This is a genomic window from Acidovorax sp. AC410 (genome assembly GCF_979253235.1).
This window is the reverse complement of sequence record NZ_CEEDCG010000001.1, coordinates 346478-403074: the sequence shown is the minus strand read 5'-3', so window position 1 is coordinate 403074 and position 56597 is coordinate 346478. Positions and strand designations below refer to the sequence as shown.

47 protein-coding genes and 1 pseudogene (2 of these 48 running past the window's edge) are annotated in these 56597 nt (G+C 68.5%); 29 read left to right on the top strand and 19 right to left on the bottom strand.

Annotated elements, in window-relative coordinates:
• Positions 1–842, bottom strand: partial view of an OpgC domain-containing protein gene (gene opgC / locus AC0IZS_RS01800; protein WP_471634079.1) — the 5' portion only. Its footprint begins 427 nt before the window's first position; the window shows 842 of its 1269 coding nt (coding positions 1–842); the start codon lies at positions 840–842; the stop codon falls past the left edge of the window.
• A 9-nt stretch (positions 843–851) separates the two neighbouring features.
• On the bottom strand, positions 852–2975 hold the full coding sequence (locus tag AC0IZS_RS01795; RefSeq protein WP_471634078.1) for a catalase: 2124 nt from the start codon (positions 2973–2975) through the stop codon (positions 852–854).
• Positions 2976–3208: 233 nt separating this feature from the next.
• Between AC0IZS_RS01795 and AC0IZS_RS01790 the strand changes: the two genes are divergently transcribed.
• The 7 genes from AC0IZS_RS01790 to AC0IZS_RS01760 all read left to right on the top strand — a co-directional run bounded on the left by AC0IZS_RS01790 (position 3209) and on the right by AC0IZS_RS01760 (position 17501).
• Positions 3209–9169 carry an alpha-2-macroglobulin family protein gene (locus AC0IZS_RS01790; protein WP_471639451.1) on the top strand — a complete coding sequence of 1987 codons (5961 nt, stop codon included), beginning with the start codon at positions 3209–3211 and terminating at the stop codon, positions 9167–9169.
• Between the two features lie 37 nt (positions 9170–9206).
• Positions 9207–9575 (top strand): hypothetical protein, encoded by a 369-nt coding sequence (locus AC0IZS_RS01785; RefSeq protein WP_471634077.1) that lies wholly within the window; start codon positions 9207–9209, stop codon positions 9573–9575.
• On the top strand, positions 9568–11874 hold the full coding sequence (gene pbpC, locus AC0IZS_RS01780; RefSeq protein WP_471634076.1) for a penicillin-binding protein 1C: 2307 nt from the start codon (positions 9568–9570) through the stop codon (positions 11872–11874). The genes AC0IZS_RS01785 and pbpC overlap by 8 nt, the downstream gene beginning before the upstream one ends.
• A 111-nt stretch (positions 11875–11985) precedes the next feature.
• Positions 11986–14265: a bifunctional diguanylate cyclase/phosphodiesterase gene (locus AC0IZS_RS01775; RefSeq protein WP_471634075.1), complete on the top strand. Its 2280-nt coding sequence runs from the start codon at positions 11986–11988 to the stop codon at positions 14263–14265.
• Between the two features lie 88 nt (positions 14266–14353).
• Complete coding sequence (locus tag AC0IZS_RS01770; RefSeq protein WP_471634074.1) at positions 14354–15214, top strand: DMT family transporter; 861 nt, start codon at positions 14354–14356, stop codon at positions 15212–15214.
• Positions 15215–15311: 97 nt separating this feature from the next.
• Positions 15312–16475: an alpha-hydroxy acid oxidase gene (locus AC0IZS_RS01765; RefSeq protein WP_471634073.1), complete on the top strand. Its 1164-nt coding sequence runs from the start codon at positions 15312–15314 to the stop codon at positions 16473–16475.
• Positions 16476–16571: 96 nt separating this feature from the next.
• A complete protein-coding gene (locus AC0IZS_RS01760; protein WP_471634072.1) occupies positions 16572–17501 on the top strand; it encodes an EamA/RhaT family transporter in 930 nt (309 codons plus the stop codon).
• Between the two features lie 12 nt (positions 17502–17513).
• Here the strand turns inward: AC0IZS_RS01760 and AC0IZS_RS01755 are convergent, their stop codons facing one another.
• On the bottom strand, positions 17514–17855 hold the full coding sequence (locus AC0IZS_RS01755; RefSeq protein ID WP_471634071.1) for a c-type cytochrome: 342 nt from the start codon (positions 17853–17855) through the stop codon (positions 17514–17516).
• A gap of 360 nt (positions 17856–18215) precedes the next feature.
• Between AC0IZS_RS01755 and AC0IZS_RS01750 the strand changes: the two genes are divergently transcribed.
• The 5 genes from AC0IZS_RS01750 (at position 18216) to AC0IZS_RS01730 (ending at position 21888) form a co-directional block, all read left to right on the top strand.
• Positions 18216–18791 carry an RNA polymerase sigma factor gene (locus AC0IZS_RS01750; protein ID WP_057202064.1) on the top strand — a complete coding sequence of 192 codons (576 nt, stop codon included), beginning with the start codon at positions 18216–18218 and terminating at the stop codon, positions 18789–18791.
• Positions 18792–18800: 9 nt separating this feature from the next.
• Entirely contained in the window at positions 18801–19610 is an 810-nt protein-coding gene (locus AC0IZS_RS01745; RefSeq protein ID WP_471634070.1) for an anti-sigma factor, read from the top strand.
• Positions 19611–19729: 119 nt separating this feature from the next.
• Positions 19730–20662 (top strand): DUF3034 family protein, encoded by a 933-nt coding sequence (locus tag AC0IZS_RS01740; protein ID WP_471634069.1) that lies wholly within the window; start codon positions 19730–19732, stop codon positions 20660–20662.
• A 25-nt stretch (positions 20663–20687) separates the two neighbouring features.
• The gene (locus AC0IZS_RS01735; protein ID WP_471634068.1) at positions 20688–21125 is read left to right on the top strand and encodes a group I truncated hemoglobin; all 438 of its coding nucleotides are present in this window, start codon (positions 20688–20690) and stop codon (positions 21123–21125) included.
• 22 nt (positions 21126–21147) lie between these two features.
• A complete protein-coding gene (locus AC0IZS_RS01730; protein WP_471634067.1) occupies positions 21148–21888 on the top strand; it encodes a cupredoxin domain-containing protein in 741 nt (246 codons plus the stop codon).
• Positions 21889–21909: 21 nt separating this feature from the next.
• Here AC0IZS_RS01730 and AC0IZS_RS01725 read toward each other — a convergent pair whose 3' ends face one another.
• The 8 genes from AC0IZS_RS01725 to AC0IZS_RS01690 form a co-directional block, all read right to left on the bottom strand.
• The gene (locus AC0IZS_RS01725) at positions 21910–22836 is read right to left on the bottom strand and encodes a c-type cytochrome (protein ID WP_471634066.1); all 927 of its coding nucleotides are present in this window, start codon (positions 22834–22836) and stop codon (positions 21910–21912) included.
• Positions 22837–23020: 184 nt separating this feature from the next.
• A complete protein-coding gene (locus AC0IZS_RS01720; protein ID WP_471634065.1) occupies positions 23021–24088 on the bottom strand; it encodes an ABC transporter substrate-binding protein in 1068 nt (355 codons plus the stop codon).
• A gap of 50 nt (positions 24089–24138) precedes the next feature.
• Positions 24139–25311: an NAD(P)/FAD-dependent oxidoreductase gene (locus AC0IZS_RS01715; protein ID WP_471634064.1), complete on the bottom strand. Its 1173-nt coding sequence runs from the start codon at positions 25309–25311 to the stop codon at positions 24139–24141.
• The gene (locus AC0IZS_RS01710) at positions 25308–26705 is read right to left on the bottom strand and encodes an FAD-dependent oxidoreductase (protein ID WP_471634063.1); all 1398 of its coding nucleotides are present in this window, start codon (positions 26703–26705) and stop codon (positions 25308–25310) included. The genes AC0IZS_RS01715 and AC0IZS_RS01710 overlap by 4 nt, the downstream gene beginning before the upstream one ends.
• Entirely contained in the window at positions 26702–27013 is a 312-nt protein-coding gene (locus tag AC0IZS_RS01705; protein ID WP_471634062.1) for a (2Fe-2S)-binding protein, read from the bottom strand. Before AC0IZS_RS01705 ends, AC0IZS_RS01710 begins: the two co-directional genes overlap by 4 nt.
• Before the next feature lie 4 nt (positions 27014–27017).
• Positions 27018–27812: an ABC transporter permease gene (locus AC0IZS_RS01700; RefSeq protein ID WP_471634061.1), complete on the bottom strand. Its 795-nt coding sequence runs from the start codon at positions 27810–27812 to the stop codon at positions 27018–27020.
• A gap of 94 nt (positions 27813–27906) precedes the next feature.
• The gene (locus tag AC0IZS_RS01695; RefSeq protein ID WP_471634060.1) at positions 27907–28767 is read right to left on the bottom strand and encodes an ABC transporter permease; all 861 of its coding nucleotides are present in this window, start codon (positions 28765–28767) and stop codon (positions 27907–27909) included.
• Positions 28764–29858: an ABC transporter ATP-binding protein gene (locus AC0IZS_RS01690; protein WP_471634059.1), complete on the bottom strand. Its 1095-nt coding sequence runs from the start codon at positions 29856–29858 to the stop codon at positions 28764–28766. Before AC0IZS_RS01690 ends, AC0IZS_RS01695 begins: the two co-directional genes overlap by 4 nt.
• Positions 29859–30108: 250 nt before the next feature.
• Here AC0IZS_RS01690 and AC0IZS_RS01685 point away from each other — a divergent pair, with 250 nt between their 5' ends.
• Positions 30109–30972: an IclR family transcriptional regulator gene (locus AC0IZS_RS01685; RefSeq protein ID WP_471634058.1), complete on the top strand. Its 864-nt coding sequence runs from the start codon at positions 30109–30111 to the stop codon at positions 30970–30972.
• Between the two features lie 151 nt (positions 30973–31123).
• Positions 31124–32623 carry a GGDEF domain-containing protein gene (locus AC0IZS_RS01680; RefSeq protein WP_471634057.1) on the top strand — a complete coding sequence of 500 codons (1500 nt, stop codon included), beginning with the start codon at positions 31124–31126 and terminating at the stop codon, positions 32621–32623.
• Between the two features lies 1 nt (position 32624).
• Here the strand turns inward: AC0IZS_RS01680 and AC0IZS_RS01675 are convergent, their stop codons facing one another.
• Positions 32625–33563, bottom strand: a complete 939-nt coding sequence (locus AC0IZS_RS01675; protein WP_471634056.1) for a LysR family transcriptional regulator — start codon at positions 33561–33563, stop codon at positions 32625–32627.
• 196 nt (positions 33564–33759) lie between these two features.
• On the opposite strand from AC0IZS_RS01675, the gene amaB reads away from it, so the two are divergent.
• From amaB to AC0IZS_RS01640, 7 genes are all read left to right on the top strand, one after another.
• Positions 33760–35295: an L-piperidine-6-carboxylate dehydrogenase gene (gene amaB, locus AC0IZS_RS01670; RefSeq protein ID WP_471634055.1), complete on the top strand. Its 1536-nt coding sequence runs from the start codon at positions 33760–33762 to the stop codon at positions 35293–35295.
• Between the two features lie 29 nt (positions 35296–35324).
• Positions 35325–36500 (top strand): NAD(P)/FAD-dependent oxidoreductase, encoded by a 1176-nt coding sequence (locus AC0IZS_RS01665; RefSeq protein ID WP_471634054.1) that lies wholly within the window; start codon positions 35325–35327, stop codon positions 36498–36500.
• 74 nt (positions 36501–36574) lie between these two features.
• The gene (locus tag AC0IZS_RS01660) at positions 36575–37474 is read left to right on the top strand and encodes an amino acid ABC transporter substrate-binding protein (protein ID WP_471634053.1); all 900 of its coding nucleotides are present in this window, start codon (positions 36575–36577) and stop codon (positions 37472–37474) included.
• Positions 37471–38697: a pyridoxal phosphate-dependent aminotransferase gene (locus AC0IZS_RS01655; RefSeq protein ID WP_471634052.1), complete on the top strand. Its 1227-nt coding sequence runs from the start codon at positions 37471–37473 to the stop codon at positions 38695–38697. Before AC0IZS_RS01660 ends, AC0IZS_RS01655 begins: the two co-directional genes overlap by 4 nt.
• Positions 38698–38741: 44 nt before the next feature.
• Positions 38742–40439: a thiamine pyrophosphate-binding protein gene (locus AC0IZS_RS01650; RefSeq protein WP_471634051.1), complete on the top strand. Its 1698-nt coding sequence runs from the start codon at positions 38742–38744 to the stop codon at positions 40437–40439.
• Positions 40440–40505: 66 nt separating this feature from the next.
• Positions 40506–41774, top strand: a complete 1269-nt coding sequence (locus AC0IZS_RS01645; RefSeq protein WP_471634050.1) for a Y-family DNA polymerase — start codon at positions 40506–40508, stop codon at positions 41772–41774.
• 74 nt (positions 41775–41848) lie between these two features.
• The gene (locus AC0IZS_RS01640) at positions 41849–42124 is read left to right on the top strand and encodes a hypothetical protein (protein ID WP_471634049.1); all 276 of its coding nucleotides are present in this window, start codon (positions 41849–41851) and stop codon (positions 42122–42124) included.
• Positions 42125–42179: 55 nt separating this feature from the next.
• On the opposite strand, the gene queF is transcribed toward AC0IZS_RS01640, so the two are convergent.
• The 4 genes from queF to AC0IZS_RS01620 form a co-directional block, all read right to left on the bottom strand.
• Positions 42180–43031 carry an NADPH-dependent 7-cyano-7-deazaguanine reductase QueF gene (queF, locus tag AC0IZS_RS01635; RefSeq protein ID WP_471634048.1) on the bottom strand — a complete coding sequence of 284 codons (852 nt, stop codon included), beginning with the start codon at positions 43029–43031 and terminating at the stop codon, positions 42180–42182.
• Positions 43032–43066: 35 nt separating this feature from the next.
• On the bottom strand, positions 43067–43963 hold the full coding sequence (locus AC0IZS_RS01630; RefSeq protein WP_322596639.1) for a 2OG-Fe(II) oxygenase: 897 nt from the start codon (positions 43961–43963) through the stop codon (positions 43067–43069).
• A gap of 8 nt (positions 43964–43971) precedes the next feature.
• Positions 43972–44751 (bottom strand): peroxide stress protein YaaA, encoded by a 780-nt coding sequence (gene yaaA / locus AC0IZS_RS01625; protein ID WP_471634047.1) that lies wholly within the window; start codon positions 44749–44751, stop codon positions 43972–43974.
• A 152-nt stretch (positions 44752–44903) separates the two neighbouring features.
• The gene (locus AC0IZS_RS01620) at positions 44904–48101 is read right to left on the bottom strand and encodes an Rne/Rng family ribonuclease (protein WP_471634046.1); all 3198 of its coding nucleotides are present in this window, start codon (positions 48099–48101) and stop codon (positions 44904–44906) included.
• 585 nt (positions 48102–48686) lie between these two features.
• Between AC0IZS_RS01620 and AC0IZS_RS01615 the strand changes: the two genes are divergently transcribed.
• The 4 genes from AC0IZS_RS01615 (at position 48687) to AC0IZS_RS01600 (ending at position 51911) form a co-directional block, all read left to right on the top strand.
• Positions 48687–49697, top strand: coding sequence for an RluA family pseudouridine synthase (locus AC0IZS_RS01615; protein ID WP_471634045.1), 1011 nt, complete (start codon positions 48687–48689; stop codon positions 49695–49697).
• Positions 49698–49709: 12 nt separating this feature from the next.
• A complete protein-coding gene (locus tag AC0IZS_RS01610) occupies positions 49710–50381 on the top strand; it encodes an HAD family hydrolase (RefSeq protein ID WP_471634044.1) in 672 nt (223 codons plus the stop codon).
• Positions 50382–50416: 35 nt separating this feature from the next.
• Positions 50417–50794, top strand: coding sequence for a Rieske (2Fe-2S) protein (locus AC0IZS_RS01605; protein WP_471634043.1), 378 nt, complete (start codon positions 50417–50419; stop codon positions 50792–50794).
• Positions 50795–50870: 76 nt separating this feature from the next.
• The gene (locus AC0IZS_RS01600; protein WP_471634042.1) at positions 50871–51911 is read left to right on the top strand and encodes a S49 family peptidase; all 1041 of its coding nucleotides are present in this window, start codon (positions 50871–50873) and stop codon (positions 51909–51911) included.
• On the opposite strand, the gene AC0IZS_RS01595 is transcribed toward AC0IZS_RS01600, so the two are convergent.
• Genes AC0IZS_RS01595 through AC0IZS_RS01585 form a run of 3 tightly spaced genes read right to left on the bottom strand, consistent with a single transcriptional unit; the run spans position 51912 to position 54522 of the window.
• Positions 51912–53096, bottom strand: a complete 1185-nt coding sequence (locus tag AC0IZS_RS01595; RefSeq protein WP_471634041.1) for a toxin-antitoxin system YwqK family antitoxin — start codon at positions 53094–53096, stop codon at positions 51912–51914.
• 14 nt (positions 53097–53110) lie between these two features.
• A complete protein-coding gene (locus AC0IZS_RS01590; protein ID WP_471634040.1) occupies positions 53111–53926 on the bottom strand; it encodes an SAM-dependent methyltransferase in 816 nt (271 codons plus the stop codon).
• Positions 53923–54522: a Maf family nucleotide pyrophosphatase gene (locus tag AC0IZS_RS01585; protein WP_471634039.1), complete on the bottom strand. Its 600-nt coding sequence runs from the start codon at positions 54520–54522 to the stop codon at positions 53923–53925. Before AC0IZS_RS01585 ends, AC0IZS_RS01590 begins: the two co-directional genes overlap by 4 nt.
• Before the next feature lie 25 nt (positions 54523–54547).
• Here AC0IZS_RS01585 and AC0IZS_RS01580 point away from each other — a divergent pair, with 25 nt between their 5' ends.
• From AC0IZS_RS01580 to AC0IZS_RS01565, 4 genes and pseudogenes are all read left to right on the top strand, one after another.
• Positions 54548–55099, top strand: coding sequence for a YceD family protein (locus AC0IZS_RS01580; RefSeq protein ID WP_471634038.1), 552 nt, complete (start codon positions 54548–54550; stop codon positions 55097–55099).
• 98 nt (positions 55100–55197) lie between these two features.
• Entirely contained in the window at positions 55198–55380 is a 183-nt protein-coding gene (rpmF, locus tag AC0IZS_RS01575; RefSeq protein WP_005794249.1) for a 50S ribosomal protein L32, read from the top strand.
• A 108-nt stretch (positions 55381–55488) separates the two neighbouring features.
• Positions 55489–56542: pseudogene (gene plsX, locus AC0IZS_RS01570) on the top strand (phosphate acyltransferase PlsX).
• Positions 56542–56597: the beginning of a beta-ketoacyl-ACP synthase III gene (locus AC0IZS_RS01565; RefSeq protein ID WP_471634037.1), read on the top strand. It continues 922 nt past the right edge of the window; the window shows 56 of its 978 coding nt (coding positions 1–56); its start codon is at positions 56542–56544; its stop codon lies beyond the right edge, outside the window. The pseudogene plsX and the gene AC0IZS_RS01565 overlap by 1 nt, the downstream one beginning before the upstream one ends.

Sequence of the window (56597 nt, the reverse complement as noted above, 5' to 3'; positions counted from 1 at the left end):
CATTTGTCGAACCAGGGGTTGAACGCGGCATACGGCCCGTCGGCATGAAAGGGGATCTGGCCGACCAGGTGCCGCCAGCCCATCAGGAAGAGGGCCAGCGCAATGGCCAGCAGCACCGACCAGCGCGGGAAGGTGAAGGCTGGCGCATTCGGGTCGTTGCGCGTGGCGCCCATCCACAGCCCCAGCATCCACAGGAACTGCCAGCTCCACATCACGAAGGCACCGGTCTCGTTGAAAGGCACGGGCAGCGGCACGAGGGCATTGATGCCGTCGTACACCCCGTGCGACAGCCCGAACTGCGCCGCCAGCCAGACCAGCCCGCTGACCACCATCACCGGCCGCCAGCCCCAGACGAAGGCCAGCACCATCACCCAGGGGCTGGCCAGCATGAACAGCACGTACAGCGGCAGGATATCGAGGAGCGGTGGCTCGTAGAGCAGCAGCAGGCCGCCCACCAGTGCCGTGAACGGCTGCTTGACGTAGAAATTCAGCAGGTCCACCACGGCCGGCTGCTCGATGCGGATGCCGATGAAGGCGATCACCGTGAACAGGAACAAGAGCAGCGCCGCATGGCAGGCGTAGATCTTGAGGGCGCGGCGCCAGAAGGCGTGGTGCATCTCGGCCACGCTCTTGCGCCAGGCCACGCGGCCATAGACCATGCCCGCCATGTAGGCGGACAGCAGCACGAAGCCCTCGGCCGCCGACACGTAGCCAAAGGGCTGGCCCAGCGGCGAGGTGAACCGCGTGGGCAGGTGCGTCACCGTCATCAGCAGCAGCATCAGCCCCCGGGCTGCATCAATCTCCCAACTGCGTTGGAACGACGGGGCGGGCGCGGGGGGCATGGCGGCTCCTCAGGCGAGGGTGCGTACCTTGGGCTCTCTGTCCCACTGCCGCGTCTGCGCGGCAGCGATGAATGCCTTGCTGTCCTTGGGGTCCACCACGCCGGCGTCGGGCTCGATGCCGGCCGCCTGCACGATGGCCTGCGATCCCGGGCAGGCGCCGATGGCCTTGAGGTGGCCAAAAGCATCACGGAACCAGTCCACCGCAGCGGCCTCGCGCGAAAGCTTGTTGCCCATCTCGGTCGAGAGGATGGAGGCCACGGCATCGAACACCGTGGAAGGCGTGCCGGCCAACTGGCCATCGGCGGGCAGGCGGCTGCCATCGTCCATCTTGGCACCGCCCACCTTGGGTGCGACGATCTTCACCGTGGCACCGGCCTTCTCCACGGCCTTCTTGAAGGCGGCCACCGACTTGGCGTTGGAGCCGTCATCCACCAGCAGGCCCACGCAGCGGCCCTCCAGCGTAGGCTTCATGCGGTCGATGATGCGCAGCGCGGGTGACAGCGGCAGGTCCAGCGGCTTCACGGCAGCAGGCGGTGCCGGCGGCACGGCGTCCATGCCCAGGCCATCGGCCACGCGCTGGGCGAGGGCGGCGTCCACATGCTGCAGGTGGCCCACCACCGCTTCGCGCACATGCACCGTGGCCACCTTGGACAGCTCGAACACGATGGCCGAAGCCATGTGCGCCTGCTCCACCTCGCTCTGGCTGCGAAAGAACATGCGCGCCTGGCTGTAGTGGTCGGCAAAGCTCTCGGCACGCACCCGGCCCTTGGCACCGTCGTCGGCGGGGCGCTCGGCAAAGTGCCTGAAGCCCTGCGCCAGCGAGGCGCGCGGCGTATCGCCCTGCAGGCTGCTGGGCTCGTAGTTCACGCGGCCCTTGGGCACCTGCATCTGCATGTGGCCATCGCGCTGCATGTTGTGGAACGGGCACTTGGGAGCGTTGACCGGGATCTGCGCGAAGTTCGGGCCGCCCAGGCGCGACAGCTGCGTGTCCAGGTACGAGAAAAGCCGGCCCTGCAGCAGCGGGTCGTTGGAGAAGTCCACGCCTGGTGGCACGTTGGCGGGGCAGTAGGCGACCTGCTCGGTCTCGGCAAAGAAGTTGTCGGGCCAGCGGTTGAGCACCATGCGGCCGATGGTCTTGAGGGGCACCAGTTCCTCAGGGATCAGCTTGGTGGCGTCCAGGTGGTCAAACGGGAACTTCGCTGCGTCTTCCTCGGTGAACAGCTGCACGGCAAAGTCCCACTCGGGGTAGTTGCCGGCCTCGATGGCCTCGAACAGGTCGCGGCGGTGGTAATCGTTGTCCGCTGCCTGGAGCTTCACGGCCTCGTCCCACACCGTGGACTGGATGCCCAGCTTGGGCCGCCAATGGAACTTCACGAAGGTGCTTTTGCCCTCGGCGTTGACCAGCCGGAAAGAATGCACGCCAAAGCCCTCGATCATGCGCAGGCTGCGCGGGATGGTGCGGTCGCTCATGGCCCACATCACCATGTGCAGGGTTTCGGGCATCAGCGAGACGAAGTCCCAGAAGGTGTCGTGCGCGCTGCCGGCCTGCGGGTAGCCGCGGTCGGGCTCCATCTTCACGGCGTGGACGAGGTCGGGGAACTTCATCGCGTCCTGGATGAAGAACACCGGGATGTTGTTGCCCACGATGTCCCAGTTGCCCTCTTGCGTGTACAGCTTGACGGCGAAGCCGCGCACGTCGCGCGGAGTGTCCACGGAACCGGCGCCGCCGGCCACGGTGGAAAAGCGCGTGAACACGGGAGTTTGCACGCCCACTTCGGTCAGAACGCGGGCCGTGGTGAATTCGGCCAGCGATTCGGTCAGCTCGAAGTAGCCGTGCGCGGCCGTGCCGCGGGCATGCACGATGCGCTCGGGAATGCGCTCGTGGTCGAAGTGCGTGATCTTCTCGCGCAGGATGAAGTCTTCGAGCAGCGTGGGCCCGCGGGGTGTGTCGCGCAGCGAATTCTGGTTGTCGGCGATCGGAATGCCCAGTTGCGTGGTCATCACCGGGTGATCGCCGCCGGCTTGTTGTTGCAATTCGTCACCATTGCCGCGCTGGGTGTCGGGGGTCGCAGTGGTGTCAGGGGTCGAACGTGGCTTATCCGCAGTTTTGCGGATGGCTGGGGACTTGGCCATGGATGCTCCAGATAAGGTGTCGTGGGACGGATCAACAGGCATCTTTCGCCAGGGGAGGCCAGCACGGGGTAGGACCATGGGCCGTCCTCCTGTCGGCAGCGAGAAAAAGGCTCCGCCGTGAAGTGCTGCACGCACCGGATACGTAAGTGCTTGCAACGCAGGCCTGCATGCCATGCGGTTTTGTTACGCTTGCCAGTTCCTTTGGAGGGGATCGCGTGAAAGCCAAGAACTGGATGTTTGCCGCCGGCCTGTCGCTGGCCACCATGGGTGCGGCCCATGCCCTGCAGATCACGAGCCTGTCCCCCCAGGGCGAGGTCGCGCGGGTGCGCCAGGTGGTCGCCAAGTTCGATGCGGCCGCCGTCAATTTCGGCGATCCCAAGGCGCCCGCGCCGCTCACCCTGAGCTGCAGCGATGCCGCCGCCACCAAGGGCACCGGTCGCTGGACGGGCGAGAAGGAGTGGGTCTTCGACTTCGAGAACGACCTGCCCCCCGGCGTGCGCTGCACCGCCGCCGTCAAGGCGGGCTTCAAGTCGGCCACCGGCACGGCGCTGACCGGGCCCACCAGCTTCCAGTTCAACACCGGCGGCCCCTTCGTGCAGAACATGCGCCCCGGCACCTACCAGGAGATCGACGAGGAACAGGTCTTCGTGCTGCAGCTCAACGGTCCGGCGACGCTGGAGAGCGTCCAGGCCAACACCTGGTGCTCGCTCGAAGGGGTGGGCGAGAAAGTCCCCGTGCGCCTGGTTGAAGGCAGCCAGCGCGCAGAGATCCTCCAATCCCTGGGCCTGGACAAGCGCGCTGCCCAGCAGCCGCTGCAGTACGTGAGCCTTGCCTGCAACCGGCGCCTGACTTCTGGCTCGCGCATGCAGTTCGTCTTTGGCAAGGGTGTGGCCACGCCAAGCGGCGTGGCCAATGCGGTCGAAAAGCGCTTTGCCTACAAGGTGCGCGAACCCTTCTCGGCCGAATTCAACTGCGAGCGCGAGAACGCGCAGGCCGCCTGCCTGCCGATCCGCCCGATGAGCCTGTCCTTCAATGCACCGCTGTCGCGCAAGCTGGCGGCCGGCATCCGCCTGAAATCGGGCAAGGAAACCTTGAAGCCGCAGCTCGAAGGCGGTGCGGACGAGGACAAGAACCCCGATTCCGTGGTCACCAGCCTGCAGTTCACGGCCCCGCTGGTCGAGAACACGCAGTTCACGATCGAGCTGCCCAAGGATTTCAAGGACGCCTCGGGCCGCACGCTGCGCAATGCCGACAGCTTCCCGCTCAAGGTGGCCACGGGCGGCATGCCGCCGCTGGCCAAGTTCGCAGCCGCGCCCTTTGGCATTGTCGAGCGCTTCGCCGAAGGCCCCGAGGGCCCGGCACTGCTGCCCGTCACGCTGCGCAATGTGGAAGCCGCCCTCAAGGTGCAAGGCCTGCAGGCGGGCAGCGGCACACCCGCGGCACCCGCCGGCAAGGTGAGCACCCTGCGCCCGACCAGCGACTCGGACATCATCGCCTGGTTCCGCAAGGTCAAGCGCTACGACAACTACAACGTCGACCGCAAGGAAGCGCGCCGCGACACCAAGGGCCCGTTGCCCAAGGTGATCGACAACGAGCGCGACTACGTGCAGTCGCGCATGGTCTCGCTGCTCGGCGGGCAGAACGGCGTGAAGACGCTGGACCTGCCCAAGCCCGCGAGCAACGACCCGCGCCCCTTCGAGGTGGTGGGCATCCCGCTCACGCCCGGCTTCCACGTGGTGGAGATCGCCTCGCAAAGGCTCGGCAGCTCGCTGCTCGACGAGCGCCATGGCGACGCCCGCACCATGTACGTGCGCACCTCGGCGCTGGTGACCAACCTGGGCGTGCATTTCAAGCTCGGCCGCGAGAATGCGCTGGCCTGGGTGACCAGCCTGGACAAGGGCCAGCCCGTGGCCGGCGCCACCGTGCGCGTGTCCGACTGCACCGGCCGTGAGCTGGCCACCGGCACCACCAATGCGCAGGGCGTGGCCAGCCTCGAAGGACTGTCCTCAGAGCCGGAAATGTGCGGCGAGGAGGGCGAGCGCGCCTACTTCGTCAGCGCGCGCAGCAAGGGCGCCGACGGCGTGGAGGACATGGCCTTCACCTGGACCGACTGGCAGCGCGGAATCGAGCCCTGGCGCTTCAACGTGCCCACCAGCAGCGAACCCAGCCCCGACGAACGCGCCCACACCATCTTCGACCGCACCCTGTTCCGGGCGGGCGAAACGGTGTCGATGAAGCACCTGCTGCGCACCGAGACGCGCAAGGGCTTCGACATCCCCGAAAGCCGTCCCGCCACGCTGGTGATCACCCACATGGGGAGCGGCCAGCAGTACACCCAGCCCCTGGCCTGGCGCAGCACGGCCACGGGCGGCTTCAGCGCACAAAGCAGCTTTGCCGTGCCGCCTGCGGCCAAGCTGGGCATGTACTCGGTGGAGTTGCGCAATGCCGGAGGCGGCGAGCGCAGCTTCAGCTCGGGCCAGTTCCGCGTGGAGGAGTTCCGCCTGCCGGTGCTGGAGGGGCGCATCACGCCGACCGACAAGAAGGCCCTGGTGCGCGTGCGCTCCGTGCCCACCGACGTGCAGATCAACTACGTGGCCGGCGGCGGTGCGGCCAACCTGCCGGTGCGTGTGTCGGCCATGGTGCGCAGCAAGTCCCTGCAGTACAACGACTATGACGCCTTCAGCTTCAACCCGCCGCGCAAGCGCGGCCAGTCGAGCAACGGCAACAGCGACGATGAAGAGGCCGCCGCCAGCCAGGACAGCCGTGTCATCGCCGACAAGCTGGCCGTGACGCTGGACCGCAACGGCGCCGGCAAGGTGACCATCGACAACGTGCCGCAGGGGCGCCAGCCCCAGGACCTGGTGATGGAGGCGACCTACGCCGACCCCAATGGCGAAGTGCAGACGCTGCGCAGCACGCAGACCGTGTGGCCTGCGGGCGTGGTCGCCGGCATCAAGACCGAGGGCTGGGTCTCGGCCCAGCAGAAGATCCGTTTCCAGGCGTTGGCGCTGCAGCACAACGGCACGGCGGCGGCCGACGTTCCCCTGCAGGTCAAGGCCATGGCGCGCATCACCACCACCACGCGCAAGCGCATGGTGGGCGGCTTCTACAGCTACGACAACCAGACCGAGACCAAGGACCTGGGCACCGTCTGCAGCGGCAAGAGCGACAGCCGCGGCCTGCTGCTGTGCGAATCCAAGCTCGACGAGGCCGGCGAGGTGGAACTGGTGGCGATTGCCAGCGACCGCGACGGCAACACCAGCGAGGCCGCGTCCTCGGTCTGGGTCACGCGCCAGGGCGAGCTGTGGTTCGGTGGCGAGGACCACGACCGCATCGACCTGCTGCCCGAGAAGAAGAGCTACCAGCCGGGCGACACCGCCAAGTTCCAGGTGCGCATGCCGTTCCGCTTTGCCACCGCGCTGGTGGCCGTGGAGCGCGAAGGCATCATCGACACCCGCGTGGTGCAGCTCAATGGGCAGGATCCGACCATCGAGCTCAAGATCGAGGAGGGCTGGGGACCCAACGTCTATGTGAGCGTGCTGGCCCTGCGCGGACGCCTGCGCGACGTGCCCTGGTACAGTTTCTTCACCTGGGGCTTCAAGTCGCCACGCGAGTGGTGGAACTCGTTCTGGTACGAGGGCAAGGAATACCAGGCCCCCACGGCCATGGTGGACCTGTCCAAGCCGGCCTTCCGCCTGGGCCTGGCCGAGATCCGCGTGGGCAGCAAGGCGCACCAGATCGACGTGAAGGTCGTGGCCGACAAGGAAAGCTATGCCGTGCGCGGCAAGGCGCAGGTCACCATCACCGCCACCTTGCCCAACGGCAAGCCTGCCGCCAATGCCGAGGTGGCGCTGGCCGCGGTGGACCAGGCGCTGCTGGAGCTGATGCCCAACACCAGCTGGAACCTGCTCGAATCCATGCTGCAGCGGCGCAGCTGGGGCGTGCAGACCTCCACCGCACAGATGGAAATCATCGGCCGGCGCCACTACGGCAAGAAGGCGGTGCCCGCGGGCGGCGGCGGCGGCCGTGCGCAGACGCGTGAGCTGCTCGAAACCCTGCTGCTGTGGGAGCCCGCGCTCAAGCTCGACGCCAATGGCCAGGCCAAGGTGACGGTGCCGCTGAACGACGCACTCACCACCTTCAAGATCGTCGCCGTGGCCGATGCCTCGGTGGGCCTGTTCGGCACCGGCAGCACCAGCATCCGCGCCACGCAGGACCTGCAGATCATCAGCGGCCTGCCGCCGCTTGTGCGCGAGGACGACCAGTTCCGCGCCCAGCTCACGCTGCGCAACACCACCAAGGCGGCGATGAAGGTCGAGGTGTCGCCGCGCGCCACGCTGCTGGACGTGAAGCCCCAGACTGTCGATATCCCCGCCGGCGAGTCGCGCGAGGTGGCCTGGAACGTGACGGCACCGGCGCAGCTGGCGCAGACCCGCGCCGAAGCCATCCTCTGGGAGATCGATGCCAAGGACACCGTGAGTGGCGCGCGCGATGCGCTCAAGGCGCGCCAGCGCATCATCCCGGCCATACCGCTCACGGTGCAGCAGGCCACGCTGGTGCAGGTCGACGGCAGCTTCAACCTCGACGTGAACCCGCCGGCCGATGCACTGCCCGGCCGCGGCGGCCTGAAAATGTCGCTGCAGCCCAAGCTGGCCGAAGGCCTGCCCGGCGTGCGCGACTGGTGGGCCAACTACCCCTTCATCTGCCTGGAGCAAAAGACCAGCAAGGCCGTGGGCATGCGCGACGGCAGGCTCTGGCAGACGGTGGTGGCGCAGTTGCCGACCTACCTGGACAGCGATGGCCTGGCCAACTACTTCCCGCCGCGCGACGGCGACGCCAACCGCGGCAGCGACACGCTCACGGCCTACCTGCTGGCAGCCACGCATGAAGCGTCCAGCATCGACCCGGCCTTCGCGCTGCCCGACGATGCGCGCGCGCCCATGGAGCGGGGCCTGATCGCCTTCATCGAAGGCCGCATCCAGCGCGAGTTCTGGAGCCCACGCAAGGACCTGGACATGCGCAAGCTGGCCGCCATCGAGGCCCTGTCGCGCTACGGCAAGGCCCAGGGCCGCATGGTCAGCAGCATCACCGTGGCGCCGAACCAGTGGCCCACGCACTCGGTGATCGACTGGGTCAACGTGCTGCGCCGCGTGGCCGACGTGCCCGAGCGCGACAAGCGCCTGGCCGAGGCCATGCAGGTGCTGCGCAGCCGCCTGTCCTTCCAGGGCACCAAGCTGATCTTCAGCACCGAGCAGGACGACTACTGGTGGTGGCTGATGCAGAACGGCGACGTCAACACCGCGCGCCTGATGCTGGCCGTGATGGACGACCCGACCTGGAAGGACGACATGGGCCGCCTGGCCAACGGCTTCATCAGCCGCCAGCAGGGCGGCGCCTGGCACACCACCACGGCCAACCTCTGGGGCGGCCTGGCCCTCGAAAAGTTCTCGGCCAAGTTTGAGGCCACGCCGGTCGCCGGCAGCACCAAGGCCAGCATGGGTACGGGCAGCGCCAGCGTGGACTGGGCCAAGGTCGAGCGCATCAAGACCTCTGACGCCAGCGGCGCGGCGCACCAGACCACCTGGTTCGGCGCACCGGCGGCGCCCGGCAACCTGCGCAACAACAGCATGTTCCTGCCCTGGGCGGCCGCGGGCGGCAAGGAGAGCCTGGCGGTGGCCCACCAGGGCACGGGCAAGCCCTGGCTCACGCTGCAATCGGTGGCGGCCATCCAGCTCAAGGCACCGTTCGCTGCCGGCTACGCCATCAAGAAGACCATCACCCCGGTGGAGCAGGCCAACAAGTCGCTGCCCGCCGGCCAGTACACGCGCGGCGACGTGCTGCGCGTGACGCTGGAGGTCAACGCCAGTGCCGACATGACCTGGGTCGCCATCACCGACCCGGTGCCCGGTGGCGCCACCATCCTGGGCAGCGGCCTGGGCCGCGATTCCGAGATCGCCACCCAGGGCGAAAAGCGCAGCGGCAGCGGCTGGCCGGCGTTCGAGGAGCGCAGCTTCGAGTCCTTCCGCAGCTACTACCAGTACCTGCCCAAGGGCACGGTGAAGATGGAGTACACCGTGCGGCTGAACAACGTGGGCGACTTCGCGCTGCCCCCAAGCCGCGTGGAAGCCATGTACGCGCCCGAAATGTTCGGCGAGTTCCCCAACGCCCGCGTGAAGGTCGAGGCCGCCAAGTGACACCGCGTACCGCAGCATCGCCCCGGAGGCACCGGCCATGAACGCCAGCGTCTTCGTGGAGCTGCGGTTCTGGGTGCTGGTGGTCTTCTCGCTGGTGCTGCCTGCCGGCATCTATGCGGCGCTGCTGCGCACCCGCGCCATCTCGCGCCTGGCGGTACTGGGCTTTGGCATTGCGCTGGTGTTGATTGCGGGCGTCGATGTCTACCTGCTGCAAAGCATGGCGGCCCTGGCCCGGCACACGCCCTCGCTGGCCGACGATTCGGTGTTCGCATCGGAGGTGTCGATCGCGCTCTATGTGCTGCCGGCCGTCTTCGGCGGCATCGGCGTGAACCTCATCTCGCATGTGCTGCTGCACCACCTGACCGAGGCCGAGAAACGCTTCGAGCGGGAGCATCCCGGTGGCTGATCGAGCCCTTTGGTGGCGCCGTCTGGCGTTGGCCTTGGCGGCCGCAGCGGTGCTGCCCGCCCATGCCATCCCCAGCTTCACCGAGGTGCGCCAGGATTTCAGGCCCTCCGACACCCTCGTCCTCTCGCAGGAGGGCGAGGTCGTGCAGCGCCTGCGCACCGATGCCACAGTGCGCCGCGGCCAGTGGGTGCCGCTGGCCGACATCTCGCCCGCGCTGCGTGCGGCCCTGGTGCTCAGCGAAGACAAGCGCTTCTACGAACACAGCGGGGTGGACTGGCGCGCGGCCTCGGCGGCGGCCTGGGGCAACCTGTGGAACCAGCGCACGCGCGGCGCCAGCACCATCACCATGCAGCTGGCCGGCCTGCTCGACGGCGACTGGCGCCAGGGCCCGGGGGGGCGCACGGTGGTGCAAAAGCTCGGCCAGACCGTGGCGGCCCAGGTGCTGGACCGCCGCTGGCGCAAGGACCAGGTGCTGGAGGCCTACCTCAACCTGGTGCCGTTTCGCAGTGAGCTGGTGGGCATCGATGCGTTGAGCCGCACCCTGTTCGGCAAGGCCGCCCACGGGCTCGATGACCGCGAGGCCGCCGTGGCCGCCGCCCTGGTGCGCGCGCCCAATGCCCGCCCGGCCCTGGTGTCGCAGCGGGCCTGCGGCGTGCTGCGCGACCTGCAGCAGCGCCCCGGCCAGGTGGCGGCGCGCGTGGACTGCGATGCGCTGGACCTGTTCGTCACCGCCGCCCTGCAGCGCCGGGCGTTCGATGCCAGCGAGGGCATTGCGCCGCACTTTGCCCGCTACCTGCTGCGCCAGCAGCAGGCCGTGCCGGGCGCAGCCCCCGTGCCCGAACGGGTGGCCAGCACCCTGCGGGCGCCGCTGCAGCGCTTTGCCGTGCAGACGCTGGCCCAGCACCTGCGCGAGCTGCAGGGCCGCAACGTCGAAGACGGCGCGGTGCTGGTGCTGGACAACGCCACGGGCGCCGTGCTCGCCTGGGTCGGCTCGTCGGGCCAGCTCAGCCAGGCCGGCGAGGTCGATGGCGTGCAGGCCCTGCGGCAGCCGGGCTCCACGCTCAAGCCCTTCCTGTATGCCCAGGCGATTGCCGAGCGGCGGCTCACGGCCGCATCGCTGGTGGACGATTCGCCGGCCCACATCGCCACGGCCGGTGGCCTGTACATCCCGCAGAACTACGACCGCCAGTTCAAGGGCTGGGTCTCGGCGCGCACCGCGCTGGCGGCCTCGCTCAACGTGCCGGCCGTGCGCACCCTGGTCATGGTCACGCCCGATGCCTTCCACCGCCAGCTCGGCGCCCTGGGCCTGCCGCTGCGCGAGAGCGGCGACTACTTCGGCTACAGCCTGGCCCTGGGCAGCCCCGAGGTGCCGCTGCTGCACCTGACGAATGCCTTTCGCAGCCTGGCCAACGGCGGCCACCGCGGGCCGGTGCGGGTGTGGCCGGGCCAGCCGGGCGCAGCGCCGGTGCGCGCCATCGATGGCGGCGCGGCCTTCATCGTGGGCGACATCCTGTCCGACGGCAATGCGCGCTCGCGCACCTTCGGCACCGACAGCGTGCTCGCCACGCGCTTCTGGTCGGCCGTGAAGACCGGCACCAGCAAGGACATGCGCGACAACTGGGCCGTGGGCTGGTCCGAGCGCTACACCGTGGGGGTGTGGGTCGGCAACGCCAGCGGCGCTGCCATGCACGACGTGAGCGGCACCAGTGGCGCGGCGCCCATCTGGGCGTCGGTGATGGGCTTTCTGCATGCGCGCGAGCCCAGCCGGGCGCCCGCCGCGCCCAAGGGGCTGGTGCGCCAGGCCGTGCAGTTCGGCGCCCTGCAGGCGGCGCAGGAGGGGGCGACACCGCTGCCGCTGGAAGCGGCGCGCGAGGAATGGTTCGTTCCCGGCACCCAGCAGGCGCGCTTTGCCATCGACACCGGGCCGGCGGACGACGCCGTGGCTGCGAAGCGCGGTGCCAGGCCCTTGCGGGGCGCACCCGCCGCAGTGCAGGCTGCCGACGAACCACCCTCGGCGCGGATCCTGGCCCCGGTGCCGGGCACCATCATCGCGCTCGACCCCGACATTCCCCCCGAGCGCCAGCGCCTGCAGTTCGTGGCCAGCGGCGGCCGCGACCTGCGCTGGCGCATCGACGGGCGCGAGCAGGGGCGCGGTGCGCGCTGGGCCTGGCCGCCCTGGCCCGGGCGCCACCAGCTGGAACTGGTGGACGCGCGCGGCAAGGTGCATGACACGCTGCCGTTCGAAGTGCGGGGGGCGGGTGTGCGGGCGGCCGGCGGCAGTCCGCCAGCGCGCCGATAAATGCCGCAAAAGCCCTGCCTTTTCGCGCTATGCCTGGCATAGAGGCGGCGTTACACTGTGTTGCAAATAACCGGGTCTGCATGACGCCTGCCCCGCAACGCACGCCTGTCCATGCACTTTTCCCGCCAGTTTTTCTCCCACAGGCTGATCTGGCTGGCCCTGCTGGTGTCCCTGGGCATTGGTGTGCTGTTCGCCCGCACCATCTGGACCATGCGGGAGGACAGCTGGGACTACGCCAGCCGCACCAATGCCAACCTGGCCAGCACGCTGGAGCGCAGCATTGGCGACTCGATCCGCTCGCTCGATGAATCGCTCAAGGGCGTGGTGGCGGGGCTGGAGCGCCCCGAGGTGATGGCTCTGTCGCCCGAGATCCGCAGCGGCGTGCTGTTCGACAGCTCCCTGCAGGTGCCGGGCTCGGGGGCGGTGCTGGTGGCCGATGCCAGGGGCAAGGTGGTGCTGCACTCCTCCACGCTGACCCCGCACGAGGCCAATTTCGCCGACCGCGACTACTTCCTTGCGCTCTCGAAGGACCCGGAGCAGGGCCTGCATGTGGGCCGCCCCGTGCCTTCGCGCATGAGCGGGCTCGCCATCCTCCCGCTGACACGGGCCTACCACCACCCTGACGGGTCCTTTGCCGGCGTGGTGGTGGGGGCCATCCGCCTGAGCTACTTCGACGGGCTCTTCGGCTCGCTGGACCTGGGGGCCGGCAGCAGCGTGACCCTGTACCGCATGGATGGCGTGCCGATCTCGCGCTTTCCCCGCGCCGAGGACGACACCTATGCCAGCATCGCCGGCACGCAGGCCCTGGCCCGGCTGCAGGCGGCCCCCGTGGGCAGCTACACCGCCGACCCTGTGGGCAGCGGTGGTGTGCGCCACCTCCAGGCCTGGAGGCATGTGGGCAGCTACCCCCTGGTCGTGGACGTGGCGCAGTCCGGCGATACCGTGCTGGCCAAGTGGTACCGCAGTGCCTGGGTGCTCGGGGTGTTCTCGGCGTTGCTGATGGCGGGGTGCGTGGGGTTGGCCACGCTGTTCGTGCGCGAACTGCTGCGCCGCCAGGCCGTGAGTGCCGAGTTGCGCGTGGCCGAGCGTGATCGGCAGACCATCCTCGACAACCTGCCGTCACTCGTGAGCTACTGGGATGCAGACCTGAACAACCGCTTTGCCAACAGCGCTTACGACAGCTGGTTCGGCGTATCCGCCGACCAGCTGCGCGGCATGCATTGCAGCGACCTGCTGGGCCCTGCCCAGTACGCCCTGTGCGAGCCCTTCGTGCGCAGCGCGCTGCGCGGAGAGCGCCAGCTCTTCGAATGCACCCTGGCCGACAAGGCCGGGGCGCTGCGCCATGCCCTGGTTTCCTATGTGCCCGACGTGGACGGGGGGACCGTGCGCGGTGTCTTCTCGCAGACCATCGACATCACCGACCGCAAGCGCATGGAGGAGCAGCTGTTCGAGGAGAAGGAGCGCATCCGCCTGACGCTGCAGGCGATCGGGGATGCCGTGATCTGCACCGATGCGCAGGGCCGCATCACCTACCTCAACCCGGTGGCCGAGCGCTTGACGGGCTGGCAGGCCTTCGACGCCGCGGGCAGCCGCGTCGAGGCCGTGGTCCGGCTGCAGGAGCCGGACACGGACCGGCCCCTGCCCGGCGCGCTGCACAGCGCCATCAACGGCCATCCGCCCGAGGCACCGGTGCGTGGCGTGGTGCGGCACCGCACGTCGGGGCAGCGCTTTGACGTCGAGGAGACCGCCAGCACCATCACCGATCGGCATGGCACGGTGACCGGTGCCGTGGCGGTGCTGCGTGACGTCACCGAGGCCGTGGCCATGCAGGCGCGCATGGCCCACCTGGCCCAGTATGACGCGCTGACCGACCTGCCCAACCGCCTGCTGCTGCAGGACCGTGCCCAACTGGCCGTCGCCCATGCACGGCGCGATGGCCGTTGCCTGGCCGTGATGTACCTGGATCTGGACGGCTTCAAGGCCGTCAACGACCGGCTGGGGCACGACATGGGTGACCGGCTGCTGGTGCAGTTCGCGCAGCGCCTCAAGGCCGCCGTGCGCGGCTCGGACACCGTGTGCCGCCAGGGCGGCGACGAATTCGTGGTGCTGCTGCCGGGCCTGGACGACGCGGAGGGCGCCTGCAGCGTGGCGCGCAAGATGCTGGCCGGCGCGGCCAACCCCTTCGAGCTGGGTGGCGAGGCGCTGCGCATCGGCCTGAGCGGCGGCATCGCCGTGTTTCCCGAGCATGGCACGACCTTCGAGGAACTCACGCAGCACGCCGATGCCGCCATGTACGCCGCCAAGCGCGGCGGCCGCCTGCAGTTCATGCTGTCCGCAGGCCCCGGGGCCGAGCCACGGGTGATCAGGCCGCCGGTGACCGGGCCGGGTTAGCACGCGGCAGGTGTGCCGGGCCCTGCCCAGCGCGGCGGGCGGCATGCGTCTATGCTCGCCGGTTCTGCCCGCTTTTTTCTCGCCTCCCATGCATGCGCTCGCCCCGGTGTTGTTCGTCCTGATCTGGTCCACGGGCTTTCTTGCGGGGCGGGGCGTGGCCAGCCATGCCGACCCGTTCTGGTTTTTGGCGCTGCGCTTCGCCTGCGTGGCCGCCGCCTTCATCGCGGCGGCGATCTGGGTGCGGGCCGCCTGGCCCAAGGGGTGGCGTCGCGTCGCCATGCACCTGCTGGCCGGCGCGCTCATGAGCGGGCTGTACCTGGGGCCCAGCTGGTGGGCCATGTCGCAGGGGCTGGCAGCGGGCATCATGTCGCTCATCGGCGCGCTGCAGCCGCTGTTCACGGCGCTGCTGGCCGTGGCGGTACTGGGCAAGCGCCTGTCGGGAACCACCTGGACCGGTCTGGCGCTGGGCTTTGGCGGCGTGGGCATGGTGCTGCTGCCGCGCCTGCAGGCGGCCGACTCCAGTGCACTGTCGCTGCCCGTGGTGCTGGTCGCGGCGGGCAGCATCTTCTCGCTGACCATCGGCTCCATGGTGCAGAAATCGCCCCTGGCTGCGGGCGACGACCTGCGCAGCGCCAGCGCCGTGCAGAACATCGGCGCCGTGGCCGTGCTGCTGGCCATGGCGTTCACCGTGGGCCAGCCGTACTGGGACAACTCGGCCGCGCTCTGGGGCTACCTGGCGTTCTCGGTGCTGGTGCTGTCCATCGGTGGCGCCACGCTGCTCATCTGGCTCATGCGCCAGGGCGAGGCCACGCGCACCACAGCCCTGCTGCTCGCCGTGCCACCGCTGTCGGCGCTGCAGGCCTGGTTCATCTTCGGCGAGACGCTCTCGGCCACCCAGCTCGTGGGCTTCGTCGTGGCCATCGCCGGGGTGGCGCTGGCGCGCCGCTGATCGCCCATGCAAAAATTTCAACGGCCGCACAAAAGCCTTCATGCCGCCCGCGCCGCGGCGGGGCTACGATGCGCTGCATCCATAACAAGGGGACCCCGTGCCTGACCTGTCGAAAATCACCTGCATCGAAGACCTGCGCGTGGTCGCCCAGCGCCGCGTGCCGCGCATGTTCTATGACTACGCCGATTCGGGCTCGTACACCGAGGGCACCTACCGCGCCAACACAGCCGAGTTCCAGTCCATCAAGCTGCGCCAGCGCGTGGCCGTCAACATGGAGGGCCGCAGCACCCGCACCACCATGCTTGGCCAGGACGTGGCCATGCCCGTGGCGATTGCGCCCACCGGCCTCACGGGCATGCAGCATGCCGACGGCGAGATCCTGGGCGCGCGTGCGGCCAAGGCCTTCGGCATTCCGTTCACGCTGTCGACCATGAGCATCTGCTCGCTAGAGGACATCGCCGAGAACACCGGCCGCCACCCCTTCTGGTTCCAGGTCTACGTGATGCGCGACCGCGACTTCATCGAGCGCCTGATCGACCGCGCCAAGGCCGCCAACTGCTCGGCGCTGCAGCTCACCCTGGACCTGCAGATCCTGGGCCAGCGCCACAAGGACATCAAGAACGGCCTGTCCACCCCGCCCAAGCCCACCCTGCGCAACCTCATCAACCTGGCCACCAAGCCGCAGTGGTGCATGGGCATGCTGGGCACCAAGCGCCGCAGCTTCGGCAACATCGTCGGCCATGCCAAGGGCGTGGGCGACCTGTCGTCGCTGTCGTCGTGGACGGCCGAGCAGTTCGACCCACAGCTCAACTGGGGCGACGTGGAGTGGATCAAGAAGCGCTGGGGCGGCAAGCTGGTGCTCAAGGGCATCATGGACGCCGAGGACGCGCGCCTGGCCGTGGACAGCGGGGCCGATGCGCTCATCGTGAGCAACCACGGCGGGCGCCAGCTCGACGGCGCACCCTCGTCCATCGCCGCACTGCCGGGCATCGCCCAGGCCGTGGGCAAGGACATCGAAGTCTGGATGGACGGCGGCATCCGCAGCGGGCAGGATGTGCTCAAGGCCCGCGCGCTGGGCGCGCAGGGCACGTTGATCGGGCGCAGTTTCCTCTACGGCCTGGGTGCGTTCGGCGAGGCCGGCGTGACCCGCGCGCTGCAGATCATCCAGAAGGAACTGGACATCACCATGGCCTTCTGCGGCCATACCAACATCAATAACGTGGACCGCTCAATCCTGCTACCCGGCACCTACCCGGTGTAGGCATCCAGCCAGGTAGCGCGGGCCTTCTCCAGCCTGTATGGCCGCCGTGCCCTTTGGAGTGGTCTGGGCGCCACGGCAGGGCGTTATAACCCATCGATGACTCTTTCATGGATGGCCTGGGCCTGGATTCCCCTTACCCTCTGGGCCGCGCTCGCGCAGACGGCGCGCAACGCCGCACAGCGCTCCGTCACGGCCGAATTGGGCACGCTGGCGGCCACGCTGGTGCGCTTTCTCTACGGGCTGCCGCTGGCCTCGGCCTGGGTGGCGGGCCTGACCTTCGTCGGCACCGGCTACGGCGTTCCCCACTTTTCGCTGCCTTATGCCGCCTGGCTGGCCATGGGTGCGCTCACGCAGGTGGGGGCCACGGCCTTCCTGCTGCTGGCGATGAAGGAGCGCAACTTCGTGCTCGCCGTGGCCTATTCCAAGACCGAGGTGCTGCAGGTCGCGCTGTTCTCGGCCGTGCTGCTGCAGGAACTGCCCGGCTCGCTGGCTTTTGGCGCCATGGCCGTGGCCACCGTGGGCGTGGTGCTGCTCTCGCTGCCGGCCGGCGGCTGGCGCGCGCTGCGCGCAGGGGCGGGCGGCAGCCGCAAGCTGGTGGTCTACGGCCTGGCCTCGGGGGCGTGCTTTGCGCTCGCCAGCGTGGGTTTTCGCGGGGCGTCGCTGGCGCTGGGCGAGGGCGTGGCACCCTGGGTGGCCGGCGCCTGGGGCGTGTTCTGGGCGCAGCTGCTGCAGACCCTGGTGCTGGGCGGCTGGCTGCTGGCGCGCCAGCCCGGCGTGGCCGGTGCGATTGCGCGTGCCTGGCGGCTGTCGGTGGTGGCGGGCTCCATGGGCGCGCTGGCCTCCATCGCCTGGTTCACGGCCTATGCCATGCGCCCGGCGTCCGACGTGCGCACGCTGGGGCTGGTGGAGGTGCTGTTCAGTTACCTGGTGTCGCGCCGCATGTTCCGCGAAAGCCTGTCGCGCACCGAAGGCATCGGCCTGGCGCTGGTGCTGGCGGGGCTGGTGGGCATCTGCGCGCAGTGGTAGCAGGGCGCCGTATCAGGGGGCAGGCGCGGCCGTCAGTCGCCTGAGCGTGGCCAGGTAGGCCACCACGTCTTCGCGCTCCTGCGCATCATCCAGGCGGTAGTCCATGGCCTGGCCGGGGATCAGCGCCTCGGGGTCGGTCAGCCAGGCCTTGAGCGTGGCCCGGGTCCACAGCAGCTTGCTGCCCTGCAGGGCCGGTGAATACGCATAGTCCTTGAGGGCGCCTGCCCGGCGGCCAAGCACGCCGCGGTGCGCCGGGCCCTCGCGGTGCGCGTCCACGCTGTGGCAGCCTGCGCAATGCTCCTGGTACACGGCGCGCCCGCGTTCCACCGATTGCGCGGATGCGACGGTGCCCATGAAACCCAGCATGCAGGTGGCCAACACCGCCAATGCCCGCATCACATCACGCCCCATCCTGACAGTCCTGGCTGGAGATGCCTGGTGAAAAGGGGGCAGGGAAGTCCGGTGGGGTGTGGTCGTTCATGGGGCCTGGCAGGGTCGGATGGGGGGAGCGCGGGCAGTACCCTGGTGGCGCCGCTCGTGCCTTGTGCGACCTATACGCAGCCGGCCAGCCATTGGATGCAGGCACGGACGCAGCCGCACGGAGGCGGTTTTAAAGGTTGCGCCCCTGCATCCAGATGCGGGTATGTGGCGTATTCACAGCAGACCCCCTGGAACTTCCACCGTGATTTCTGGCCCATCCCACACAATCGGCGCATGAGCACCCTCACCCCAGACAGTGAACTGATGTACCTCCTCGACCGCATTGCCGCGCAGGACGACTCCGCGCTGAAAGCCTTGTACGAGAGCACCTCGTCCAAGCTGTTCGGCCTGGCGCTGCGCATTGTGCGCCACCGCGACGTGGCCGAGGACGTGCTGCAGGAGGCCTTCCTGAGCATCTGGCGCGGGGCCGGCAACTACCGCGCGTCGCTGAGCCCGCCCATGGCCTGGATGGGGCTGATCGTGCGCAGCCGGGCCCTGGACGCGCTGCGCAAGCGCAGCTCCGAGCGCAGCGACCTCACCAACGAATTCGACGACGAAATGGCGCAGACCCTGGAGGGCGATTCGCCCAACCCCATGGACGTGACCCAGGCCAGCGAGCAGGCCTTTGCGCTGCACCAGTGCCTGGGCAAGCTCGAACACAAGCAGCGCGAGGTGGTGAGCCTGGCCTACCTGCGCGACCAGAGCCACAGCGAACTGGCCGAGCAGCTGCAACTGCCCCTGGGCACCGTGAAAAGCTGGATCCGGCGCGGCCTGGAGCAGTTGCGCCAGTGCATGGCGCGCTATATCTGAGGGGGCACCATGAACATCACCCAACACCCCGAACTGCTCGATCGCCTGGCTGCCAGCTACGCGCTGGGCACGCTGCGCGGCGGCGCACGCCGCCGCTTCGAGACCCTGGCCCGCGAACATGCGGCCGTGCGGGCGGCCGCCCTGGTGTGGCAGACCCACTGGTCGGGCTTGGCCGAACTGCAGGAGCTGGCCCAGCCCGATGCGGCCGTCTGGAAACGCATCGACAACCTGGTGCAGGCCGACCGGCAGGCCCAGGCCATGCAGGCCGCGCGCCTGGCCGGTCAGGAGCCGGCCTTGCCTGGAGCTACCGGGCCCGGTGGCTGGCTGCGCAGCCTGCTGCTGTGGCGGGGCGCTGCGGCAGCGGGGGCCCTTGCCACGCTGGTGGCGGTGGTGGTTGGGGTGCAGGTCAACGGTGGGCTGCGCGCCAGCAGCGGCGCCCAGATCGCCGAGCTGCGCCAGCAGCTGCAGGCTGCACCGCAGATCCAGTACGTGGCCGTGCTGGCCGACGACAAGGCGGCTGCCTCCATGCTGGTGACTTTTGACCCCAAGAACAACCAGCTCGTGCTGCAGCGCGTGGGCGGCTTCCAGGAAGGGGCGGACAAGTCGCTGCAGCTGTGGGCGCTGCCACCAGCGGGTGGCCCGCGCTCGCTGGGTGTGCTGGGCCAGGAAAAGCTGCTCAACCTGACGGCCGGCGAAGCCGACATGCGCCAGGTGCCGGCCCTGGCCATCAGCCTGGAGCCGCGCGGAGGCGTGCCCAGCGCGGGCGGCCCCACGGGGCCTGTGCTGTTCAAGGGCGAGCTGATCCAGCGCATGCTCTGAAACCGCGCCTGTCCGTTCGGAGGCGGAAAAAATATCTGTGGTTTTTGAATCCGTGGCGCACCCGTTTGCGTAAGTAGGGTGCAACATCCTCTTACATTGCTTTCGTACTGGAGCCCCCGATGAACCACAGGCGTCCTTTCACCGTGTTCGCGGCCTTGGCCATGGCGGCCGGGCTGGCCCATGCCGATACCGGCAAGCTGCTGCTCACCGGTGGCGTCAACACCATTGCCGGCTCGGCCGGCGGGGGGCTCACGCCCTGGGCCGTGATCGGCAGCAATGCCACCGAGGGTGAGGTCGGTTTCAGCGGCTATGCCACGCGGGCCCGCACACAGGACTACGGCCTCACCGGCTACGGCGTGGCCGTGGGCCTGTTCGACCGCGCCGAGCTGTCGCTGGCACGGCAGGACTTCGATGCCTCGCCGGCGCTGGCGCTCAACGGCATCGCGGCGTTTGGCGTCACGCCGGGCCAGCACATCAAGACGGACGTGGTGGGGCTCAAGGTCAAGGTCGCCGGCGATGCCGTGCTCGACGCCGACAGCTTCATGCCCCAGATCGCCGTGGGCATCGAGCACAAGCGCGCGCACCCCGGCTCCATCCAGTCGGTCTACAACTTCCTGGGCGTGAAGGACAGCGGCACCGATGTGTACGTGAGCGCCACCAAGCTCTTTCTGGCGCAAAGCCTGCTGGTCAATGCCACGCTGCGCTCCACCAACGCCAACCAGAACGGCCTGCTGGGATTTGGCTCGGCGGCGCCCGGCAAGAACGGCCGCAGCCTGCAGCCCGAGTTCTCGGTGGCCTACCTGCTCAGCAAGAACCTGGCAGTGGGTGCCGAATACCGCTTCAAGCCCAACAACCTGCAGGCCCTGGGCGCTGCCGCGGGGCTGGGTGCAGGGCTGCGCGAGGACGACTGGAAGGACCTCTTCGTGGCCTGGGCGCCGAGCAAGCACCTCTCGCTCACGCTGGCCTACGTGGACCTGGGCCGTATCGTGCCCGGCGTGACCCAGGGCCGCCGCCAGACAGGCTACTACCTGTCGGCACAGGCCGCTTTCTGACCCCCGGCACCTTTGGAGACAGCCCATGAAAAAGACCTTGATGGCCTTTGGCCTCGCCTGTGCCTGCCTGCTGGCGGTGCCCGCCCTGGCCCAATCCGCAGCCCCTGCCGGCCTGTACCAGGCGCTGGGCGAGAAGCCCGGTATCGACCGCCTGGTGGACGATTTCGTGAACCGTGCCGTGAAGGACCCGCGCATCGGCGCCCACTTCAAGGACGTCAAGCCCGCTGCGCTCAAGGAGAGCCTGGCCGACCAGTTCTGCCAGCTCAGCGGCGGGCCTTGCAAATACGAAGGCGCCGATATGAAATCGGCCCATGCCGACATGCAGATCAACAAGGGCCACTTCCATGCGCTCGTCGAGGTGCTGCAAAGCGCCATGGATGCGCAGGGCATTCCCTTCGCCCAGCAGAACCGCCTGCTGGCCCTGCTGGCCCCCATGCACCGCGACGTGATCACCGTTCACTGACTTCAGAGAGGGAACCCTGCCCATGCAACACACACTCATCGCCATCGCCGCCGGTATCGCTGCCGGCTCCCTTGCCATGGCGGCCCACGCCGGCAATGTCCAGATCCAGGTTCTGGACAAGGACGGCAAGCCCGTTCCGGATGCCGTGGTGGTGGTCTACCCGCCCGCGGGCGGCGCTGCGGCGCCCACCCTGGTGGCGCCCAGCCCCGTGATCGAGCAGGAAAAGATGCGTTTCGTGCCTGCCGTGACGGTGGTGGTGCCGGGCACCACGGTGCGCTTCACCAACCAGGACCGCTGGGACCACCATGTGCGCGGCAATGCCGCCACGCCCGCTGCCAGCGCGGCGCCTGGTGCTGGCGGTTTCGAGTTGCGGCTGGCCGGCAAGGCCGATGGCAAGCCCTCGAATTTTGCCGACGTGAAGCTCGACACCGCCGGGGTGGTGCTGCTCGGCTGCCACCTGCACGGCTCCATGCGCGGCCATGTGTTCGTGACCGATTCGGCCTGGACCCTCAAGACCGACGACAACGGTATTGCCCGCTTCGCCAGCGTGCCCGAGGGCGCGGCCCAGGTGCGCGTGTGGCATGCCGAGCAACTGGTGGATTTGCCGCGCAAGGCGGTGCAGGTGCTGGCCACGCCGGTGCTCGACACGGTGCAACTGAGCGTGGTGCCGCGCGTGCGCCGTGCGCCGCCGCCCTCCACCGCACCTGGCGGCCCCATGGGCTCGTACAGCCAGGCGCAGCCGCTCCAGCAGCACGCGCACTGACGGGGCCGGGAGCGGGTTGCCTCACCGGTTCAGGGCGACCTCGGCCGCAGGGGCGGGGGGCATGCTGCCATCGGCAGGCAGGGCCTGCAGGTAGGCATACAGGGCACGCGCATCCACGTCGCTGAGCTGGCCCAGCGATTCGAAGGGCATGACCTGGATCGGCGTGCCATCGGGCCGCTTGCCATTGCGCAGCATGGCCACGAAGCTCTCTGCAGTCGGGTAGCGCGCCATGGAGCTGCCCTTGCCGGGGCGGATGTCGGCGGCGGCAGGCCAGTCCGGCGGGCCGCCGGGGATCTTGCCGCCCGCCAGGCTGGCGCCGTGGCAGCCGATGCACATATTGGCCACGTACTGGCCGTTGGCCACCGTCACGCCCGCGGGCACGGGGCGCGAGGGGGCCAACTGGTGGTCGATGCGTGCGGCCGCGTCGGGGATCATGCCCAGGCCGTACAGCACCCAGGCCGGACGCGGCAGCTCGATGGCGGCGGGCGTGCCCTCCTTGGCAGGCAGTTGGCGGATGTAGGAGACCAGGGCGTTCAGGTCGTCGTTGGTCAGGCGGTTGTAGTCTTCACTGGGCATCACCAGCAGGGGGCGGCCATTGGGCTTGACGCCGTGGCGGATGGCGCTGTTCCAGTCCTCGGGCTGGTAGCGCGCCACCACGCCGGCCGCCGTGATGTTGGGGCCGGCCAGCCGGGTACCCTTGCCATCGTTGACGAACTCGCGGCCCGTGCCCTCGGCGCCATGGCAGTCGGTGCAGCCGCGCGAGCTGAACAGGTAGCGCCCGCGCTCGATGGTCTGCGCCTCGGTCGTGTAGGCCACGGGGCGCGGCTTGATGTCGATGTAGCGGTTGCGCTTTTGCTCGGCCAGGTACAGGCCGGTGGCCGCGGTGGCGGCGACCAGCACGCCCAGTGCCAGGGCGCTGCCGGCGGTCCATTTCATCCAGCGTTTCATGGTGGGAAAACCTTGTAGGAATGTCTTCGGAATCTCGATGGAGCGGATTCTGAAGTCCTGCAGGCCATTTGGCGTACTGCGCGCGCCAGGCGCGGGCGGCCCCGGTGATATATGTCACGGATAGCCTGCCCGCGCGGCCCACCAGGTCGCCGCGGGGCAGTCCATCCCCTGCCGCCAAGGCCGATCAGCGTTCGATGGTCTTGTTCCAGCGCGCGTTCCAGGCGGGGCGGCTGGCGTTCACCGCATCCCAGTCCAGCGTCACGGCGTTCTTCATCCACTGGCTGATCTGGGCCACCTGGGCGGCGCCCTCGCCCACGGCCGGGGCCTTGGGGTTGGTGGGGATCTGTGCGCCGAACTGCAGCACGTTGGCCTGGGCCAGCGGGCTCAGCAGGAACTCGGCGAGCTTTTGCGCCAGCTCGGGCTCGCTGTTGTTGGCGATCACGCACTGGCCCACCATGAGCACCACCGAGCCTTCCTTGGGCTGGGCGTACTCTACCGGGATGCCCCGGGTCTTGAGCGCGGCCACGGCCGTGGGCGTGAGCGGGAACATCGCGGCCTCGCCGGTCTGCACCATCTCGGAGATCTTGGCCGAGCTCGGGATGTACTCGAGCACGTTCGGGCCGATGGTCTTGCCCCAGTTGTTGAAGCCGGGCTCCACGTTTTTGTCATTGCCACCCTGGATGCGGTTGAACATCAGGAAGCCATGCAGCCCGAAGGACGACGACGGCATGGACTGGAACACCACCTTGCCCTTGTACTTGGGGTCGGCGAAGTCCATCCACGAGGTCGGTGGCGCCCAGCCCTTCTCGGTGAACATCTTGGTGTTGTAGGCAATGCCCGTCATGCCCAGGCTCACGCCGCTGGCCAGGTCGTCCTTGAAGCGGGCGGCCGGGTAGATCTCGGCGAGGTGCGGGTTGGGCCGCTGCTTCTGGCACAGCCCCATGCCCATGGCGCGCACCATGATGCCGTCATCGAGGAACATGACGTGCATCTGCGGCTTGTCCTTGTTGGCCTGCGCCTTGGCCAGGATGTCCGAGGAGGTGCCCGGCACCACCACCACCTTGGCGCCATGCAGCTTCTCGAAGGCCGGGAAGACGTACTGCGTGTACGCCTTCTCCATGGTGCCGCCGTTCATGCCGATGTAGATCGTTTTTGTCTGGGCACCGGCCATGCCGCTGGCGGCCAGCGTCGCCGCCGCGGCTGCCGTCAGCAGCGCGCGGCGCGCAAAAGAGGTCTGGCGAGAAGAGGTCATGGGTCTTTCCTTTCAGGGTGTTGGAAGGGTAGCGGTCAGGGGATCGAAACTCAATGGGCAGCCGCCGCCGCCGGGGTGCTTGCGGGGGAAAAGCGCTCGATGGCAAAGGCGTCGGTGGGCGTGCTGCTGCGGCCGTCGCGGGCCAGGTCGGCCAGCACCTCGCCGGCTGCCGGGCCGATCTGAAAGCCCGCCCCCGCAAAGCCGAAGCCGTGCAGCAGGCCCGGCGTGGTGCCGCTCTTGCCGAGCACAGGCTGGCGGTCGGGCAGGTAGCCCTCGGTGCCGCTCCAGGTGCGGATGAAATGCGCGTGCTTGAGCACCGGCAGCAGCTCGATGGCCTGCACGGCCAGTGCCGCAATGGCGCTGCGCTCCGAGCGTGCGCGGTCGGCATCCAGGCCCAAGCCCGAACCGCCGCCCAGCACCAGGTTGCCGCGTGCCACCTGGCGGCAGTAGATGCTGCCGCCTTCCACACCCAGGCTCCAGTGCATGAAGAAGGGCAGGGGCTCGGTCACGGCCATGGCCGGGTGGCCCGACTGCAGCGGCACGGCCTCGCCGAACTGGGTGGCCAGCGGGCCCGACCAGGCGCCTGCACAGTTGATGAGCACGGGCGCACGCACGGTGAGCGCCGTGCCCGAGCGCAGGGTGAACTGCCGGCCGTCATGCTCCACCTCGGTCAATGGCGTGCGCTCGAAGATATGGGCACCCGCGCGCCGGGCGGCCAGGGCGAACGCGGGGGACACCAGGCGCGGGTTGGCCTGGCCGTCCTCCAGGCACAGCGATCCGCCCACGGCCTTGCCACCGAGCCAGGGGCAGCGCTCGCGCAGCCGCTGGCCCGAGAGCAGCTCGATGCCGAGCCCGAAGTCGCGGCTCATGGCCTCGTAGCGCTCCAGCGCAGCCAGGTCCTCCTCGCTGCGCGCGATCTTGAAATGGCCGGTGCGCTGGTATTCGCCATCGGTGCCCAGCAGTGCGGGCAGGTTGCCCCAGATTTCGTGCGCCCGCTGCGCCAGCGGCAACTGGCTCAAGGGGCGGCCCTGGCGGCGCACGCCGCCGTAGTTCACGCCGCTGGAGCGCGAGCCGCACAGGTCGCGCTCAAGCAGCACCACGTCCACGCCGCGCCGGCGCAGCGCCAGTGCTGCCGAGGCGCCCACGATGCCGCCGCCGACGATGGCCACGTCGGTGTCCATCCGGCGCGGGTGGCTGGTCAGGTGGGGTGCGGCGGCGCTCATGCAGCGGCTCCGGTGTTCTGGCCGGCGGCCTGCAGGTGGATGGGAATCGGCTTGATCGGCGCCTGGCCACGCAGCCGGCCCACCAACTCCACCGGCTTGCCGGTGGCGTGGGCCAGGATCTCCGCCGCCGCCACGCCGCAGCTGCGGCCCTGGCAGCGGCCCATGCCCACGCGGGTCAGCGCCTTCAGGCGGTTCATCTCGTCGGCGCCGGCCTCGCGCACGGTCTCGCGCAACTGGCCCGCGGTGACGTTCTCGCAGCGGCACACCACCAGCCCGTCGGGTGCCTGCGCGGCCCAGTCGGTGGGGAAGGGAAAGGCCCGTTCCAGCCCTTCGCGAAAGCGCACCAGGCGGGCGAGCCTGCCTTCGAGTTCCTGGGCGCGGGCGGCATCCACGGACACCCCCTGGTCGGCCAGCAAGGCCAGGGCGGCACGCTCGCCGGCCCACTCGGCCGCATCGGCGCCCATGATGCCCGCGCCATCGCCGGCCAGGTAGACACCCGCCACGCTGGTGCGCCCTGCGGCATCGCGCTCGGGCAGGTGGGCGCGGTTCAGGGGCGCCCAGGCAAAGCGGCAGCCCAGCAGGTCGGGCAGCTGCGTTTCGGGGCGCAGGGCGTAGCCCATGCCCACGGCGTCGCAGGCCAGGGTGTGTTCGCGCGTGCCGTCGCTCCACACCACGCCATCCACGCGTTCGTCACCCAGCACGCGCACTGGGCGCACGCCGGTATGGATGGGCACGCCATGCGCGCGCAGCCAGCCCACGTAATACACGCCCTTGGCGAACACCGCCGGCTGGCTCAGCATGGCCGGCATGGCGGCCACCTGGTCGGCCAGGCGCGCGGTGTCGAGCACGGCCGCCACGGGGGTGCCGGCGCGTGCGTACTGGTAGGCCACCAGGTACAGCAGCGGCCCGGTGCCCATCAGCACCACCCGGCTGCCGATGGTGCAGCCCTGGAACTTGAGCGCCACCTGCGCGCCGCCCAGGCTGTACACGCCAGGCAGGGTCCAGCCCGGCACGGGCAGCACCCGGTCGGCCGCGCCGCTGGCCACGATGAGCTGGCGGTAGGGCACGGTGCGCGTGGTCTGCGTGGGGCCGTGCAGCACGTCGAGCAAACCGCCCTGGGCGTTCCAGACCAGGCTGTCGGGGTGGTAGTCGATCTGGTCCGCGATCCCATCGAGCGCGGCATGCACGGCCGTGGCGCGCGCGGCCTCGGTGCCGTACAGGGCCGAGGCCGGGCGCTGGAAGTGCGCGGGCGGGCGCCGGTAGATCTGGCCGCCGCCGCGCGCCGCTTCGTCGAGCAGCACGGGGCGCACGCCGTGGGCCGCCAGGGTCTGCGCGGCGCGTATGCCGGCGGGGCCTGCGCCCACGATCACGGCCTGCAGGGGGGTAGCGCTCATGCCGCGCCTTCCCCGGTGCGCAGGGCCATGCCCGGCGCGATGAAGGTGGCGCAGGCGCGCAGGCGCTCGCCGCTGTCGGTCTGCACCCAGCAGTCCTGGCAGGCGCCCATCATGCAGAAGCCGGCGCGCGGCTCGTGGCTGAACTCGTTGTGGCGCAGCCGCGCCTGCAAGGTGAGGATGGCGGTGAGCACGGTGTCGCCTTCGAGTGCGCTGGCCGGCTGGCCATCGAGCACGAAGGGCACGGCCTTGCGCGCGGTCTCGGCCACGCGGCGCAGCAGCGGCAAGGCGGGGGAGGTCGTCGTGGCCATGGGCTTACTTGCGCCCCACCAGCACGCGGTCCAGGCCGTAGACGCGGTCCAGCAGCACCATGGCAAAGGCCGTCACGGCCACCATCAGGGCCGACACGGCGGCCATCAGCGGGTCGATGGACTCGGTGGCATACATGTACATGCGCACCGGCAGCGTCACCGTGCTCGGCGAGGTGACGAAGATCGACATGGTCACCTCGTCGAAGCTGTTGATGAAGGCCAGCATCCACCCGCCCGTGACGCCCGGCAGGATCATCGGCAGCGTGATGCGCGTGAACACCGTGGCCTGGCTGGCACCGAGCGACAGCGCCGCATGTTCGGCGCTGCGGTCGAACCCGACGAGGGCCGCCACCACCAGGCGCAGCGTGTAGGGCGTGACGATGAGCGCATGCGCCAGCACCAGCCAGCCGAAGCTGCCCGTGCCGCCCACCAGCGCGAACAGGCGCAGCAGCGCCACGCCCAGCACCAGGTGCGGAATGATCAGCGGTGACAGGAACAGGCCGTTGAGAAAACCGCGTCCCGGGAAGTCGTAGCGCGTGATGGCAATGCCCGCGGGCACGGCCAGCACCGTGGCCAGCGTGGCCGATGCCAGTGCCAGCCACAGGCTGTTCCAGAACGACTGCACGAAGTCCGAGTGCTCGAACACCGCCCTGAACCAGCGCAGCGAGAACTCGGTGGTCGGCAGGGTCAGTGTGTTTTCGGGCGTGAAGGCCACCACACACACGACCACCAGGGGCGCGAGCATGAAGGCGATGACGAGGGCGTTGAACGCCAGGGCAAGGGGGCCGTTCTTGTGCATGGTCAGGATTCCCGCCGGGCCGCCCCAAGGGAGGCCACGCCCCCCTCGGGGGGCAGCGAATACACGAAGTGATGGAGCGTGGGGGTTGTCATGTCTAGCCCAGGGATTTTTTGTAGCGGCCTTCGACCAGCCGGTTGTAGCTGAGCATCACCACCAGGTTGGCCACCAGCAGGGTCAGGGCCACGGCCGCGCCCAGGGGCCAGTTCAGCTCGTGCAGGTACTCGTCGTAGACCACGGTGGCCACCATCTTCAGGCGCCGGCCACCCAGCAGGCCGGGGATGGCGAACGAGCTGGCCGCCAGCCCGAACACGATCAGGCTGCCCGAGAGGATGCCCGGCAGCACCTGCGGCAGCACGATGCGGCGCAGCGTGGTGAACGGCGATGCCTTGAGCGACAGCGCGGCGTTCTGCACCCCGGGGTCGAGCTTTTGCAGCGAGGTCCACACGGGGATGACCATGAAGGGCAGCATCACATGCACCAGGGCGATGACTACGGCGATCTCGGTGTAGAGCATCTTCACCGGGCCGATGCCGATGAGTTTGAGCGTGCCGTTGACCAGGCCCTCGGGCCCGAGCAGCATGCTCCAGCCGAAGGCCCGCACCACCACCGACACCAGCAGCGGCGCCAGCACCACCAGCAGCAGCACCGAGCGCCAGGGGTTGCCCATGCGGCTCAGGATGTAGGCCTCGGGCGCGCCGATGAGCACGCAGATCAGTGTCACCAGGGCCGAGATCCAGAAGGTGCGCCAGAAGATCGCGTGGTAGTACGAATCGGTGAACACGTGGGCGTAGTGCTCCAGCGTGAACACACCGGCCTTCACGCCCGTGGCCGGGTCGAAGGCGTTGAACGACAGCACGGCCGTGAGCGCCAGCGGCACCAGCAGCAGGGCGGTGAACAGCAGCAGTGCCGGGCCCGAGAGCCACCAGGGCACGGCCCTTCGGCTGGCGCCGCTCATGGGGCCACCTCGGCCTCGGGTTCGGCCATGGCGGTCTCGTCGGCCGGCAGCAGGCGCATGCAGTGGTCAGGCCAGTCCACACCGGTGCGATCACCCTCGTTGAGCGCGTTGCGACCATCATTGGGTACCAGCACCATCAGGTCGCCCACGGGCGTGGCCACACGGTACAGCCACTGGCTGCCCAGGAAGAAGCGCTCGCCCACCTCGCCGTCGAGCCGGCCCTGCACGGCGGGCACCAGCTGCAGCTTCTCGGGGCGCACGCTGAGCAGCACGGCAGCGCCGGGCCGAAACTCCGGGCCCTCGACCTGCACGGCCAGCGAACCCACGGCCACATGGGTGCGCGCCGCACCGCTGGCCGTGACCTTGCCGGGCAGCAGGTTGGCCTTGCCCACGAAGGTGGAGATGAAACGCGTGCGCGGGTGCTCGTACACGCGGTGCGGGTGGTCGATCTGCGTGGCGCGGCCGGCCTCCATCACCACCACGCGGTCGCTGATGGACATGGCCTCGCTCTGGTCGTGCGTGACCATCACCGTGGTCGTGCCCACCTTGCGCTGGATCTGGCGCAGCTCGAACTGCATCTCCTCGCGCAGCTTGGCATCAAGGTTGGACAGGGGTTCGTCGAGCAGCAGCACCGGCGGCTCGATCACCAGCGCGCGTGCCAGCGCCACGCGCTGGCGCTGGCCGCCCGAGAGTTCGCGCGGGTAGCGCGTGGCGTGGGCTTCCAGATGGACCAGGCCCAGGGCCTGGGCCACGCGCTCCTTGCGCTCGGCCTTGGGCATCTTGCGCATCTCCAGGCCGAAGCTCACGTTGTCGGCCACCGTCATGTGCGGGAACAGGGCATAGCTCTGGAACACGATACCGAGGCCGCGCGTGTTGGCCTTGGCGTGCGTGATGTCGCGGCCATCGAGCTCGATGCGGCCACTGGTCACCGCCTCGAAGCCCGCGACCATCTGCAAGGTGGTGGTCTTGCCGCAGCCCGATGGGCCCAGCAGCGATACGAACTCGCCTTTTTCCACCGAGAGGTTCATGGCCTGCACCGCGCAGGTGCTGCCATAGAACTTGGTCACGTCAGTGAGTTGAAGGAAGGACATGCACGGGCCTTTCTGGTCGCTGTTTCATCGCGGTGCGGTGGCAGTCCCCGTGGTGCCGGTCCCCTGTCTGCACCGGTGCGGTGCGGGCTTGAGCGTGCCATGGACTGTCTTGCGCTTTCGATTCAATGTATTGCAGTAATCGGGCCAGTTCGCATCGGGTATTCCATTAATCAGAATATTTATCGAATTTATTCCGATTAATGGAATATCATGGAAGCTTCAGATGCCATCTATTCCACAGGAGCAGTGCATGGAACCAGCGTCCACCTCCACGGGCGGAGTGCCCCGCATGTTTTCCGTCATCCGGGCCCTGGCCGAGGTGCAGGCCGAGGGCGGTCGGGTCACCCAATTGGCGCGTGCCGTGGGCCTGACCCAGGGCACGACGCACCGTTTGCTGCAATCGCTGGTGGCTGAGGGCATGGCCGAGCAGGACGAGCGCAGCAAGCTCTACCGGCTGTCCATCGATTTCTTTGCACTGGCGGCCAAGGCAGGCAACCCGGGCGACCTGCGCACGCTGTGCCGGCCGGTGCTGCTGCGCCTGTGCGCCAGCCTGGGCGACAGCATCTTTCTGCTGGCGCGCAGCGGCTTCGATGCCATCTGCCTGGACCGCAGCGAGGGGCCGTTCCCCATCCGCTCATTCACGGGCGACATTGGCGGGCGCGTGGCCCTGGGGGTAGGGCAGGGCGCGCTGGCCATCCTGGCCTTTCTGCCGGAAGCCGAGCGCGAGGAGGTGATCCGCTTCAACCTGTCGCGGGTGCGAGAGTACGGCGTGTACGACGAGGTCTACCTGCGCACCGAGATCGAGCGCGTGCGCCAGCAGGGCTATGCCGGCCGCAACACGGGCCTGCTCGAAGGCATGGCAGGTGTGGCCGTGCCCATCTGCGACCGCGAAGGGCGCGCCGTGGCGGCCCTGAGCGTGGGCACCATTGCAGACCGGCTGAATGCCGACCGCATGCCCACGGTGGTGGAGTTGCTCAAGCGCGAGGCGGCGGCGATCGGGCCGAGGATCAATCCTTTCGATGCGACGCTGCGCAGGCCGGCGCAGAGCCTTTCGGGCGCACGGGGCATGCAGCAGATCCACCCCGCCGGGGGCGCAGACACGGCGCCTGCGTAACGCGCTTGCGACACTGCGGCGGGTTCATCCGATGGCAAAGCTGGCATCATTCGCCTGGCAAGGGCCGGGAAGACAGACACCCGCAAATCACGCAGCAAGAGCAGTCCGATGAAGACGCCTGGATGGAAGTTTTTATGTGCGGGGAGGGAAGATGAAGCGTGATGTTCGCCTGGCGGTGCTGCTGCTGGTCGTCGTGTACCTGTCCGTGTCGGCCACCACCGCCTGGCAGATCTGGTCGGCGCGGGAGCGTTCGCTGGCCCAGATCGACACCCAGAACCTCAACCTGGCCCAGACCCTCGATACCTACACCGAAGGAGTCTTCACGCAAAGCGCCATGCTGGCGTTGGGCCTGACCGAGCGTCTGGAAGAAGAGGGCACCGGAGCGACCCACCTGCAGCGCCTGCAGCGGCTGATCGACCAGCAGGAGCATCTGCTGCACCAGCTCAATGGCGTCGTCGTCTATGGCGCCGCAGGCAACTGGCTGATGTCCTCCACCGGGCCCGTGCCCGCGCAGGCCAGCGGTGCGGACAGGGACTTCTTTGCCCAGCACCGGGACCATCCCTCCCGGGAACCCTTCATCGGGCCTGCGATCCAGAGCCGGTCCACCGGCGACTGGGTCATCACCATCAGCCGGCGCTTTGACGACCGGGCAGGGGGCTTTGCCGGGGTCGTCGTGGTCAGCCTGGGCATCAAGAGCTTTCTGGACCTGTTTGGAAAAATCGACGTGGGCGCGCAGGGCTCCATCGGGCTGTCCACCACGGGCGGGCAGATGCTCGTGCGCTATCCCTACCGCGAGCAGGACATGGGCCGCGATTTTTCCAAATCGGCCAACTTCCAGCGCATCTATTCCGGTGGAATGTCCGGCACGGTCGCGTTCCAGTCGGGGATCGACGGCACACAGCGGCTGTATGCCTATCGCAAGAATGAGCACTATCCCGTGCTGACGACCGTGGCCGTCGGCAAGGAAGAGGCACTGGCGGGGTGGCGGCGCCAGGCGCTGCTCACGGCGGGGGTGGTCGCGGCCTTGCTGCTGGGCATTGCGCTCATCGGGTGGGGCTTGATCCTCGACATCCGCCGCCGTACCCGCGCGGAGGCCTCGCTGGTGGCAGCGCGCGAAGACCTGGTGCAGGTGAACCGCCAGCTTGCGGCACTGGCCGCGCAAGACCCGCTCACCGGACTGGCCAACCGCCGCAGCTTCGACGAGACGCTCAAGAGCGAAGCCCGGCGTGCCAGCCGCGACGGCGCACCGCTCTCGCTGCTGCTCATCGACATCGACTACTTCAAGGGCTTCAACGACACCTACGGGCATGTGGAGGGCGACGCATGCCTGCAAGCGGTGTCGGCCTGCCTGCTGCAGTATGCCAAACGCCCGGGCGACCTGGTGGCCCGCTACGGGGGGGAAGAGATGGCGATCGTTCTGCCCGATACTGGTCTTGCGGGCGCCCTCGTCGTGGCCGAGGTGGTGCGCGAGCGCATCGATGCCCTGGCCATCGCCCATGGTGCCAGCGCGTTCGGGCGGGTCACGGTCAGCGTGGGTGCCGCGGCCATGCAAGGGCCCTACGCCGAAGGCTGTGAGCGGCAACTGATCGAGGCGGCCGACAGCGCGCTGTACCGGGCCAAGGCCTCGGGCCGCAACCAGGTGCAGGCGTGATCTACGGCTCCACCGATGCCGTGGAGGCCGCCTCACCCTTCTGCCTGGCCCCCGCACATTGCGCCAGCAGCCAGTCCTTGAAGGCCTTGACCAGCGGCGTCTGCGCGCGCGCCTCGGGGTAGACGAGGTAGTAGGCCTCGCTGCTGGTGAGCACGTCGCTGGACAGGGCTACCAGGGCCCCCGAAGCGAGTTCGCCCTCGATCAGAAAGCGCGGCAGCAGCGCCGCCCCCAGGCCCGACACGGCCGCCTGCGCGATCATCGAGAACTGCTCATAGCGCGGGCCGCGCAGCGCCTGCGGCGTGGGGGCGCCTATGCGCTCGAACCATTCGGTCCATTGCGTGGGCCGGGTGTTCTGCTGCAGCAGCACGGCGTGCGCCAGGTCGGCCGGCGTGCGCAGGCCCTGCTGGGCGCGGTAGTGGGGGCTGCACACGGGGAACACCTCCTCGTGCATCAGGTACTCGCACACGGCGCCGGCCCAGTGCGGTGCGCCGAAGTGGATGGCCGCGTCCATCGGCTCCTGCGCAAAGTCGAAGGGCTCGGAGCGTGCCGAGAAGTTCACTGTGGCATCGGGGTACAGCGCCATGAAGCCCGGCAGCCGCGGAATCAGCCAGCGCGTGCCCAGGGTGGGCAGCACGGCCAGGTTGAGCAGGCCGCCCGCGCTCGAAAACGCCATGGCCTTTTGCGTGGCGGCCGACAGCTGCTGCAGCAGGGCGCGCACGTCGGCGGCATAGACGCGGCCGGCATCGGTCAGCACCACGCGCTGGCGCACACGGTGGAACAGGGCCATGCCCAATTGTTCCTCCAGCTGGCGTATCTGGCGCGAGACGGCGCTCTGCGTGAGGTGCAGCTCTTCGGCCGCGCGCGAGACACTGGTGTGGCGCGCGGCCGCCTCAAAGGCGAGCAGATCGGCCACGGGCGGCAGGAAGGCCTTGCGAAACATGGTTGTTCATGCTCCTGGAGAATGATTTTCAGGGTTTATACCGCTGGCGCACCGAGATGGTGCCAGATTGGTCCCTGAGATGGACAGAGTGCTGAGAGGACTTGATTCTATTTGCGAATCAAGTTGTTCCAATTTTTTGCTATCCGGCGTTGGGCGATTGGGCGATATTGGGCGCATTGATTTCTGGAATGCCGCCATGTCCGCACCCTCTGCCGTCTCCTCCTCCGTCGTGACCGACACCGATGCCCTGCTGCAGCGCCTGGGCGTGGCGCGCGCCGCCTATACCGGCGGTGACCTGCCGGTGCGCTCGCCCATCACCGGCGAGGCCATCGGTGCCGTACACGAGGTCTCGGCGGCCGACGCCACCGCCGCCATCGCCCGTGCGCAGGCCGCTTTCATTGCCTGGCGCCAGGTGCCGGCACCCCGGCGCGGCGAACTGGTGCGCCTGCTGGGCGAAGAACTGCGCGCCGCCAAGGACGACCTGGGCCTGCTGGTGACCATTGAAGCCGGCAAGATCCCGTCCGAAGGCCTGGGCGAGGTGCAGGAGATGATCGACATCTGCGACTTCGCCGTGGGCCTGTCGCGCCAGCTCTACGGCCTGACCATCGCTACCGAGCGCCCCGGCCACCGCATGATGGAAACCTGGCACCCGCTGGGCGTGTGCGGCGTGATCTCGGCCTTCAACTTCCCGGTGGCCGTGTGGTCGTGGAATGCGGCCCTGGCCCTGGTCTGCGGCGACTCGGTGGTGTGGAAGCCGTCCGAGAAGACGCCCCTCACGGCCCTGGCCACGCATGCCATCGCCCAGCGCGCCCTGGCCCGCTTCGGCGATGCGCCCGAAGGCCTGCTGGAGCTGCTGATCGGCCAGCGCGCCATCGGCGAGGTGCTGGTGGACGATGCCCGCGTGGCCGTGCTCTCGGCCACCGGCTCCACGGCCATGGGCCGCGCCGTCGGCCCACGCCTGGCCGCCCGTTTCGCGCGCGCCATCCTGGAGCTCGGTGGCAACAACGCCGCCATCGTCGCGCCCTCGGCCGACCTGGACCTGGCGCTGCGCGGCATCGCCTTCGCGGCCATGGGAACGGCTGGCCAGCGCTGCACCACCCTGCGCCGCCTGTTCGTGCATGACAGCATCTATGACACCCTGGTGCCCCAGCTCACCAAGGTCTACGGCAACGTGCAGGTGGGCGATCCGCGCGCCGCCGGCACCCTGGTCGGCCCGCTGATCGACCGCGGCGCCTACGACGGCATGCAGAAGGCGCTGGACGAAGCCCGCGCCCTGGATGCCAAGGTGCATGGCGGCGAGCGCGTGCAGGGCGTGGCCGGCAGCGATGCCTACTACGTGCGCCCCGCGCTGGTCGAGCTCGCACGGCACGAAGGCCCGGCCCTGCATGAGACCTTTGCGCCCATCCTCTACGTAGTGCGCTACGGCACGCTCGACGAGGCCATTGCCTGGAACAACGCCGTGGGTGCCGGGCTGTCGTCCTCGATCTTCACGCTCAACGTGCGCGAGGCCGAGCAGTTCATGTCGGCGGCCGGGTCGGACTGCGGCATCGCCAACGTCAACATCGGCCCGAGCGGCGCCGAGATCGGCGGTGCCTTCGGTGGCGAGAAGGAAACCGGTGGTGGCCGCGAAGCCGGCTCCGACAGCTGGAAGGCCTACATGCGCCGCGCCACCAACACCGTCAACTACTCCACCGCGCTGCCGCTGGCGCAAGGTGTGAAGTTCGACGTCTGAGCACTGCGCCAAATTCCGGGAGTATCAGCATGCCCATCGTGATCATCGGCGGCGGCGTGATCGGCAGTGCCATCGCGTACTTCCTCACGCAGCAGCAGCCGGGCTGCGAGGTCGTGGTGGTGGAGCGGGATCCGACGTACGCACGCGCCTCGTCGGCGCTGTCGGCCAGCTCCATCCGCCAGCAGTTCTCCACCGACATCAACGTCCTCATCTCGGCCTACGGCATCGGCTTCCTGCGCGATGTGGGCACGCTCCTGGCCTGCAACGGCGATATGCCCGACATCGGCCTGCACGAGGGCGGCTACCTTTACCTGGCCACTGCCGCCGGCGAGGCCACGCTGCGCGACAACCATGCGCTGCAAAGGCGCCATGGCGCCGACGTGGCGCTGCTCGGCCCCAGTGAACTGGCCGAGCGCTTCCCCTGGCTGGCGCTGCAGGACGTGGTGCTCGGCTCGCTCGGCCTGTCGGGCGAGGGCTGGTTCGACGGCTACCTGCTGCTGACCGCGCTGCGCAAGAAGGCCCAGAGCCAGGGCGTGCGCTACGTGGCCGACGAGGCCGTGGGCTTTGACTTGGTCACCAGCGGCGGCGTGCAGCATGTCACCGCCGTGCAGCTGCAAAGCGGCACCACGCTGCCCTGCAGCCATGCTGTGAACGCCGGTGGACCCTGGGCTGCCGCCATTGCAGGCTGGGCCGGCATTGCCTTGCCGGTGGTGGGCAAGCGCCGCACCGTGTTCCATCTTTCCAGCCCTGCCTCACTGCCACGCTGCCCGTTGCTGATCGACACCAGCGGCATCTGGCTGCGGCCCGAGGGCCAGGGCTTCATTGCCGGCTTTGCACCGCCCGCCGACCAGGACGCCGACTTCGCCCCGCTGGAGCCCGAATACCACGCGTTCGAGGAGCATGTCTGGCCCACGCTGGCCGAACGCATCCCCGGCTTTGAGGCGCTGCGCATGCAGGGCGCCTGGGCCGGCTACTACGAGATGAACAACTTCGACCACAACGCCATCGTGGGCCTCTCGCCTGCCTGCGACAACCTGGTGTTCGCCAACGGCTTTTCGGGCCACGGCCTGCAGCAGTGCCCTGCCGTGGGGCGGGGCGTGGCCGAGCTGTTGCTCACAGGCGGTTACCAGAGCCTGGACCTGTCGCCCCTGTCCATCACGCGCATTGCCGAGAACCGGCCGCTGCTGGAGAAGAACGTCATCTGACCTGGCGGCACCCCGCCGCCGCCTGCGCATTTTTTTCCCCATCGCCATCCACAACAACCACCGGAGACAACGACATGGCTTTTTCCCCCAACCGCAAAATGATGGCCGTGGCCCTGGCCGCACTGCTTTGCGCCGCAGGTGCCAGCGCCCAGACCACGCTCGAGAAGATCAAGGCCAGCGGCAAGGTCGTGCTCGGGGTGCGCGAGACCTCGCCTCCCATGGCCTATGCGCTGGGCGCCAACGAAAAATACGTGGGCTACCACGTTGAGCTGTGCGAGCGCGTGCTCAAGGAGATCGTGCCCGACGCCAAGCTCGAGTACATGGCCGTGACGGCGCAGAACACGTTGCCGCTGGTGCAGAACGGCACGCTCGACATCGGCTGCGGCCCTACCACCAACAACACCGCGCGCCAGCAGCAGGTGGCCTTTGCGGTGACCACCTATGTGAGCGAGGTGCGCATGGCGGTGCGCAAGGACTCGGACCTCAAGTCCGTCAGCCAGCTCGCGGGCCGCACCATCGCGGCGTCCACCGGCACCACCGCCGTGCAGTTGCTGCGCAAGCAGGAGCGCGCCTTGGGCGGTGCGTCCGTCAAGACCGTGCTGGGCAAGGACCACCACGAAAGCTTTTTGCTGCTCGAATCCGGCCGCGCCGATGCCTTCGTGCTCGACGACAACCTGCTGGCCGGGATGATTGCCAACGCCAAGGACCCATCGGCCTACCGCATCGTGGGCGAACCGCTGGGCGCCGAGCCGATTGCGCTGCTGTTCCGCAAGGACGACCCCAGCTTCAAGGCGGTGGTGGACGGCGTGCTCACCAAGTTGATGCAAAGCGGTGAGATGGAGAAGATCTACACCAAGTGGTTCATGGCCCCCATCCCGCCCAAGAACGTGGCCCTGAACCTGCCCCTGGGCACCACGCTGCGCCAGCTGTTCGCCGCCCCCAACGACAAGCCCCTGGAGTCCTACCAGCAATGAACGCCGCCATCCCCGCCACGGCTTTTCGCGCGGCCGACCGCATCAGCGCCATCGGCGTGTCGGACATCGTGCGCATCACCCAGGCCGCCAACGAGCTCAAGCGCCAGAGCCAGCCCGTGATCGTGCTGGGCCTGGGCGAGCCGGACTTCGATACGCCGATCCACATCCAGGAGGCCGCGCAGCAGGCCATGGCGCGGGGCGATACGCACTACACGGTGCTGGACGGCACGCCCGCGCTCAAGGCGGCCATAGCGCTCAAGTTCCGCCGCGACAACGCCCTGGAGTTTGAGGCCAGCGAGATCACGGTGGGGGCAGGTGCCAAGCAGGTCATCTACAACGCGCTGATGGCCAGCCTGAACCCCGGCGACGAGGTGATCCTGCCCGCGCCGTACTGGACCTCGTACGCCGACATGGTGCTGATCGCGGGCGGCGTGCCCGTGGTGGTGCCGTGCAGCGAGGCCAACGGCTTTCGCCTCACGGCCGGGCAGCTCGACGCCGCGATCACGCCGCGCACGCGCTGGGTGTTCATCAACTCCCCTTCCAACCCCAGCGGCACGGCCTACAGCGCCGAGCAGTTGAAACCCATCATGGAGGTGGTGCTGCGCCACCCGCAGGTCTGGGTGCTGGCGGACGACATCTACGAACACATCCTGTACGACGGCCATGCGTTTGCCACGCCGGCCGTGGTGATGCCCGCGCTGCGCGAGCGCACGCTCACCGTCAACGGCGTCTCCAAGTCGTACGCCATGACGGGCTGGCGCATCGGCTACGGCGCGGGCCCGCGCGCACTGATCGCGGCCATGGCCGTGGTGCAGAGCCAGGCCACCTCGTGCGCCTCGTCCATCAGCCAGGCGGCGGCCGTGGCGGCGCTCACCGGCCCGCAGGACATCGTGGCCGAGCGCTGCCGCGAGTTCCAGGCGCGGCGCGACCTGGTGGTGGCTTCGCTCAACGCATCGCCCGGGCTGCGCTGCCGGGTGCCCGAAGGGGCCTTCTACACCTTTGCCAGCTGCGAAGGCGCGCTGGGCCGCACCACGCCGGGCGGTGCCATGCTGCGCAGCGATGCGGATTTTTGCGACTACCTGCTGCGGGAGTTCCACGTGGCGGTGGTCCCTGGCAGCGTGCTGGGGCTGGCGCCGTACTTCCGGATCTCGTACGCTGCGTCCATGGCCGACCTGCAGGAAGCCTGCGCGCGCATCCGCCGCGCGTGCGAGGCGCTGCGCTGACGTTTTTTGATTGTTGTTTGTTTCTCTCGTTCCGGAATCCTGACATGACCACGCCTTCCTCCTCCAGCCATACCGCCAGCCGCACGGGCGGCCAGATCCTGGTCCAGCAGCTCATCACCCATGGCGTGAAGCAGCTGTTCTGCGTGCCCGGTGAAAGCTACCTGGCCGTGCTGGATGCGCTGCACGACGCCGACATCGCCGTCACCGTCTGCCGCCAGGAGGGCGGCGCGGCCATGATGGCCGAGGCCCAGGGCAAGCTCACGGGCCAGCCCGGCATCTGCTTCGTCACGCGCGGGCCGGGCGCCACCAATGCCTCGGCCGGGGTACACATCGCGCACCAGGACTCGACGCCGCTGATCCTGTTCGTGGGCCAGGTGGCGCGCGGGGCGCTCGGGCGCGAGGCCTTCCAGGAGCTGGACTACGGCGCCGTCTTTGGCACCATGGCCAAGTGGGTGGTGCAGATCGACGACCCGGCGCGTGTACCCGAACTGATCTCGCGTGCCTTCCATGTCGCCACCTCGGGCCGCCCCGGCCCGGTGGTGGTGGCGCTGCCTGAGGACATGCTGACCGAGGCCGCCAGCGTGGCCGACGCGCTGCCCTACCAGGTGGCCGAAACCCACCCCGGCGCCGCGCAGATGGCCGAGCTGGCCGAGCGCCTGCGCAACGCGCAGCAGCCCGTGGCCATTCTGGGCGGTAGCCGCTGGTCCGAGCAGGCCGTGCGCGAATTCACGGCCTTTGCCGAGGCTTGGTCGCTGCCCGTGTACTGCTCCTTCCGCCGGCAGATGCTGTTCCCGGCCACGCACGCCTGCTATGGCGGCGACCTGGGCCTGGGGGTGAACCCCAAGCTGCTGGCGCGCATCCGCGCGTCGGACCTGGTGCTGGTGGTCGGCGGGCGCCTGTCCGAGGTGCCTTCGCAAGGCTACGAGCTGTTCGCCATTCCCAACCCCGTGCAGCCCATCGTGCATGTGCTCGCCGATGCGGACGAGCTGGGCCGGCTCTACCGTCCGGCGCAACCGATCCATGCGACGCCCCAGGCCTTCACCGCCGCGCTGGCGGCGGTGCGCCCCCCAGCCGCCGTGCCCTGGAAGGCCCATGCCGAGGCCGCCCATGCCGACTACCTGGCCTGGAGCGATACCGCGCCCATCCGCATCCCCGGCGACCTGCAGATGGGCCAGGTGATGCAGCACTTGAAGGAGGTGCTGCCGGCCGACACCATCTTCTGCAACGGCGCGGGCAATTTTGCGACCTGGATCCACCGCTTCTGGCCCTTCACCAGCTTTGCCAGCCAGCTGGCGCCGACCAGTGGTTCCATGGGCTACGGCCTGCCGGCCGGCGTGGGTGGCAAGCGCCTGTGGCCGCAGCGCGAGGTGGTGGTCTTCGCCGGTGATGGCGACTTCCTGATGCACGGCCAGGAGTTCGCCACCGCCGTGCAATACGGCCTGCCGATCATCGTGGTGCTGCTGGACAACGCCATGTACGGCACCATCCGCATGCACCAGGAGCGCGAGTACCCGGGCCGCGTGAGCGCCACCGCGCTCAAGAACCCCGACTTCAAGGCCTACGCCCAGGCCTTCGGTGGCCATGGTGAGCGTGTGACCACCACCGAGGAGTTCGGACCCGCGCTGGCCCGTGCGCGCGCCAGCGGCCTGCCCAGCGTGCTGCACTGCCTGATCGACCCCGAGGCGATCACGCCCACGGGCACGCTGCAGGGCCTGCGCAACGCGGCACTCGCCAAGAAGTAATTCCGCTGCCCCAACCCTGTTGTCGGCTGGGCGGCTGACAGCAGGGTGGCGGCGCTTTTGCGCACAATGGAGGCCGTGACCTCCCCTCCGCCCGACGGGCCTTCCGCGCCGCGCCTGCGCCGCATCGCGCACCTGGACATGGATGCCTTCTTCGCATCCGTGGAGCTGCTGCGCTACCCGCAGCTCAAGGGCCTGGCCGTGGTCATCGGCGGCGGGCGGCGCAAGGTGGACGAACTGCTGCACCAGACCCCTGACGGCACGGGCCTGCGCGAGCCGCATTTCATCCCGGTGGCCGACTTTCCCCTGCTCAAGGACTATGTGGGCCGCGGCGTCATCACGACGGCGACCTACGCGGCGCGGCAGTTCGGTGTGGGCTCGGCCATGGGCATGATGAAGGCGGCCAAACTCTGCCCCCAGGCCATCGTGCTGCCCGTCGATTTCGACGAGGTGCGCCGCTTCTCGCGCCTGTTCAAGAGCACCATCACCGACATCGCGCCCGTGATGCAGGACCGGGGGGTGGACGAGGTCTACATCGACTTCACCGATGTGCCCGGTGGCCAGCGCGAAGGGGGCCGGGTGCTGGCGCGGCTGATCCAGAAAAGCATCTTCGACGTGACGGGGCTGACCTGCTCCATCGGCGTGGCGCCCAACCGGCTCTTGGCCAAGATGGCCAGCGAGTTCAACAAGCCCAATGGCATCTCCATCGTCTATGAGAACGAGCTTGAGACGAAGATCTGGCCGCTCAACGTGCGCAAGATCAATGGCATCGGCCCCAAGGCGGGCGAGAAGCTCGCGTCTCTGGGCATACAGACCATTGGCCAACTGGCTTCGCAGGACCCGCAGTGGCTGATCGAGCGCTTCGGCAAGTCGAGCGGCGCCTGGATGCACCGCGTGGCCTGGGGCCGCGACGACAGTCCCGTGGTCACCGAGAGCGAGCCCGTGAGCATGAGCCGCGAGACGACCTTCGACCGCGATCTGCATGCCGTGCGCGACAAGGCCGAGCTCGGCCGCATCTTCACCGACCTGTGCGAGCGCGTGGCTGCCGACCTGCAGCGCAAGGGCTACGTGGGCAAGACCATCGGCATCAAGCTGCGCTACGACGACTTCAAGATCGCCACGCGCGACCAGACAGTGGACCGCTACACCCAGGACGCGGGCACCATCCGCCGCACGGCCGGCCTGTGCCTCAAGCGGGTGCCGCTGGACCGCAAGCTGCGCCTGCTGGGCGTGCGCGTGGGCACGCTGGAGCGCGAGGGCGAGGTGCCCGACGGCCCGCCCGAACCACGCGCCCCCCGGGTGCGCGAGGCCGACCCGCACACCCGACCGCTGTTCTGAGGGCCGACGGACGGGGGGCTTGACGAAGTCTTACGTCAAACTTACACTGATCATTCCTCTGGCGGGAGATGGTCATGACGCTCAACGAGCTCCAGCGCATCAAGCAATGGCATGTGGAACACCGGGTGGAGCACCCGCTGGAATACCACCTGTGGGATCTGGTGCTCACGCTCTGGCTCATGGGCTGGGTGGGCTGGCTGCCCGCCTGTGCCTTTGGCGAGGCCTGGGCCATGCCCTTGTGTTTTGCCGGGACCCTGTTGCCCAGCCTGTATGTGGCGTGGCGCACCCGTGCGCACCGCCTGCACCAATTGCGATGCGACTGGCTGGGCAAGCAAATCGGTCCCTCCTGAATCCCCCAGGCCTTGGAACCTGTTCACGATCCCCTGCGAGATCGTGGGCTGATTCTCACTGCCGCGCCGTGCGCACGTTGCCCGGCAGGGCCTGCGGGTGGCTGGTGCGCAGCGGGTTGATGTCCAGGCCGCCGCGGCGTGTGTAGCGCGCGTAGACCGTGAGCTTGAGCGGCTTGCAGCGCGTCCACAGATCCATGAAGATGCGCTCCACGCACTGCTCGTGGAACTCGTTGTGGTTGCGAAAGCTCACCAGGTACTGCAGCAGCCCTTCCTGGTCGATGGGGGCGCCCGTGTAGCGGATCTGCACGCTGCCCCAGTCGGGCTGGCCTGTCACCAGGCAGTTGCTCTTGAGCAAGTTGCTGGTGAGCACTTCGGTGATGGCGGGCTCGTCATGGACGGCGTGCAGCAGTTCGGGTGCGGGCTGGTACTTCGTACACTCCACGTCCAGGCGGTCCAGGCTCAGGCCGTCGAGTTCGTGTACGGGTTCCTGGTCGAACAGCTCCGGCAGCAGCAGCCGCACGCCCACCGTGGCCGGGTGCTCGGCACCGCGCCAGACGGCCTCGCTCACATCGGTACGGATGCGCGCCTGCACCTCGGAGGCATCGGCAAAGCGCGTGTTGTTGAAGCTGTTCAGGTAGAGCTTGAAGGACTTGCTCTCGACGATGTTCGGTGTCTCGCAGGGGATGGTGATGTGTACCAGGGCCACCTGCGGCTTGCCGCGCTGGTTGAGCCACGACAGTTCGAACGCCGTCCACAGGTCGGCGCCAAAAAAGGGCGGGGCTGCGGTGATGCCGATCTCGGCGCGCTTGCCCGCGCGCGGGATGGGGAACAGCAGCGAGGCATCGTACTGGTCCACATAGGCAGAGGTCTTGCCCAACTGGGATTGTTCGGGGGTGTTGTCGTTCATGGGGGTCCCTGGTCCTTCTGGGTGGTGGTACCGCTTCACTTGAATTCGCGCTCGCGCAGCCACTTGGTGGCGATCCACTTCTCACCGGCAATCACGGGTGCGCCGCCATGCAGCGTGCGGGTGGAGGGGTGGGCGCGTTCGTAGCTGAAGAACACGGCATTGCCGCGCTGCGGCCCCACTTCGACATGCACGTCGGGGAAGGTGGTGCCGCCGCCCTTTTCGGGCGTATTGAGGTACATCACGAGCGTGCCCACGCGCTGCCCGCCGCGCTTCAAGATGGTGGGCGTGCCTGGCTCGCCCGGGTCGAAGTAGTCGTAGTGCGGCTTGTACTCGGCACCGGGGCGGTAGTGCAGTACCTGCAGGCCCTCGCCGTTCTCGATGGGCCAGTCCAGCAGGCGGGCGATGCGCTCCTCGATGCGTTGCACCACCGGGTTCTCGCCGCGCTGGAAGAACATGCCGTCGCTGGTGCGGTCGTCGTTGACCTCTTCGCCGCCGGTCTTGGTGGCCACCGTGAGCGAGCGCGCCATGCGCGGCTCAGCCGCCGCGATCAGGGCATCGCATTCCTCGGGGGAGAGCAGGTTGCCGAAGACCACGATGCGCGGCTTGGCCATGGACAGCAGGATGTTCACTGCGCGGTCGCCGGCATCGATCTGGGCCGGCGATTCGTCCAGGGGCGGCTCGGGCACCTTCACGGCGGGCGGCTGGCCCTGCTGTTCGGCCAGCGCGTTGAGGTGGTCCTGCAGCGTGATTTCCAGCGCCTCGGCGGCTGTGTCCTCGTTCCAGCCGGCATCGCGCATGGACTGCAGCACCACGGGGGCGGCGAAGCCGGCCTCGGCCTGTTCGATGATCCAGCGGCGCAACTCGGGCGTGATCGCCTGGCGTGCTGCGGTGGTGGTGGCGGTGGACGGCGACTGTTCGGAAGACGATGCCATGGCAGATCTCACACGTTGGTCTTGCGCCGGAATACCAGGCGCTCGGGGTCGGAGGCGGCGGGAGCAAAAGTGTAGCCTTCCAGGTCAAAGCCCTGAAGGCCGTGCGGGGTCGCCAGGCGGTGGCTCACGGCGTAGCGCGCCATGAGCCCGCGCGCGCGCTTGGCGTGGAAGCTGATGATCTTGTAGACGCCGCCCTTCCAGTCCTCGAAGACGCACTCCACCACGCGCGCCTTGAGGGCCTTGGTGTCCACGGCCTTGAAGTATTCCTGCGAGGCGAGGTTCACCACCACCGGCGTGGTGTCCGCTCGCAATCGCTTGTTCAGGTGCTCCGAGATGCGGCTGCCCCAGTATTGGTAAAGGTTGCTGCCGGCATCGGTGGCCAGGCGTGTGCCCATCTCCAGGCGGTAGGGCTGCATCCGGTCGAGCGGGCGCAGCATGCCGTACAGGCCGCTCAGGATGCACACATGGTCTTGTGCCCATTGCAGGTCTTCGCTGCCCAGCGAGCGCGCATTGAGGCCTTCATAGACATCGCCATTGAAGGCCAGCAGGGCCTGGCGCGAGTTGCTGGCAGTGAAGCGCGGCTTCCAGGCCTGGTAGCGCGCCACGTTCAGGGCCGCGAGCGGGTCGCTCAGCGACATCAGCGTGGCAATGTCCTGGTGCGACTTTTCGCGCAGCACCTTGATCAGTGTCGTGGCCTCTGGCACGAACTGCGGCAGCGTGTGCGGCAGGTCCGGAGGCAGCGGGGTTTCATAGTCCAGCGACTTGGCGGGAGACAGCAGGAACAGCATGGTGGCGTGGTGGTTCGTCGAGGTCGAACAGAAGGAAGGTGGGGCTCGGAGGCCGTGGCCGCAAGGATACCGGCATCGGCCGCGCGCCAGCGCAAACGCGCGGCCCAAAAGCAAGAAGGCGGCCGAGGCCGCCTTCTTGTGCGCTCACCGCATCAGGCGGCAGGTGGCTGCTCGAACGGGAGCTTCATCGCCGAGAGGTCGCGGCGGGTTTCCACCAGCACCAGCGGGCCCTCGTCGGCCACCACCACGGGCGGACGCTCGCGCGGCACGTGGATGGGCTTGGGCTCTGCCGCGATCGCGGCCTGCACGGCGGCGATCTTTGCGGCATCGGAGTTCACCCACTGCAGGCCCGACGACTCGGCGACTTGCTGCAACTCGCCGAGCGGCAGGGTGAAGGCCTGCACACGCGGCAGGCCCGCTGCCGGGGCTGCGACCGGTGCCGGCGCAGCCGCGACGGGTGCTGCTGCGACAGGGGCCGGGGCCACAGGTGCGGGCGCCACGGGTGCGGGGGCTGCGACGACGGGTGCAACTGCCGGCACGACCGAGGCAGGGGCAACCGGGGCAGGCGCCACGGGAGCCACAGCCACGGGGGCTGGCGCGCTGTCCTGGACGGGGGCTGCCACAGGTGCCGTGCCTTGCGCGGCGGTGGGTGCCGGTGCGTTGAAGTAGCTGCGGCGTGGCGCTTCGTCCTGGGGCTCGGCCGTTGTTGGGGCCGGAACCGACGAGGTATCGAAGTCCAGCAGAGGCGCTGCAGGTGCGGCTGCTGCCTCGGCGTTGTCGCGTGGACCGCGCTCGCCACGTTCGCGGCGGTCACGGCCATAGCGGTCGCGCGAGCGGCGCTCGCGGCGCTGCTCTTCGCTGCCCGCAGCGGCGTTGGCCGACTCATTGCCGGTCAGGTCCAGGTCGGGCAGCAGTGCCAGCGGCGAGGTATCGGCAAAGTCGCCTGCCGGTGCCGTGGCTTCCGTGCCCTCGGCGTTGCGGGGCGCACGCTCGCCGCGTTCACCACGCTCGCGGCGGCCGGAGCCGTCGCCGCGTTCGCGGCGGGGGCCGCGCTCGCTGCGTTCGCCACGGGGAGCATGGCCGGCGGCGGCGTCGGCGCCACTGCCGATCGGGCCTTCCACCTGGGCGCCTGCCACAGCAACTGCCTGCTCGCCATTCAGGGCGGTGCCGTTGGCCTGGTTGCGGCCTTCGCCATCGTTGCGGCCACGGCCATTGCGGCCGCCGCGTCCTTCACGGCCCTCGCGGCCTTCGCCCTCGGGGCGGCGTTCGCCGCCTTCGCGCGGCGGACGATTGCCCTGGCCTTCGGCGTCGCGCGGTGCGCGGCCTTCGGCCGGGCGTTCGCCGCGGCGGCCACGGCCTTCTGCGGCGCCTTCGCGGTTGCCACCGTCACGGCCTGCGCCTTCGCGCTGGCCATCGCTGCGGCCGGGTGCGTCGCGGTTGCTGCGGCGTCCGCCACGGCCTTCGCCGCGGCCATCACGGCGTGGTTCGCGGGCAGTGGTTTCCGCTGCGGGTGCGGCTGCCGGGGCTGGGGCGGCCACTGGGGCAGGCGCTGCTGGCTTGTCACCGAAGCCAAAGAAGCCCTTGATGAAGGCCAGGATGCCTTGCTCCTGGGGCGCGGCCGGGGCCGCAGCGGGTGCCGGTGCGGGCGTGGGGGCTGCAGCAGCTGGCGTGGCGGCAGGGCGTTGGCCCTGGCCGGTGCGCGGTGGGCGGGCCGCGCCTTCGGGGCGGGGTTCGACCTGGGGTGCCGGTGCGTCGGGCAGCACGCCCTTGATCACCGGGGTCTGCTTGTTGGTGGGCTCCTGCGAGCGGCGTGTCACGGCCGTGGGGTCTTCCACTTCTTCGGCGAGCTTGTAGCTGGCTTCGATGTGGTCCAGGCGCGGGTCGTCGTGCTTCAGGCGTTCCAGGCGGTAGTTGGGGGTTTCCAGCGTCTTGTTGGGAACCATCAGCACGGCCACGCGCTGCTTGAGTTCGATCTTGGCGATCTCGGTGCGCTTTTCGTTGAGCAGGAACGAGGCCACTTCCACCGGCACCTGGCAGTGTACGGCGGCCGTGTTGTCCTTCATCGACTCTTCCTGGATGATGCGCAGGATCTGCAGCGCCGAGGATTCGGTGTCGCGGATGTGGCCCGAGCCACCGCAGCGCGGGCAGGGGATGGACGAACCTTCGGACAGCGCGGGCTTGAGGCGCTGGCGGCTCATCTCCATGAGGCCGAACTTGCTGATGGTGCCGAACTGCACGCGGGCGCGGTCCTGGCGCAGCGCGTCGCGCAGGCGGTTTTCCACTTCGCGGCGGTTCTTGCTCTCCTCCATGTCGATGAAGTCGATCACGATCAGGCCGCCCAGGTCGCGCAGGCGCATCTGGCGCGCCACTTCGTCGGCGGCTTCCAGGTTGGTGCGGGTGGCGGTTTCCTCGATGTCACCGCCCTTGATGGCGCGGGCCGAGTTCACGTCCACGCTGACCAGCGCTTCGGTGTGGTCGATCACGATGGCGCCGCCCGAGGGCAGTTGCACGGTGCGGGCGTAGGCCGACTCGATCTGGTGCTCGATCTGGAAGCGGCTGAACAGGGCGGCGTCGTCGCGGTAGCGCTTCACGCGGGCGGCATGCTCGGGCATGACGTGCGCCATGAACTGCTGCGCCTGTTCGTAGATGTCGTCGGTATCGATGAGGATGTCACCGATGTCGTTGTTGAAGTAGTCGCGGATGGCGCGGATGACGAGGCTCGATTCCTGGTAGATCAGGAAGGCGCCCTTTCCGCCCTTGGCGGCGCCGTCGATGGCGTTCCACAGCTTGAGCAGGTAGTTCAGGTCCCACTGCAGCTCGGGCGCGGTGCGGCCGATGCCGGCGGTGCGCGCGATGATGGACATGCCGTTCGGGTATTCGAGCTGGTCCATCGCCTCCTTGAGCTCGGCACGGTCCTCGCCCTCGATGCGGCGCGAAACGCCACCACCACGGGGGTTGTTGGGCATCAGCACCACGTAGCGGCCAGCCAGCGAGACAAAGGTGGTCAGGGCCGCGCCCTTGTTGCCGCGTTCTTCCTTCTCGACCTGGACCAGCAGTTCCTGGCCTTCGCGGATCACTTCATTGATGCGCGCCTGGCTGGGCGAGACGCCCGGGGCGAAATAGCTGCGCGAGATTTCCTTGAACGGCAGGAAGCCGTGGCGGTCTTCGCCGTAGTCGACGAAGCAGGCTTCCAGCGAAGGCTCGACGCGCGTGACGACGGCCTTGTAGATGTTGCCCTTGCGCTGCTCGCGCCCCTCGATCTCGATCTCGTAGTCGAGGAGCTTTTGTCCGTCGACGATGGCCAGGCGCCGTTCTTCGGGCTGCGTGGCGTTGATGAGCATCCGCTTCATGATGCGATTCCTTCTTGTGTTTCGCGGAGGGCAGCGGCGCAGCCAACACAGCTGCAGCGGGCTGCCACCCGCAGTTCCAAAACAATGAACAAGCTCTACAGGAGCTGTGAATGCCTGGACTGACGCATCGAAACGAAGGGAATTGCCGGGGATGCCGAAAGCCTGCCGCGCGTTAGCGCGGCAGCGAAAGGCAGGGGCGCATGGAAGGGGGCGAGTGGGAGAGGCGCAGTTTTGCCACGAACAAGGTGGCTGGTTGCGCTGGCCGGACGGTTGTTGCAGGCAATTGCGCGCGCATGGCCAGGGGCATGCGCCACCGCCACAAGGTCACAATCCAAGCCATCAACAACCACATGCTCGCTTCGATCCGCTGGCAGACCTTGCCCTGGTGGGGCGCATCTGCCAGCTTGGGGGATTCCGTATCAGTGTTTCAATCTGTCAGCCCGCCGGCTGGCACCCAGGCCATTGCAGGCATCTGGCCTGCAATCTGCGTGGGCGACACCCGCTGGCATCGACCTGCCTGCGCCCGTGTGGCGGTCGTGTGGACTAAACTCCAGACAAATCAACCACTTACACAGCAACGCGCAGGTGAAACACATTATAGGGGGCAAACCGCCGTCCGGCCCCGCCCCGGCTTCCAACCCTCCCGCCGCCCGGCTCGTCGAGGTCGATGAGGACTCTGCAGGCCAGCGCCTCGATAACTTTTTGATACGCCACCTCAAGGGCGTGCCCAAGACGCATGTCTACCGCATCATCCGCAGCGGCGAGGTGCGCATCAACAAGGGCCGCGCCAGCGCCGATACCCGCGTGGAAGCGGGCGATCTGGTGCGCCTGCCGCCCGTGCGCATCTCCGACAAGGTGGCCGAGAAGGCCGAGCGGCCTGCGCCCGCGCGCGAATTCCCCATCCTGCTCGAAGACGAGCACGTGATCGCAATCGACAAGCCCGCGGGCGTGGCCGTGCATGGCGGCAGCGGGGTGAGCTTTGGCGTGATCGAGCAGTTGCGCCAGGCGCGACCCGCCGCGAAGTTCCTGGAGCTGGTGCACCGGCTGGACCGGGACACCTCGGGCATTTTGCTGGTGGCCAAGAAGCGCTCGGCGCTCACCCACCTGCAGGACCAGTTCCGCGAGCGCGAAACCGGCAAGATCTACCTGGCGCTGGTCACCGGGGTGTGGACCGCCAGCAACAAGGTCATCGACCTGCCGCTGCACAAGTATTTGCAGGCCGACGGCGAACGCCGGGTGCGCGTGACCACGGCCGACGACCCTGACGGCATGCGCTCCATCACCCTGGTCAAGGTGCGCCAGGCCGTGCCGGCGCGCCAGGAAAAAGGCCTGCCGGCCATGACGCTGCTGGAGGTGACCATCAAGACCGGGCGCACGCACCAGATCCGGGTGCATCTGGCCAGCCAGGGGCATGCCATCGTCGGCGACGACAAGTACGGCGATTTCGAGTTGAACAAACGCTTGCAGAAGCTGGGCATGCGGCGCATGTTCCTGCACGCGTGGCGGTTACAGTTCAACCACCCGGCCAGTGGTGAGCGCGTGGCGCTCAATGCCCAACTGCCGCCCGAGCTGGCCGATTTCGTTCCCTCTGCCTGAGTGCCTTGTCCCATGCGTCCCACGCCCCGTCCCCGCCGTTTCGACCTGATTGCCTTTGACTGGGATGGCACCCTGTTCGACTCCACGCAGATCATCGTGCGCTGCATCCAGGCGGCCGTGAAGGACGTGGGCGGCACCGTGCCCACGGACCAGGCGGCCTCGTACGTGATCGGCATGGCCCTGATGCAGGCGCTGGCCCATGCCGCGCCCGACGTGCCGCCCGAAAAGTACCCTGAGCTGGCCAACCGCTACCGTTTCCACTATCTGCAGCACCAGGATGACCTGAGCCTCTTCGAGGGCGTGCTGCCCATGCTGGCCGACCTGCGCGATGCCGGGCATCTGCTCACGGTGGCCACCGGCAAGAGCCGGCGTGGACTGGACGATGTGCTGCACTCCAAGGACCTCAAGGGCGTGTTCGATGGTTCGCGCACCGCCGACCAGACGGCCGGCAAGCCCCACCCACTGATGCTGCAGGAGTTGATGGCCGAGTTCGACGTGCTGCCCGAGCGTGTCCTGATGGTCGGCGACACCACGCACGACCTGCAGATGGCGCTGAACGCCGGCTGCGCCAGCGTGGGCGTGAGCTACGGCGCCCATGAGCCCGACGCCTTCCACGTGCTGCAGCCGCTGGCGGTGGCGCACTCCGTGCGCGAACTGCACGACTGGCTGCTGGCCAACGGCTGATCTGTACCCCTCCCCGCCGCCGCCGCTGTCCTGCCATGACCCCTGCCGAATCCACCCCCATTGCCCTGTGCAACAGCGCCGACCTGGCGGACGGCGGGCTTGCGGTGCCATTTGACGTGACCTATGCAGGCCAGACCTGCCGGGCCTTTGCCATCCGCTACCGCGGGGCGCCGCATGCCTACCTCAACCGCTGCACGCATGTGGCGATGGAGATGGATTACCAGCCCGATCGATTTTTCGACGATTCGGGCAACTGGCTGCTGTGCGCCACGCATGGCGCGGCCTACCTGCCCGATACGGGCCAGTGCGCGGGCGGGCCTTGCCGGGGCGGCCTGGTGAAGATAGCCCTGTCGGAGTCCGATGGCGTTGTGCGCTGGCATACTGCGTACAACCTGCAGCCCGTCGAGTTCTAGATGAACCGCGCGGGCGCGCCCTGTTTTCCCGCATCCATGCCCGCCATGGATTGCACGGTGTCTCAAAAGGCCTGAAATGACCGATCCCCAACAGCCTGGAACCCCGGGTTCCGACAAGAATTTCCCCCCATCGCAGGACCTGTGGTCGCAGTCGGCCACGCCCGCTGGCGCCCGCGCGGCCGTGCAGGAGCCCGGCTGGGAGCGGGCCACGCTGGAGAAGCTGGCTTTTGCGGCCCTCAGCGAGCAGCGCTCGGCCCGCCGCTGGAAGATTTTTTTCCGCTTTGCCTGGCTGTTCCTGATCGTGGCGCTGGCCTTTGGCGCCATGCGCCAGGCATCGACCGGCGCAAGCAAGAGCACGCCGCACACGGCGGTGGTGGACATCAAGGGTGAAATCGCCTCGGGTGCCGAGGCCAGTGCCGAGTTCGTGGTGGCGGCCATGCGCAGTGCCTTCGAGGACGAGGGCTCGCAGGCCGTGGTGCTGCTGATCAACTCGCCGGGCGGCAGCCCGGTGCAGGCCGGCATCATCAATGACGAGATCGTTCGCCTGAAAGCCAAGTACAACAAGCCGGTGTATGCCGTGGTCGAGGAGACCTGTGCCTCGGCCGCCTACTACATCGCGGCGGCGGCCGACGAGATCTTCGTGGACAAGGCCAGCATCGTGGGCAGCATCGGCGTGCTCATGGACGGCTTTGGTTTCACCGGCATCATGGAAAAGCTCGGCGTGGAGCGCCGCCTGCTCACGGCAGGCGAAAACAAGGGCTTCCTCGATCCCTTTAGCCCCCAGACCGAAAAGCAGCGCGAATACGCGCAGGCCATGCTCAACCAGATCCACCAGCAGTTCATCGGCGTGGTGAAGGCGGGTCGCGGTGACCGGCTCAAGGTCACGCCCGAAACCTTCAGCGGCCTGTTCTGGACCGGCCAGCAGGCCGTGGAGATGGGTCTGGCCGACAAGCTCGGCAACCTCGACTTCGTGGCACGCGAGGTGGTCAAGGCCGAGGAGATCATCGACTACACCCGCCGCGACAACGTGGCCGAGCGCCTGGCCAAACGTTTCGGCGCGGCCATGGGCATCGGCGCGGCCAAGGCGATGATGTCCGCCGGGCCGCAGCTGCGCTGATCAGGAGTCGATTGCGCCAGCCTTGCGCTGGCGCGATCCGTCTTCGAGGATGGTGTCGTCGGCCACCAGCTTGCCTGACTCGTCCCACTGCCTGCGCGCCTCCAGCCGGGTGCGGCCCCGGGCATCGGGCGCTGTGTAGCGGTCTTCCTGGGCCATGCGGCCATTGGCATGGAACTGCTGCTGCGCACCGATGGGGAACTGCTCGGCGGTGAGCAGCTCCCGGCGCGTGAGCCGGCCTTCGTCGTCGCGCAGTTCGCGCTGGATGCGGGCGGACTCCCCGGTGCCGGTCATCGTCGAGCGTTCGCGTGCCGCCCCGTTGAGGTACCAGCGCTCGAGCAGCACCTCCCGCCCCTGGGCGTACCCGCGCTGCTCGATCAACTGGCCGGTGCTGCCGAAGCGGCGCAGGCTGTGCAGCGGCCCGCGTGTGTCGCGCAGAAAGCGCTGTGGCTCATCGGGTGCAAAGATGCGCTCCTCGCGCAGCACACTCTTGCCGCCCTCGGTGAAAAAGCTGCGGTGCACGCGCCGGCCTTCCTCGTAGAGCATCTGCTGCGCCACCACACCATCGTTCGTCCAGTCGGTGGACAGCAGCAGCCGGCCCTGGTCGTAGCGCACCTGGCCGGCCTTGGCACCCGAGCCGGTGTAGAGCGAGGTGTCGGTGGCGCCCTCGAAGCCGCAGGGCTTGCGGTCTTCGGGCAGGACGCTGGCGCGTGGGCATTGCAGCCGCGTGGGCTGGCCAGCGGCGTTGTATTCGATGACGAATTGCTCCTGTCCTGCGGCATGGAAGGACAGGCGCTCGGGTCGCCCATTCGCGTCGAAGCGGCGCACCGCCCCGACCGTGCTCCCGTTCTCCGCGAATTCCTCGCGCTTGAGCTGGCCGTTGGACCAGAACTCGGCCACGCGGCCTTGGCTGTTGCCGCGCTCGTTCACGCTGCGCTCGCGCGTGAGCTTGCCTTCGCGGTCGAAAAATCGCTCCCGGCCCAAGTACTTGCCGTCCTTGAGCTCCTGCTCGCGCTGCAGCTGGCCGGTGCTCTCGTCGCGGCAGCGCAGCAAGCCGGTCAGTCCCGCAGTTTCGGCGCCGTTGGATGGGTTGACGCTCTTGCCGTTGAATTCGCAGCGGATGATGGCGTTCGCACCCGTAGCGCAGGTGCCCAGGGTCAGCAGCAGGAGGGCGGGGAGGCGTCGCATGGCGTGAAAAAGGCTCAGCGGCCCAGTGCGAACACGATGGGTGTGCGGTTGCTGGGGACCAGGGGCTGGGCGCGCCACTGGCGCACGAGCTGGCTGCGGATCTGCGCGCTGGGCAGCGTCAGGCCGCTGGCCATTGCCAGGCGGGTGTGGGGCTGCAGGGCCTGCACCAGGGCCTGCCAGAGCGCGGGGTTGCGGTAGGGCGTCTCGATGAACAGCTGGGTCTGGCCGGTCTTGAGGGCCAGAGCTTCGAGCTCGCGGATGCGTTGCGTGCGTTCCTGCCCGTCCTGCGGCAGGTAGCCGGCAAAGGCAAAGCTCTGGCCGTTCAGGCCGCTGGCGGCCAGGGCCAACAGCAGCGAGACGGGGCCGACCAGTGGCACCACGGGAATGCCCAGGTCGTGCGCGGCGCGCACCACGGACGATCCCGGGTCGGCCACGGCTGGCATGCCGGCCTCGCTGACCAGGCCCATCGCGTGGCCGGCGAGGGCGGGTGCCAGCAGGGGCCTGGCATCGAAGTGGGCCGAGCCCTTGTCTCCGTGGTCGCCTTTCTTGTGTACCTCGCGTGGTAGCTCGGTGATCTGTTGCTGCTGCAGGGGCGTTGCCAGTGGGTGCAGGGCATCGATGCGCTTCAAGTAGGCGCGGGTGCTCTTGGCGTTCTCGCAGATCCAGTGGGTGAGCTGCGCGGCCTGCTGCAGGGTGCCGGCGGGCAGGGCCTCCTGCAGCGGGATTTCCACATCGCAGCCGAAATCGAGCGGGGCGGGCACCAGGTACAGCGTGCCGCTGGCGGCGGCGCCGGACGGTGCATCCGTGGGCGTGGCGGGGCGGGTGCTCATGGCAGGACCACCCCGGCGGCGCGCAGCATGCGGCAGGTGCGGATCAGCGGCAGGCCGATGAGGGCCGTGGGGTCGTCGCTGTGGATGGCGTCCAGCAGGGCGATGCCCAGGCCTTCGCTCTTGGCGCTGCCGGCGCAGTCGTAGGGCTGCTCGGCGCGCAAGTAGCGCTCGATCTCCTCGTCCGACAGGTCGCGAAAGCGCACTTCCACGGGGGCGATGTCCACCTGCTCGAAGCCGCTGGCCTGGCACACGGTGGCCACGGCGGTCTGGAAAATCACGGTTTGCCCGCGCATCTGGCGCAGTTGCTGTACGGCGCGCTCGTGGGTGCCGGGCTTGCCCAGTGGTTGGCCGGCCAGGTCCGCCACCTGGTCGGAGCCGATGACCAAGGCTTCGGGGTGAAGGCGGGCCACGGCCCGGGCCTTGGCCAGGGCCAGGCGCAGGGCCAGATCGCGCGGGGCTTCGCCCGGGTTGGGGGTTTCGTCCACGTCGGGCGAGGCGACCTCGAAAGGCAGGTTCAGGCGCGAGAGCAGTTCGCGGCGGTAGCGGGAGGTGGAGCCCAATACCACAGGGCGTTGCGGGGCAGGGGATTGATGCATTCGCCGATTCTCTTACACTGCCGCCATGACCAAGGAATTCTCAGTGGACCGGCTCGACGTCAAGGCCTTCGCCTTGGCCGGCGCGCGCCTGGCCGGCCATGATTCCCTTTTGAAGTATGAGCGCCTGGCCCAGGAGGCCCGGGGACTCCACCCCGACCTGCTGGTGGACTGGCAGGCGCAGGGGGAAGTGCGCACGGCACTCGGCGGCGCAGGCCAGGTGTGGCTGGTGCTCAAGGTGCGCGCCACCTTCCCGATGGAATGCCAGCGCTGCCTCACGCCCGTGGACGTGCCGCTGGAAGTGGACCGCGCCTTCCGTTTCGTGGCTGACGAGGCCACGGCCGAGGCCCTGGACGACGAGAGCGAAGAGGACTTGCTGGCAATGACCCGCGAGTTCGACCTGCACGAGTTGATCGAGGACGAGTTGCTCATGGCGCTGCCCGTGGTGCCCAAGCATGACGAGTGCCCGACAGCTGTGCCGCTGGCATCAACGGACGATGACTTTGAGGCGGCGAGCGCCGACAAGCCCAATCCCTTTGCTGCCCTTGCCGGCCTTAAAAAAGACAACAAGAAGCACTGAATTCATTTGGGCTATAATCGAGGGCTTCGCGCGAATCCCCTCGTGTCTTCTATGGGCCCATCGCGTATTTACCAACCTATTTAAGACCAGGAGCCATCATGGCCGTTCAGCAAAACAAAAAGTCCCCTTCCAAGCGCGGTATGCACCGTTCGCACAATGCCCTGAATGTGCCAGGCATTGCAGTGGAACCCACCACGGGCGAAACCCATCTGCGCCACCACATCAGCCCCAACGGTTTCTACCGTGGCCGCCAAGTGCTCAAAAACAAGTCTGAAGCCTGATCTTCAGTACCCCTCAAAGGCCCGTTGCTACTGACTTTGTAGCGCGGGCCTTTGTTTTGACCGTTGTATCCATCTTCCGGCCTGCGCTGTTGGCCGGACAAGTCGCCCATGATCACACTGGCTGTTGACTGCATGGGGGGCGATCACCGGCCCCCGCGTCACGCTCGCGGCGTGCCGTCAGTTCCTTGGCAATCACCCGGATGCCCGCTTGCTGCTGGTCGGCCTGGCGGACAGCCTGAAGGATTTTTCCCATGACCGCGCCACCATCGTCCCCGCCACCGAGGTGGTGGCGATGGATGATCCGGTCGAAGTGGCCCTGCGCCGCAAAAAAGACTCTTCCATGCGCGTGGCCATTCAGCAGGTCAAGGATGGCACTGCGGCAGCAGCCGTCTCTGCCGGCAATACCGGCGCCCTGATGGCCATTGCGCGCTACCTGCTCAAAACCCTCGACGGCATCGACCGGCCTGCCATTGCCACCCAGTTGCCCAACAACCAGGGCCGCGCCACCACGGTGCTGGACCTGGGGGCCAATGTGGATTGCTCGGCAGAGCACCTGCTGCAGTTCGCGGTGATGGGTTCGGCCCTGGTGTCGGCCCTGCGCGATGATGGCGGAGAGCCCACCGTGGGTTTGCTCAATATTGGTGAAGAGATCATCAAAGGCAGCGAAGTCATCAAAAAAGCGGGTGAACTGCTGCGATCTGCGGCGGAAGCGGGCGATCTCAATTTCTACGGCAACGTCGAAGGCAATGACATCTTCAAGGGCACGGTGGACATCGTGGTCTGTGACGGATTTGTCGGTAACGTGGCGCTCAAGGCCAGCGAAGGGGTCGCCGCCATGGTGATCGGAGGGCTCAAAAATGAGTTTTCCCGAAACATCTTCACCAAAGCTGCCGCTATCGTCGCTTATCCGGTGCTAAAAGCCCTGATGACCCGCATGGACTACCGGCGCTACAACGGCGCGGCCCTGCTCGGGCTGCGCGGACTGGTGTTCAAGAGCCATGGTTCGGCCGATGCCATGGCCTTCGAGCAGGCCCTGAACCGGGCGTATGATGCAGCCCGCAACAACCTGCTCGACCGTGTCCGGGCCCGGATTGCGCATGCGGCGCCGCTCCTGGCCCCTGCCGATGCCCAGCCCCGGCCTGCAGCGGCGACGACACATTAATGAGACGCTATTCCCGCATCACCGGCACTGGCAGCTATCTGCCACCGCGCCGGCT

Excerpts from the sequence above, each read along its gene's own strand:
- AC0IZS_RS01580 (WP_471634038.1), top strand. The coding sequence starts at position 54,548 with ATGACCAAGGAATTCTCAGTGGACCGGCTCGACGTCAAGGCCTTCGCC.
- AC0IZS_RS01605 (WP_471634043.1), top strand. The coding sequence starts at position 50,417 with ATGACCCCTGCCGAATCCACCCCCATTGCCCTGTGCAACAGCGCCGAC.
- AC0IZS_RS01705 (WP_471634062.1), bottom strand. The coding sequence starts at position 27,013 with ATGGCCACGACGACCTCCCCCGCCTTGCCGCTGCTGCGCCGCGTGGCC.
- AC0IZS_RS01795 (WP_471634078.1), bottom strand. The coding sequence starts at position 2,975 with ATGGCCAAGTCCCCAGCCATCCGCAAAACTGCGGATAAGCCACGTTCG.
- AC0IZS_RS01660 (WP_471634053.1), top strand. The coding sequence starts at position 36,575 with ATGGCTTTTTCCCCCAACCGCAAAATGATGGCCGTGGCCCTGGCCGCA.
- AC0IZS_RS01650 (WP_471634051.1), top strand. The coding sequence starts at position 38,742 with ATGACCACGCCTTCCTCCTCCAGCCATACCGCCAGCCGCACGGGCGGC.
- AC0IZS_RS01740 (WP_471634069.1), top strand. The coding sequence starts at position 19,730 with ATGAACCACAGGCGTCCTTTCACCGTGTTCGCGGCCTTGGCCATGGCG.
- AC0IZS_RS01735 (WP_471634068.1), top strand. The coding sequence starts at position 20,688 with ATGAAAAAGACCTTGATGGCCTTTGGCCTCGCCTGTGCCTGCCTGCTG.
- amaB (WP_471634055.1), top strand. The coding sequence starts at position 33,760 with ATGTCCGCACCCTCTGCCGTCTCCTCCTCCGTCGTGACCGACACCGAT.
- AC0IZS_RS01675 (WP_471634056.1), bottom strand. The coding sequence starts at position 33,563 with ATGTTTCGCAAGGCCTTCCTGCCGCCCGTGGCCGATCTGCTCGCCTTT.
- rpmF (WP_005794249.1), top strand. The coding sequence starts at position 55,198 with ATGGCCGTTCAGCAAAACAAAAAGTCCCCTTCCAAGCGCGGTATGCAC.
- AC0IZS_RS01770 (WP_471634074.1), top strand. The coding sequence starts at position 14,354 with ATGCATGCGCTCGCCCCGGTGTTGTTCGTCCTGATCTGGTCCACGGGC.
- yaaA (WP_471634047.1), bottom strand. The coding sequence starts at position 44,751 with ATGCTGTTCCTGCTGTCTCCCGCCAAGTCGCTGGACTATGAAACCCCG.
- AC0IZS_RS01645 (WP_471634050.1), top strand. The coding sequence starts at position 40,506 with ATGGAGGCCGTGACCTCCCCTCCGCCCGACGGGCCTTCCGCGCCGCGC.
- AC0IZS_RS01595 (WP_471634041.1), bottom strand. The coding sequence starts at position 53,096 with ATGCGACGCCTCCCCGCCCTCCTGCTGCTGACCCTGGGCACCTGCGCT.
- AC0IZS_RS01585 (WP_471634039.1), bottom strand. The coding sequence starts at position 54,522 with ATGCATCAATCCCCTGCCCCGCAACGCCCTGTGGTATTGGGCTCCACC.
- queF (WP_471634048.1), bottom strand. The coding sequence starts at position 43,031 with ATGAACGACAACACCCCCGAACAATCCCAGTTGGGCAAGACCTCTGCC.
- AC0IZS_RS01720 (WP_471634065.1), bottom strand. The coding sequence starts at position 24,088 with ATGACCTCTTCTCGCCAGACCTCTTTTGCGCGCCGCGCGCTGCTGACG.
- AC0IZS_RS01790 (WP_471639451.1), top strand. The coding sequence starts at position 3,209 with ATGTTTGCCGCCGGCCTGTCGCTGGCCACCATGGGTGCGGCCCATGCC.
- AC0IZS_RS01665 (WP_471634054.1), top strand. The coding sequence starts at position 35,325 with ATGCCCATCGTGATCATCGGCGGCGGCGTGATCGGCAGTGCCATCGCG.
- AC0IZS_RS01600 (WP_471634042.1), top strand. The coding sequence starts at position 50,871 with ATGACCGATCCCCAACAGCCTGGAACCCCGGGTTCCGACAAGAATTTC.
- AC0IZS_RS01710 (WP_471634063.1), bottom strand. The coding sequence starts at position 26,705 with ATGAGCGCTACCCCCCTGCAGGCCGTGATCGTGGGCGCAGGCCCCGCC.
- AC0IZS_RS01685 (WP_471634058.1), top strand. The coding sequence starts at position 30,109 with ATGGAACCAGCGTCCACCTCCACGGGCGGAGTGCCCCGCATGTTTTCC.
- AC0IZS_RS01785 (WP_471634077.1), top strand. The coding sequence starts at position 9,207 with ATGAACGCCAGCGTCTTCGTGGAGCTGCGGTTCTGGGTGCTGGTGGTC.
- AC0IZS_RS01630 (WP_322596639.1), bottom strand. The coding sequence starts at position 43,963 with ATGGCATCGTCTTCCGAACAGTCGCCGTCCACCGCCACCACCACCGCA.
- AC0IZS_RS01745 (WP_471634070.1), top strand. The coding sequence starts at position 18,801 with ATGAACATCACCCAACACCCCGAACTGCTCGATCGCCTGGCTGCCAGC.
- AC0IZS_RS01750 (WP_057202064.1), top strand. The coding sequence starts at position 18,216 with ATGAGCACCCTCACCCCAGACAGTGAACTGATGTACCTCCTCGACCGC.
- AC0IZS_RS01610 (WP_471634044.1), top strand. The coding sequence starts at position 49,710 with ATGCGTCCCACGCCCCGTCCCCGCCGTTTCGACCTGATTGCCTTTGAC.
- AC0IZS_RS01620 (WP_471634046.1), bottom strand. The coding sequence starts at position 48,101 with ATGAAGCGGATGCTCATCAACGCCACGCAGCCCGAAGAACGGCGCCTG.
- AC0IZS_RS01725 (WP_471634066.1), bottom strand. The coding sequence starts at position 22,836 with ATGAAACGCTGGATGAAATGGACCGCCGGCAGCGCCCTGGCACTGGGC.
- AC0IZS_RS01775 (WP_471634075.1), top strand. The coding sequence starts at position 11,986 with ATGCACTTTTCCCGCCAGTTTTTCTCCCACAGGCTGATCTGGCTGGCC.
- AC0IZS_RS01590 (WP_471634040.1), bottom strand. The coding sequence starts at position 53,926 with ATGAGCACCCGCCCCGCCACGCCCACGGATGCACCGTCCGGCGCCGCC.
- AC0IZS_RS01640 (WP_471634049.1), top strand. The coding sequence starts at position 41,849 with ATGACGCTCAACGAGCTCCAGCGCATCAAGCAATGGCATGTGGAACAC.
- AC0IZS_RS01695 (WP_471634060.1), bottom strand. The coding sequence starts at position 28,767 with ATGAGCGGCGCCAGCCGAAGGGCCGTGCCCTGGTGGCTCTCGGGCCCG.
- AC0IZS_RS01680 (WP_471634057.1), top strand. The coding sequence starts at position 31,124 with ATGAAGCGTGATGTTCGCCTGGCGGTGCTGCTGCTGGTCGTCGTGTAC.
- AC0IZS_RS01690 (WP_471634059.1), bottom strand. The coding sequence starts at position 29,858 with ATGTCCTTCCTTCAACTCACTGACGTGACCAAGTTCTATGGCAGCACC.
- AC0IZS_RS01700 (WP_471634061.1), bottom strand. The coding sequence starts at position 27,812 with ATGCACAAGAACGGCCCCCTTGCCCTGGCGTTCAACGCCCTCGTCATC.
- AC0IZS_RS01715 (WP_471634064.1), bottom strand. The coding sequence starts at position 25,311 with ATGAGCGCCGCCGCACCCCACCTGACCAGCCACCCGCGCCGGATGGAC.
- AC0IZS_RS01655 (WP_471634052.1), top strand. The coding sequence starts at position 37,471 with ATGAACGCCGCCATCCCCGCCACGGCTTTTCGCGCGGCCGACCGCATC.
- AC0IZS_RS01730 (WP_471634067.1), top strand. The coding sequence starts at position 21,148 with ATGCAACACACACTCATCGCCATCGCCGCCGGTATCGCTGCCGGCTCC.
- AC0IZS_RS01755 (WP_471634071.1), bottom strand. The coding sequence starts at position 17,855 with ATGGGCACCGTCGCATCCGCGCAATCGGTGGAACGCGGGCGCGCCGTG.
- AC0IZS_RS01760 (WP_471634072.1), top strand. The coding sequence starts at position 16,572 with ATGACTCTTTCATGGATGGCCTGGGCCTGGATTCCCCTTACCCTCTGG.